This is a genomic window from Bradyrhizobium sp. STM 3843 (assembly GCF_000239815.1).
GTDB lineage: Bacteria > Pseudomonadota > Alphaproteobacteria > Rhizobiales > Xanthobacteraceae > Bradyrhizobium.
Genome location: NZ_CAFK01000031.1, coordinates 1 through 43151 on the forward strand (window position 1 = coordinate 1; position 43151 = coordinate 43151).

The window sequence follows — 43151 nt, forward strand, 5'->3', positions numbered from 1 at the left end:
AACACTTCGGTGCTGCCTTCGATGCCGCACAGGGCGCGGTGTTCCAGGGTCGGTTCGACAACGAGCTGCTCAGTGGCACGCTCGAGGCGGATACGGCAGCCGCGGTGAAGGGCCTGCAGGGCATTCTGAACGGCGACACCGGCGCGGCGCTCGCCGCCGACAAGGCGATGCTCGCCGCGGCGGGTCAGGGCTTCGCGGCTGACGCGATGGACGTCTCCGGCAACAACATCGCAATCGGCGGCGCGACCTATGTCGGCACCGCAACGACAGTCTCGACCGCGACCTCAGTGCACGGCCTGGCGCAGGGCACGATTCCCGTCACTGCGAACCCGAACATCGCCAACGGCACCGGCGGGTCAACGACCACGCCTCCCTCCAGTGGTGGCCATCCGATCAACTTCAATCCGACCGCGCTGGCCAACGGCACGTCGAACTTGCTGGTGCGCGCATCTGCACTCCAGCATTCGACCGACCTGGTGCAGGCCGGCGTCGTCTTCAACGATGCAGTCCGCGCCTCGCTGGGCCTGTTCAGCCTCGCCGGCAGCGGCAATTCGCCGACCTTCCTGAGCAGCTATCAGGCCGATATCACCGCGGTGCAGACCGACATCGCGGCGATGCTGGCCAATCCTGGCCAGGTCACGCTGGGTGGGCACACCTTTGCCCTGAACACGACCGACACCGCCGTTCTCACCAATGTCGAAGCTCAGCTGGGAACGCTGCTGAAGGCTGCGGGCGGGATCACCAACGCTGCGACTCTCGCAACGGCTGAGCAGACGATCCACGCGGTGCAACAGGAGATCCTGCAAGAGATCCACAACGACGCGCATCTCACGACTGCCCTCAACGGCGTCACCTACCTGGCCAATACCGGTGCGACCGACGTCGCCTTCCAGGCTTCGCCTGCGGGCGCCGACGATGCCGCCACCTTGGCCGCCGCGACCGCAGGCCATAGCCTCAAGGACGTCGGCTCGGTGTTCAACAAGGTGGTTGATATCGCCTCCGGCGGCATCAACGCTGGCAACCTGCAGGAGGTCAACAATGACCTCACGGCGATCTCGCAGGGCCTGACCGCCATCCTCAACAACAAGACTCAGCTTGCGCAGATCGAGGCCGGCGAAACCGCGAATGCAGCGGCGCTGACCACGATCCATCTGCAAACGGCGCTCGGCCAAATCAACCTGCAGCTCAACAAATACGACGCTGCAGCCTCGACCGGCAATCAGGCGGCGCTGCGCGGCACCGCAGACAACCTGCTCGACATTATCGATATCATTCAGAACGATACGAACCTGAACACCGCCGCCGGTGGCAACGGAGCTGCAGGCCATGCCGGCGGCTTCGCCGAGGATCCGGGCGGGCTCACCGGCACGGTCACCAAGTTCCAGGACAACCAGGCGCAGACCAATTTCTGGGCCTCGTTCCTGGCCGAGGCCAACACCATCAATGCGACGCTGCAGAAGATCGCGACCGGTGGCGCGCAGGCGAGCCAGACCCTGATTACGCAGATCCAGAACTACCAGCACTTCGGCGCCGCCTTCGATGCCGCTCAGGGCGCGGTGTTCCAGGGTCGTTTCGACAACGAGCTGCTCAGCGGCACGCTCGAGGCGGATACCGCCAATGCGGTGAAGGGCCTGCAGGGCATCCTGAACGGCGACACCGGTGCGGCGCTCGCCGCTGACAAGGCGATGCTCGCTGCCGCCGGCCAAGGCTTCGCGGCTGACGCGATGGACGTCTCCGGCAACAACGTCCCGGTCAATGGCGGGACCTATGTCGGCACCGCGACCACGGTATCGACTGCGACCTCGATCCACGGCACGGCTCACGGCACCATTCCGGTCACCGCGAACCCGAACATCGCTAATGGCACCGGCGGCACGGCGACCACGCCTCCCACGACCGGCGGCGGAACAGGTGCCGGTGGCAACAACGGCAACGGTGCGGGCGGCTCGAACAATGGAACGGGCTCGGGCGCGAACGGATCGTCAGGCGGCAATAACAATGGCGGCTGTTCGCACCATTGCGGCGGTCACCACGACGATCATCACCATGACGAGCATAGCAGCCACCACGACGCGGCAGTTGCTCAAGCGGCGAGCCAGCAGGCCGACATGTCTCATCATCAAGCCATGACCCATATGTGGGGCTGACGCCCCGCCTGCATTCCCACAATCAGCCGGCGCAGAACGGTAAGTTCTGCGCCGGCTTCTTTGTGTCTGGTCTGATCGCCCGATGCTGTTGCGGGCCCGCTCGACACAACTTCGCGACGGTCCCGGCAAATTTCCGACCACCGTGTGAGCTTGCGAACGGTTCTAACGCCTCGCCACACCGAAGCTCGCGTGAAGCCTCCGTTTCGCTCAATTCTGTCCTGACAACGGTTCGCGTCCAACCTCTGAGCAAGTCTTTCTCATGACCGAACATGCCGTCGCTTTCCGTCCGCGTCTGGTTTCGACGTCGCCGGCGTCCTCGCCTTCGATCAGCCCGGCCGTCGAAGAAAGCACGTTGCAAGCGACGGAGCAGGCGTTTCGGCAGCTCCTTGCCGTACAGCCACGCCACTTCCGAACGCTCTGCAGCCTGGCCATGGTCCGCGTCCAGCGCGGCGACACGGACGAAGCTCAGAAGCTGCTCGCCCAGGCCGCAGATCTCGCCGACCAATCCGCCGACGCACATCTGATGGTGGGCAAGGCCTTCGCGGGTCTCGGCGACATCGACAAAGCCAGACTGCATTACCAGCGCGCGATCGAACTCGGCCTCGACGGTGCCGAGCCGCACCTTCTCTTGGGTCATGCGCTGTGCAGCGTCGGCGATGTCGCGAATGCCGTTCCGCATTTCGAGCGGGCCATTGCGAGCGACGACAAGAACGCCGACGCGCACCAGAGCCTTGGCATCTGCTACCAGCTACTCGGACAGTTCGAGCGCGCCATCGCCCATCATGGAGCCGCCATCGCGGTCAGGCCGAATTTTGCGGCCGCCTTTGCCGGGCTTGGCGATGCCTGTCGGCAACTTGGCCGTCATCAAGACGCGATCGCGCAGTATCAGCATGCGCTGTCCATCAATCCGCAGGCGCCGACCCTGCTGCTCAATCTGGGCGGCTGTTATCATGCGACCGGTCAGCTCGATGCGGCGATCCGCAGCTTCCAGCAAGCGCTCGCATTGAGCCCTCAGTTGGCCGACGCGCACTATAATCTCGGCAATCTGTATCTGCAGATGAACAGCGGGCTCGCGGCCGTCTTCCACTATGAACGCGCCCTGGCGGCCCGCCCTGCCTTCCCTGAAGCGCATAACAATCTGGCCAATGCGCTGCAGTCCCAAGGCAAGCATCAGCAAGCGCTCGCGCATTATGATGAGGCAATCCGCCAGCATCCCGGCTACGCCGATGCCCATCGCAATCGCGCTGATGCGCTGCGGGCGATGAACCGATACGATGATGCCGTCGCGAGCTATCAGGCCGCGCTCGCTCACGCGCCCCGGGACACCAAGACATTCAATCATCTCGCCAGCGTGTTGATGGTCACCGGCCGGCTCGACGAGGCGGCGGCCGCCTATGAGGCCGCGCTCAAGATCGCGCCGCAAAATGCCGGCGTCCATCTCAACTACGCGGCCATCAAGCGCTTCACGGACGGCGATGCACGCTGGCCCTATCTGCAGGATCTGGCGCGGCGCGAGGAAAGCCTCACGGACGGCGAGCGCATCGCCCTGCACTTCACGCTGGGCCGCGCCTATGCCGACGTCAAGGACGGCGAACGCTCCCTCTTCCATCTCCACGCCGGCAACCGTCTCGAGCGTCAGCGCCTCAGTTACGACGAGACCAAGACCCTGCAGCAGCTGGAGCGCATCCGCAGCGTCTTCAACAAGGACGTGATCGCGCAACGCTCCAAGGGCGGCGAGCCGTCGAACCGGCCTGTCTTCGTCATCGGCATGCCGCGTTCGGGCACCAGCCTGATCGAGCAGATCCTGGCGAGCCATCCGGCCGTACACGGCGCCGGTGAGGTCAATTATTTCGCCGCCGCTGCGGAGGCCTATACCGGTGGCGGGCGCGGCGACTATCCCGAGATGCTGGCCAAGATGCCGGACGAAGATCTGCGCGAACTCGGGAAAGCCTACCTGTCGCGCTTCGCCGGATCGGAAGCAGCCGCCGAGCGCATCGTCGACAAGATGCCGTCGAACTTCCTGTTCGCAGGCCTGATCCATCTCGCGCTGCCGAACGCTAAGATCATCCACGTCAGACGCAATCCGATCGACACGTGCCTGTCCTGTTACTCCCTTCTGTTCGCCGAACCTCAACCGTTTGCCTACGATCTCGCCGAGCTCGGACGCTACTACCGCGCCTATGACGCGTTGATGGACCACTGGCGCGCGGTGCTGCCGGACGGCGTCATGCTGGAGGTGAGCTACGAGAACGTGGTGCGCGACCTCGAGTCCGAGGCCCACCGGATCGTCGCCCATTGCGGTCTCGACTGGGATGATAAGTGTCTGTCGTTCCACGAAACCGAACGGCCGGTGAACACTGCGAGCCTGGTTCAGGTTCGACAGCCGCTCTTCGCCGGTTCGGTCGGGCGCTGGCGTCTTTACGGCGACCGGCTGAAGCCGCTGCTGGAAGCACTCGGCCCCCGTGTCGTACTCACCGACCTGGTCGCGGCCACCCAACAAGACGCAACCGGCCGGGCCGCCCCTAGCAACCTTGTGGCCCCGGTCGTCACCGAGCCGAACCGCGCCCGTCCCATCGATCTCGTCGCCGCGCAAGGCGCCCTGAAAGCTGAAGCCGAGCGCGCCTTCACGGTAGCCAAGAAGCTGCAGCGGCGCGGCGATCACGACGACGCTGAGAAGCTCTTCAGCTTCATCCTGGCAAGCCAGCCTGATCATTTCGGCGCGCTGGTCGGCCTCGGCACCATCTGCACCCAGGCCAATCGACTGGATGAGGCCAGGCAGCATTTCCTGAAAGCCGTGGCCATCGATGATCGCTCCGCCGAAGCTCACGGCAGCCTCGGCGCGGTCGAAGCCGCGGCCGGTCGGTTCGAGGCGGCGGTCGGCTACTATCTCAAGGCGCTGACGCTCGCTCCGGATCATCCCGGGATCATCTACGCTTATGCCATGGCGCTGCAGAGCCAGGGCAATCACGACGAAGCGATGGCGATGCTGAAACGGGCCATCGAGCTCAAGCCGCAGCACCTCGACGCGCATTTTGCGCTCGGCAACCTGCACTATGCCGCCGGCAAGGACATCGAGGCGGCGAAATGCTACCTGAAGGTTCTCGACTACAGTCCGCAACATGCCGAGACCCACAACAACATCGCCAATGTCCTGTTGCGGCAAGGCCATGCCGAGCGCGGTATCGAGCATTATCGAAGGGCGATTGCGAGCAAGCCGGACTATGCCGATGCCTATGGCAATCTCGGCAACGCGCTGCTCGAGCTCAATCGCCTGGAGGAATCGATCGAGCAAAATCTGCTCGCGCTGAAGATCAAGCCGGACCGCTTCGGTTCCTATAACAATCTCGGTGTCGCCTATCAGGCGCTCGGCCAGTTCGAGGAGGCGACCGCGGCGTTCGAACGCGCGCTCGAGCTGTCGCCGGACGAAGCCCCGATCCACCTGAACCTCGCGAACATGGAGAAGTTCAAGCCCGGCGACCGTCGCCTACCCGGCTTGCAGAGCCTGCTCGGACACGTCGATCTGCTCGACGAGGAGAAGCAGATCGCGGCGCATTTTGCGATGGGCAAGGCGCTTGCCGACCTCAAGGACTATGACATCGCGTTTACGCATCTGCAGAAGGGCAATGCGCTGAAGCGGAAGACGTTCGAGTATGACGAGGCGCAGCGACTGGCGATGATGAAAAATGTCGCCGCCAAGTTCACGCCGGAGTTCTTCCAGTCGGTCGCGGGACATGGGGATACATCGTGGTCTCCGATCTTCATCGTCGGCATGCCGCGCTCAGGTACGACGCTGATGGAGCAGGTGCTGGCCAGCCATTCCAAGGTGTTCGGTGCCGGCGAACTCGAGACCTTCAAGGATCTGATCGGAGACTGCGCCAAGCGCCAGCGCGTCCTACCGGCCTATCCCGAGCTGATCAATTTGCTTCCGCCGGAGCAGATGACGCAGCTGGGACAAGACTACACGGCCCGGGTGCGTGCGCTGGCGCCCGAGGCCGAGCGGATCGTCGACAAGATGCCGCTCAATTTCCTGTTCGTGGGGCTGATCCATGCCGCGCTTCCGAATGCCCGGATCATCAATGTCAAGCGCGACCCGCTGGACACCTGCATCTCCTGCTACTCGCTGCTGTTCACCGGCAGTCAGCCGTTCGCCTATGATCTGGCCGAGCTCGGGCACTACTACCGGGGCTACGAGGCGGTGATGGCGCATTGGCACAAGGTGCTGCCGCCAGGCGTCTTGACGGATGTCCAGTACGAGGATCTGGTCGACGATCTCGAGGGAGCTTCGCGCGGCGTGCTGGCCCATTGCGGCCTGGACTGGGAAGATGGCTGCCGTGATTTCCACAGCACGCAGCGCGCGGTCCGCACGGCAAGCCTGATGCAGGTGCGCGAGCCGCTCTATCGCCGCGCGGTCGGAAGCTGGCGTCGATACGAGAAGTTCCTCGGGCCCCTCCAGGAGGCGCTCGGGCCGGATCGTGAGCCTTCGTAAGCGCGCAATCCGGGCCGGCAAATAACCGGGTGCACAGGCTCCAGGGACATGTGGAGGAGCGGGCACCCGGCTATTCGGCCGCTCGGCGGAGGCGGCGTTTTGATATTAGCCTCAACATTTTAACGAACTGTCTTGAGGAACTGACGCAACGTGGCCGTAGGGCTACGTAGAGCAAGCCTGCGCAGTCCTCCGCCGCGCGAGCTTGAGCCGATCGTGGCCAGCTCCGCCACCCGGCCGAACTGCCGCTTCCTGCAGCACAATTTCGATTTTGGCGCGACTTGCAACCTTTGCGCGGCGCCAGAGCTGTGATGAAAGACCACGAGCCGCTTGACCGGCGCGTCCAGGATTGGTTTGACCCAATATCGCCGCAGTCCAACCCTTTTGGCCCGCCCCTGAATCCAACCTCGGAAGACACTCCAGCCATGCGTATCACCCTCGTCGGCTCCCGACATTTCGGTGTGGCCACACTGAACATGCTGCGCGACAAGGCCGTCGAGATTGCCCGCGTGGTCGTCCACGATGGCGAGGATCGCCTGGCCGCCGCGGCCCGGGCCGCGGGCATCGAGGTCGTGGTCCAGGCCGATCCCAAACTGGTGACGCCGCAGGAAATCGCTGCTGGCACCGATCTGATCGTCACGGCACACAGTCATGCGCGCGTGGCGCAGGCGGCGGTCAGAGCCGCCAAGTTTGGCGGCATTGGCTACCATCCCTCGCTGCTGCCGCGCCATCGCGGCAAGGCCGCCGTCGAATGGACCATCAAGGAGGGGGACGCGATCGCGGGCGGCACGATCTATCACCTCGCCGAGCGCATGGATGCGGGCGCGATTGCCGCCCAGGAATGGTGCTTCGTCAAGAAAGGCGAGACGGCACGCGAGTTGTGGGAGCGTGCACTGGCACCGCTTGGCTTGAAGCTGCTTGGCGAGGTCATCGACTACGCCAACGCGCATGGCACCATCCCCGCCAAGCCCCAGGATGAGCAGTTCGCCACCAAGGCGCCGAGCCTCCCGCCCCAGTGACGGCAGCTCGCTGCTCAACGGCTTGACGAGCCGAGCGGGCCTCGTCACTGCAATTCCAGGACAAGTGGCCGGCAGCCGGCCTCAAATCCTGCGATCTCGGCCGCCGCGCTGCCGCGCCGGCTCCCTCCCCGAATTGGAATTAACCTTTATCTATTTGGTATTACTCGGAAATTTCAAGATATCGCGCTGCGGCAAATTTTCGTCACATTTCTTCCAAATAAACCTAGGCCATCACCCACATTTGAGGAATTGATTCATGCGTCACAACCGCATTGGAATGGCTCTTCTCGCGGCAATTTTGGCGGGCGGCGCTGCTGCCCCTGCCCTCGCCCAGACGCCCTATGACGGACAGTGGCAGGTTACAATCGTCACCAACAGCGGCAGCTGCGAGCCGTCTGCAAGCTCGACCTTGACGGTTGCCGACGGTAAGATTTCGGCGCCAGGCGCCAATGTGTCCGGTTCGATTGGGCGCGAAGGCCTGGTGAAGGTCTCGATCAACGGTGCATATGCGAATGGTCAGCTCAGCGGCAACTCCGGTTCGGGCAAGTGGAATGGAGCTTCAGCAGGAATTCCCTGCAGCGGTCGCTGGCAGGCGTCGCGGATGTAAGAGACGTTATTCTCATTCGAAGATGGTTCGGCGGGTTGTGGCAGCCGCCGTATTGTTTGGGGCGTTGGGCGTCGGTGCGCCCGGTTACGCCCAATCCGGCCCTTTCGCCGGAATGGCCGGCAGCTGGCATGGCTCCGGCACGGTCGCCCTCGAGGATGGTTCGACGGAACGAATCCGCTGCCGCGCGATCTATGCCGTGTCCGGTCCGAACATGAATCTGTCACTGACCTGCGCCAGCGACGCCTACAAGTTCAACCTCTCAGGCAATGTCGTTGCCCAGGGCTCGGCGATCTCCGGCAGCTGGAGCGAGTCCAGCCGTGGCATCACTGGTGTGCTGCAGGGCCGCGGCGGCGGCGGCAATTTCCAGCTGGCGGCAAGTGCAGCCGGCTTCAACGCCAATATTGCGCTCTCGACCCGCGGGAACCGGCAGTCGGTCTCGATCCGGGCCGATAGCCAGTTCCGCGGCGCCAATATCTCACTGTCACGCTGAGTGTCGTTTAGCCGCGGCGCGGGGTCCCCGGCTTGGGCGGGACGAGCTGCGCCGCGGTCTGCTTGATCGTCTTCGCAATCAACAGCGCCTGCTCCTTGGTCATGGCAAAATCCTGCACGCCTTTGTGCGTGGTCAGCGACAACACCATCAAATGCGGCTCCTGTTCGGGCCAGCCGGTCGCGAACGCCGTGAGAAAATCTGCGGAGGTGGGACGGTCGGACATGGCGTGATCTCACTTCGAGTTGCTTGAGGACCGCCGTTTAGGACGGAACACGCCAGCGCTCCACGATTTTGTTGCACCCTGAGGAGTTCCGCGCCTCGCCTGATGATGGTGCAATTGTCGATTTCGTTTGCAAAGCTGCACCTGGGAGGCGATACAGCCCTGCCCTCGTTTGAGGCAGTCACCTCCCCTCCCGCCAATGCACAAACCCGCTTCCAAGACGATGGCCGCCCTGTGGATGGCGGGCTGGCTCAGCCTGATGCTGGTGATGGCGGTCGCCGGGCGCGAGGCGCTGCGCGACCTCAACCTGTTCGAGCTGATGGAGCTGCGCTGCCTGCTCGGGCTCGCAATGTTATCCCCGGTGGTCTGGCTGAGCGGCGGCCCCAAGGTGTTGCGGACCAAGCGGCTGCCGCAGCACATCGCGCGCAATCTCATTCATTATGTGGCGCAGCTCGGCTGGTTTTTCGCGCTGACGCTGATCCCGCTGGGCCAGGTCGTGGCCATTGAATTCACCATGCCGATCTGGACCGCGCTGCTGGCGGCGAGCTTTCTCGGCGAGCGCATCACGCCGTTCAAGCTCCTGGCCATTGCGCTCGGCCTGATCGGGGTCCTCGTGATCGTCCGTCCCGCGACAGGCGCCATCAATCCGGGCCAGCTGATTGCGCTGGGGGCCGCGGTCGGCTTCGGCATCTCCATCGTGCTGGTGAAGTCGCTCACCCGCACCGAAGCCACCGTCTCGATCCTGGTCTGGATGCTGTCCATCCAAGCCGTCGCAGGCTTGGTGCCGTCGGTCGCGTTCTGGAGCTGGCCCTCGGGCAGTGTCTGGGGCTGGATTGTCGTGATCGCGTTCTGCGGCACATTCTCGCATTTCTGCATGGCGCGCGCGATGCTCTATGCCGACGCGACCATCGTGGTGCCGATGGATTTTCTGCGCGTGCCGCTGACGGCCACCGCCGGCTGGCTGCTCTACTCCGAGCGGTTGGATGCGTTCACCGTATTGGGTGCAGCCCTGATTCTCGGCGGCAACCTGCTCAACCTGCGCCCCGCGCAGCCGGTCGCCGTGGGCGCCCGGAGCTGACGTCAGACCTCTCTCGGTCGCCTTCGGCCGGTCGATCCTGGGTCAGAATGTGATGTGATCACGCAAGTCACACGTGCGCGATGCGTTGGCATCGCGCAACAGTCCCAGAAAAACCTGCGCCCGAGGCGGCTTTTTTGCATCGGGATCAAGACCTTTTCTCGTCAGCCGCGACTAATGTCGCAGTGATCATTTCGCTGCTCATGGGGGATGTTCGGATGCGTTATCTCACCATCGGTCTGTCGCTGTTCTGCATGGCGCTGACGGCAAACGCCGCCAAGGCGGATCGCCGTGTCGCCTTCGTGGTCGGCAATGGTGCCTACAGGAACGTCGCGCAGCTGCCGAACCCGCCGGTCGATGCCAAGGCCATGGCCGCGACATTGCGCAATGTCGGGTTCGATGTGGTGGAAGGTACCAACCTCACCCGCGACAAGATGACCGAGAAGCTGCTCGATTTCGGCCGCAAGGCGCAGGGTGCCGACATCGCAGTGTTCTACTACGCAGGCCACGGCATTGCGATCTCCGGCAGCAACTACCTGCTGCCCGTCGATGCCGACCTGAAATCCGAAATGGACGTGAAGCTGGGCTCGGCTATCAACATCGACGTGACGCTCGATCAGACGATGGGCGATGCCAAGGTCAAGCTGGTATTCCTCGACGCTTGCCGCGACAATCCCTTCGCGGCCAAGATCAAGTCGAACTCGCCGACCCGCAGCGTCTCGGTCCAGGCTGGCCTTGCGGAGATGAAGTCTGGCGAAGGCACCCTGATCGCCTTCGCCACGGGTCCCGGCCAGACCGCGCTCGACGGTGAAGCCGGCGCCAACAGCCCGTTCACCCGCGCCCTGATCGCCCATATCGCCCAGCCCGGCGTCGAGATCCAGCAGGCGATGACGGCGGTGCGCGCCCAGGTCAACGAAGAGACCAACAAGGGCCAATTGCCTTGGGGCCACACCAACCTGATCGGCGCGGTTTATCTCAATCCCAGCGCAACACCTCCGGCGACGACAGCCACGATCCCGGCCAACAGTCCAGCCAATGCTGCCGCTTCGTCGGCAGGCGAGGCCGAGCTCGAATTCTGGCGCTCGGTCAAAGACTCCAACAGGCCGGAAGAGCTCAACGCCTATCTCTCCGCCTATCCGAACGGGCAGTTCAAGAGTCTGGCACTGGCTCGCATCGCATCGATCGACAGCGGGACCGCCAACAACGCCACACGCGCCGTTGCCAAGGGTGTCGACCCCGCCGTGTTCACCGAGGAAGGCACCCAGGTCAGCGAGGACCAGATCGGTCTCGACAAGGCCAAGCGGCGCGACGTACAGCGTCGGCTCACCGGGCTCGGCTTCGACAACAAGATGACCGGCATCTTCGACGACGAGACCCGGAGTGTCATCAAGCGCTGGCAGGCCGCACGCGGCTATCCCTCGAGCGGTTATCTGACCAAGCTGCAGCACAAGGCGCTGCTGGCTGAGGCCCAACCCGCGCCGGCTGCGGCTTCGGTGGGTGAGGACGGCACCAGGCTCCGCCGCGCCGCCAAGCCCAGCGGCAATGTGGCAACGGGCAGCGCTCCACCGCCGAGCGGCGCGCCGGTCTACCGCAACCCGCCGCCGGACAATGCCGGCAATGCTGCCGGCGCCGCCTTCATCGGCGGCATGATGGGCGGCGTGCTCGGCGGCGCATTGCGCAGGTAGTCGCTGCTCGGAGGCAATAGCGAAAAAGCTCGGGCCATGCCGTCCGAGCCTTTTTGCCGTTTGCGCATGCGCGTTACAGCCCAGCCGCCTTGCGCAGCGCCGCATTCATGCGGTCCTGCCAGCCGGGACCGTCGGCCTGGAAATGCTCGAGCACGTCCTGATCGATCCGCAAGGTCACCTGCTCCTTGACGCCGGGGATGGCCGCCTTTTTCGGCGGTGCCTCGACCGGCTTGGCCGTGACTTTCTTGAAGGCGGCTTCCGCCTCGGTGCGGGCGTCGGCGAGCGTTCTTGGACGGCGGGGCTGGTCGGCCATGATCTAGATCCCTTCGAACAAGGCGGTCGACAGATAGCGCTCCGAGAACGACGGCACGATCGCAAGTATCGTCTTGCCCGCGCTCTCCGGCCGCTTGCCGATCTCGAGTGCCGCCGCGATCGCCGCGCCAGAGGAGATGCCGCCGGGAATACCTTCATTGCGCGCCAGCGCGCGCGAGGTCTCGATCGCGGTGGCGCTGTTGATCTTCACGATCTCATCGATCACCGAGCGATCGAGAACGTCGGGCACGAAGCCTGCACCGATGCCCTGGATCTTGTGCGGAGAATGCGTCCCGCCCGAGAGCACGGGGCTTTCCTCCGGCTCGACGGCGACCACCTTTAGCGACGGCTTGCGCGGTTTGAGCACCTGGCCGACACCGGTGATGGTGCCGCCGGTGCCAACACCGGCGACGAACACGTCGATATTGCCGTCGGTGTCGTTCCAGATTTCCTCCGCGGTGGTGCGGCGATGAATTTCGGGATTGGCGAGGTTCTTGAACTGCTGCGGCATCGCCGAGTTCGGAGTGGTTCGCAGCAACTCCTCGGCAGTCGCGATCGCCCCCTTCATCCCCTGTGCTGCCGGCGTCAGGACAAGCTCGGCGCCGAGGTAGGCGAGCATCTTGCGCCGCTCGATCGACATCGATTCCGGCATCACGAGCTTGAGCCGGTAGCCGCGTGATGCCGCAACGAACGCAAGCGCTATTCCGGTATTCCCGGAGGTCGGCTCGATCAGCACGCTGTCCTGATTGATGACGCCGGCCTTCTCCATGGCGATGATCATCGCCGCGCCGATGCGATCCTTCACGCTCGCAGCCGGATTGAAGTACTCGAGCTTGGCGAGGATCGTGGCATTCACGCCGTGCTGCTCCGGCAATCTTCGCAGCCGCACAATCGGTGTATTTCCGATCGCCTCGACGATCGAGTCGAACACGCGCCCGCGGCCGGGTCGTTGCACCTTTTCGGTCACTGATGACGCATTCATTGAGACACTCCAGCGCGAGCGCGACGGTTGATGTTTTCGTAAGGCATCATTGGTCACAGTGTTGCGCCGCGCAAGCACGTTTCTGTGAGTCAGCAGCCGCTGCGCCGCACAAGCTTTCAAAGCTAAATTACGCAAAAACAACGCATTTGTGTTGCGACATGGTCAAACATTTGAGAGTATATTGACTGTGACATCGAGGCCTCATCCACCTTGTGTACTCATAAAGGTAGATCAGGTCGCCACGTCGAGATCGCCATTTCCCGACCGCAACGGAGGTCCCCATGTCAGCAGTCGCTGAATTCATGTCGACCAAGATGCAGAAGCCGGATCCGCGCGGCAGCGATCTCCCGACATGCCCAGTTTGTGCAGATTCCATGATCGCGGCGGAAGCGTCCGCCTATCTCGCGGATAATGCGATCAGCTATCTCTGGACCTGCGACACCTGCGGTTACGGCTTCGTGACCAAGCACACGGTTCACAAACGTTTCGCCTGCAGCGCTCTGTCATCCTAACGTCATCTCACGCTGTCAGTCATCGCGCGGCGATATCGCCGCGCGACCAGTTTGTGCGCGTCTCAGCATAGAATTGTTCAAAAGTTCCTGTCGCGATCGCATCGCGCAGGCCGGCCATGAGCTGCTGATAGTAGGCGATATTGATCTCCGACAGCAGCATCGCGCCGAGGGTCTCGCCTGACTTCACGAGGTGGTGCAGATAGGCCCGCGCATAGCTGCGGGCCGCCGGCCATGGGCTCTCCTCGTCGAGCGGCCTCGGATCGTCGGCATGACGCGCATTGCGCAGGTTCACCGGCCCGAAGCGCGTGAACGCGACGCCATGGCGGCCATTGCGCGTCGGCAGCACGCAGTCGAACATGTCGATGCCGCGCTTGACCGACTCCAACAAATCGTCCGGCGTGCCGACGCCCATCAGATAGCGCGGACGATCCGCAGGCAGCACCGGCGCGGTGGCCTCGATCATCGCCAGCATCACGGCCTGCGGCTCGCCGACAGCGAGACCGCCGATCGCATAGCCATGGAAGCCGATTTCGACCAGGCCGCGTGCGCTCGCCTCGCGCAGAGTTGGGATGTCGCCTCCCTGCACGATGCCGAACAGCATATAGCCGGCCGGCGCAGTCTCGAAAGCACGACGGCAGCGCTCCGCCCAGCGCAGGGAAAGGCGCATGGCACGCTCGATGTCGTCCGGCTCGGCCGGCAGCCGCACGCATTCGTCGAGCTGCATCGCGATGTCCGAGCCAAGCAGCCGCTGCACCTCGATGGCCCGCTCCGGCGACAGCTCGATTTTCGTGCCGTCGATATGCGAACGAAACGTCACGGCACTCTCGGTCACCTTGCGCAGCTCGGACAGCGACATCACTTGGAAGCCGCCTGAATCGGTCAGCATCGGCCCGCCCCAGCCGGTGAAGCGCTGCAGGCCCCCGAGCGCCGCGATCCGCTCCGCGCCGGGCCGCAGCATCAGATGATAGGTATTGCCGAGCACGATATCGGCGCCGGCGTCGCGGATGTCGCGCCAGTGGATGCCCTTCATGGCGCCGGCGGTGCCGACCGGCATGAAGGCGGGCGTCCGCACGACGCCATGCGGCGTGGTCAGACGGCCGGTGCGGGCGTTGCCGTCGGTCGCGAGCAGCTCGAAATGATTGGGAAGGTGCGTCTCGGATAAGCTCATGGCGGGCTTATTGCGTCAGCATGGAGCCGGTTTCAACCTCGTAAGCCCCCAATTCCCGTCACAAAGCCCGTTGACGGCGGTTCCGACCGCCCCTATGGTCCCGCGCCATGTTCACCGCGACCAAACGCACGACGAAAACCACCAAGCCCTGCCGGGCCTCGGGAGGCGTGCGCGCGTAGACGAACCTAGCCGCGACATCTTCGAACCGAAGCCCCGCCTGATGCCAGGTCCGGGGCTTTTTTATTGCCTGAATTCCAACTGGAGATAGAGACGTGAAGAACGACCCCGTTGTTGCCATCGTCGGCGTGACCGGCGCTGTCGGCGCCGAATTCATCGCCACCATGGACCGCCGCAATGTCCGCGTCGGCCGGCTGAAGGCGCTGGCGAGCGCGCGCTCGGCCGGCAAGACACTGAGCTTCCGCGGCCAGACGATCACCATCGAGGAGCTGAACGAGCGCTCATTCGAGGGCGTCGACATCGCCCTGTTCTCTGCCGGCAGCGGCATCTCGAAGAAGTTTGCGCCGATCGCGGTCCGCTCCGGCGCCGTTGTGGTCGACAACTCCTCGGCCTTCCGCATGGACCCGAACGTGCCGTTGGTGATCCCCGAGATCAACGCCAACCGCATCCGCGACCACAAGGGCATCATCGCCAATCCGAATTGCGCGGCGATCACCGCGCTGGTGCCGCTGTGGCCGATCCACCAGACCAACCGCATCAAGCGCGTGATCATCGCAACCTATCAGGCCGCGAGCGGCGCAGGTGCCGCCGCCATGGACGAGCTGGTGCAATCGACCCGCGCCAGCCTCAACGGACAGGTCTACACGCCGCAGGTGATGCCGCATCCCTACGCCTTCAACCTGTTCAGCCACAACACGACCATCGACCCCGAGACCGGCTACAACGACGAAGAAACCAAGGTCATCAAGGAGACGCGGAAGATCTTCGAGGACGACAGAATCGCGATCGGCGTCACCTGCGTCCGCGTCCCGGTGCTGCGCGCCCATTGCGAGGCCATCACCTTTGAATGCGAGAAGCCGATCTCGGAACACGACGTGCGACGCATTCTCGCCACCGCGCCAGGCGTGCGTATCGTCGACGATCGTGAGAAGAACTATTTCCCGATGCCGGTCGATGCCTCCGGCCAGGACGACGTGCTGGTCGGCCGCATCCGGAAGGATCTGTCGGATCCTTCCGGGCATTCGATCGCGATGTTCGTCGCCGCCGATCAGCTCTTGAAGGGCGCGGCGCTCAACGCGGTGCAGATCGCGGAGCTGTTGCCGGAGCGCGCGATGGCGTAGCTGTCTCCCGGCGTCATTGCGCGCAAACAACATCAACGCGAAGACTGTCATCATCCGCGAAGGCGGATGATCCAGTACTCCGAGACGTTTGTGATGAGTCGAGACGTTGCGGAGTACTGGATGCCCCGCATTCGCCGGGGCATGACGATCGAGAATTAGGCGACGGCTTGCGCTTACGCTCCCCGCAATGACCGCGCATGCCGCACGCTAGGGGGTCCGCACCTCTTGCTCGCCACGGCGGAACAACAGGCACGCATCTCCGTAGGAATAGAACCTGTAGCCTTCGGCGATCGCGTGCGCGTAGGCCGCCTTCATGGTGTCGAGCCCCGAGAAGGCCGACACCAGCATGAACAGCGTCGAGCGCGGCAAATGGAAGTTGGTCAGCAGAATATCGACCGCGCGGAAGCGGTAGCCGGGCGTGATGAAGATCGAGGTCTCGCCTTCGAACGGCGCGATGGTGCCGTCGCCGGCCGCGGCGCTCTCCAACAGGCGCAGCGAGGTGGTGCCGACGGCCACGATGCGGCCGCCTTGCGCGCGCGCCTCGCACAGCGCCGCGGCAGTTGCCGCCGACAGGCTGCCCCACTCCGCATGCATCCGGTGACCCGCGGTGTCTTCGGCCTTGACCGGCAGGAAAGTGCCGGCGCCGACATGCAGGGTGACGCGCTGCAGGCCGATCCCGCGGGCGCGCAAGCGCTCCTCCAGCGCCGGCGTGAAATGCAGGCCGGCGGTGGGCGCCGCGACCGCCCCCTCGTTCACCGCAAACATGGTCTGATAGTCGTCGGCGTCACGCTCGTCGGCCGCGCGCTTGCCGGCGATATAGGGCGGCAGCGGCGGCCGGCCGAGATCGGCGATCGCCTGATCCAGGGTCGGGCCATGAAACGAGAACGACAGCGTCACCTCGCCCTCGGCGCCCTTGGCCTCGACCGAGGCATCCAGGTGACCGAGCAAACACACTTTGCCCTCGTTGCCGAAGCGAATGGTATCCCCGGCCGCGAGCTTCTTCGCCGGCCGCACCAGCGCCTGCCAGCGCGAGCCGTCCAGCCGCTTGATCAGCGTGGCTTCGATCTTGGGTTCAGTGTCGCGCCCGATGCGGCGGCCTGACAGCTGCGCCGCGATCACCTTGGTGTCGTTGACGACCAGCTGGTCACCCGGCTCCAGCCAATCCGGCAGATCGCCGATCAGGCGATCGCGCAGCACGCCGTCGTCCTGCACCACCAGCATGCGGGCGGAATCGCGCGGACTTGCCGGCCGTAGCGCGATGTTGTCCGGCGGGAGATGGAAATCGAAGAGATCGGTGCGCATTCCAGGCTCGGCACCATGCCGACCCTCATCCTGAGGAGCGCATCAGCGCGTCTCGAAGGATGAGGCCCGGAGGTCGGGGGCTTCATGGTTCGAGACGCGTGCTGAGCACGCTCCTCACCATGAGGATCGATATATTACGCCGCGTCCGCGGCCATATACGCCTTGACGATCTTGTCGGGGTTCTGCACCGGCTCGCCGCGCTTGATCTTGTCGACGTTCTCCATGCCCTCGGTCACCTTGCCCCAGACCGTATATTGCTTGTCCAGGAAGCGGGCGTCGTCAAAGCAGATGAAGAACTGGCTGTCGCCGGAGTCGGGGCTCGCGGCGCGGGCCATCGAGGCGGTGCCGCGCACATGCGGCTCGGCGTTGAACTCGGCCTTCAGCTTCTTGCCGGAGCCGCCGGTCCCGGTGCCGTGCGGGCAGCCGGTCTGAGCCATGAAGCCGTCGATGACGCGATGGAAGACGATCCCGTCGTAGAAGCCATCCCGCACCAGCTCCTTGATCCGCGCCACATGATTTGGCGCCAGATCCGGGCGCATCTCGATGGTGACGGGGCCCTGGGTGGTCTCAAGGATCAAGGTATTTTCGGTGACAGCCATGCTTGTCTCTCAATGGTTTGAGTTCGACGCGTTGACGAAAAACGCGTCCGAACGAGGGAACTTAATGCCCGCGGGCGTGCAATCGCACCGGCCCCTCTTTCGATAAATGGCATTGTTGGCGGGCGTACCAAGAGCCGAGACGCTTGGCAAAGATTTCGTTAAACGCGCAGCGCCGGTTCGGTTCCAACCGGCGCTGGCGAAGACTGCGACATCGCCTCACCGGCGGTGCCGTCTGTCGCGATCACTTCACGTCGGAAGCGACCTGGACTTTCACCATCTTGTCGGGATCGGTGACGCTGCCGGACGAGGAGCCGGGCGGCGCCTTCTTCAGCTTGTCGACCACGTCCATGCCCTGCACGACCTCGCCGACCACGGTGTACTGGCCGTTGAGGAAGGCGGCGTCGCCGAAGCAGATGAAGAACTGCGAATTGGCGGAATCGACGCTGTCTCCGCGCCGGGCCATGCCGACGGTGCCGCGCTTGAACGGCACGTTGGAGAATTCCTGCTTCAGGTTCGGATATTTGGAGCCGCCGGTCCCGTTGAAATTCTGGCCATCGCCGGTCTGGGCCATGAAGCCGTCCATGACGCGGTGGAACGGCACGTTGTTGTAAAAGCCCTCCCGCGCGAGCTGCTTGAGGCGCTCGGCATGCTGCGGCGCCAGGTCGGTACGCAGCTTGATGACGATACGGCCCTTGGTGGTGTCGATGACAAGCGCATTCTGCTTGTCGAGACCGGCCGGCAGCGACTGCGCCAGGGCGGGCACCGCAAAGACCAGGGCGAAGACAAAGGCGATAGCTCGGATCATGAAAACTCCGGGGACATGCAGGGCGGAAAGTCGGTGGCGCCGCTCATCGCAGGCGCCCTCGCAGCGCATCACTGAAACTTGGCTTTGAGGCTGGCTGCGACGGAGGGCGACACGAAAGACGATACATCGCCGCCCATGGCAGCGATTTGACGGACCAGTGTGGCGGCGATCGGGCGGGTCTCGAGCGAGGCCGGCACGAACACGGTCTGGATACCAGGCACCATGGCGCTGTTCATGCCGGCGAGCTGCATCTCGTAATTCAGGTCGGTGCTGTCGCGCAGGCCGCGGATCATCAGGATCGCCCCGGCCTGTTGTGCAGCCGTCACCGTGAGATTGTCATAGGTCGTCGCCTCGAAGCCGCAGGACGCCTGCGCCGCCACTGGGGCGAACACCTCGCGGACCATGGCAAGCCGCTCCTCGGTCGAGAACAGCGGCTTCTTGCTGGAATGGACTCCGACGGCGACGATCAGCTGGTCGCAGAGGTGGACGGCCTGGCGAACGACGTCCAGATGGCCGTTGGTGACGGGATCGAACGATCCTGGATAAAGGGCGATACGCGGCATAAGCCCCTCCTATACCCGCCGGAAACGGCCGGCAAGCCGGCCTTTGTTTCATCGGATGGCGGCCGATGAAACAAAACCTTGATGTAATGAAACCATTTCGCGGTTTTCGCGAAGGGATCTCGAAACCAGCGCCCAGTATGCAAGTCCCAACACGCTAGGCCAAAGGCCGAGACAGGGGACCGTCATGCTCAAAGCGCTTTCTGCCATCGCGGTGGCCGCGTTCGTGGCCGCCGCGCTCACCATTGTGCCGGGTTTCGAGGTCGAAGCCAGCGTGCCGCAGCCTTTGGCCAAGGGTGACCGGCTCGACGTCCACCCGATCGGGCGCGATTGCTCCGAGCAGGCCTGGCCGAATTTCGAGGCCTCCTGCCTGCGCCGCGCCGGGACCAAGGCGGTGGTCCGCGACGCTCGGATCGTGGCTGTCCACAGGCCCCAGTGACGGCTTGCGACTAGCGAGTAGCGAATAGATTGGCCATATGTCCCTATTCGCTAATGCCTATTCCCTCATTCGCTACTCACTACCTGCCTGATCGCCACCCTGGTCGCCCTGGCTGCTGCCATTCCCGCCATTCTCGGTGTCTTCCCCGATATGCTCGACCGAGACGACCTTCTCGTCGTCGGCGGTATTGAACACGATCACGCCCTGGGTCGAGCGGCCGGCAATGCGGATGTCCTCGACCGGACAGCGGATCAGTTGGCCCTTGTCGGTGACCAGCATGATCTGGTCGGCGTCCTCGACCGGGAATGAGGCCACCAGCTTGCCGTTGCGCTCGTTGACGGACATCGCCACGATGCCCTTACCCCCGCGGCCGGTGGTGCGGTACTCGAACGACGAGGTCCGCTTGCCATAACCGTTCTCGCTGATGGTCAGCACGAACTGCTCGGCCGCCGACATCTCGACATAACGCTGCTCGCCGAGCTCCACGGTCGAGCCCGCCGCGGCATCCTCGGTCTCTGTGCCGGCCTCCTCCTCGGCCCCGCCGCGGCGCACGGCGCTGGCACGGCGCAGATAGGCGGCGCGCTCTTCGGAATCGACCTCCATGTGGCGCAAGATGGACAGCGAGATGATCTTGTCGCCTGACGGCAGCGCAATGCCGCGCACGCCCATCGAAGTACGCCCGGTGAAGACGCGGACCTCGTTGACCGCAAAGCGGATGCATTGCCCGCCGGCCGCGGTCAGCAGCACGTCATCGCGCTCGGTGCAGATCTGCACGTCGACGATCTCTTCGCCCTCGTCGAGCTTCATCGCGATCATGCCGGAGCGGCGGACCTCGACGAAGTCGGACAGCTTGTTGCGGCGGACGTTGCCGCCTGTGGTGGCGAACATCACGTCGAGATTGGCCCAGGAGGATTCGTCCTCCGGCAGCGGCATGATCGTGGTGATGCGCTCGCCCTGCTCCAGCGGCAGGATGTTGATCAGCGCCTTGCCGCGTCCGTTGGGGGCCGCGACCGGCAGCCGCCAGACCTTCTCTTTGTAGACCTGGCCGCGCGACGAGAAGAACAGGACCGGCGTGTGGGTCGAAGCCACGAACAGCCGGCTGACGAAATCCTCCTCGCGGGTCTGCATGCCGGCGCGGCCCTTGCCGCCGCGGCGCTGGGCGCGATAGGCCGACAGCGGCACGCGCTTGGCGTAGCCGGCATGCGACACCGTCACCACCATGTCCTCGCGCTGGATCAGGTCCTCGTCTTCGACCTCGCCTTCCTGCTCGATGATGGTGGTCTTGCGCGGGGTGCCGAACTCCGCCTTTACGGCAGCGAGCTCGGTCTTGATGATGTCCTGGACGCGCGCGCGTGAACGCAGGATGTCGAGATAGTCGTTGATCTCGATCTTGAGCTTGTCGAGTTCGTCGGAGATCTCCTCGCGGCCGAGCGCGGTGAGCCGCTGCAGCCGCAGGTCCAGGATCGCCTTGGCCTGCTCCAGCGACAGCCGGATGGTCCCGTCCTCGTTGAGCCGATGCCTGGGATCGTCGATCAAAGTGATCATGGCCTCGACATCGCGGGCCGGCCAGTCGCGCGACATCAGCGCGTCGCGCGCGGTCGCCGGATCAGGCGAGGTCCTGATCACGCGGATGACCTCGTCGATATTGGCTACCGCAACAGCCAGGCCGACCAGGATATGGGCGCGGTCGCGTGCCTTGCCGAGCAGATATTTGGTCCGCCGCGTCACCACCGTTTCGCGGAAGGCGATGAACACCGTCAGGAGATCCTTCAGGTTCATCGTCTGCGGCCGGCCGCCGTCGAGCGCCAGCATGTTGGCGGCGAAGCTCGTCTGCAGCGGCGTGAACTTGTAGAGCTGGTTCAGCACCACGTCCGGAACCGCGTCGCGCTTGAGCTCGACCACGACGCGATAGCCTTCGCGGTCGGACTCGTCGCGGAGATCGGCGACGCCCTCGATCCTCTTCTCGCGCACCAGTTCGGCGATGCGCTCGACCATCGTCGCCTTGTTGACCTGATAGGGGATCTCCGAGATGATGATCGCCTCGCGGTCCTTGCGGATCGTGTCGATCGTCACCCTGCCCCGCATCACGATCGAGCCGCGGCCGAGATGATAGGCGGAACGGATGCCGGCGCGGCCAAGGATGATGCCGCCGGTCGGGAAATCCGGTCCTGGAATGATGTTAGTCAGTTCGTCGATAGACAACGCGGGATTGTCGATCAGCGCGACACAGGCGTCGATCACCTCGCCGAGATTGTGCGGCGGGATATTGGTCGCCATGCCGACCGCGATGCCGCCGGCGCCGTTGACTAGCAGGTTCGGAAACTTGGCCGGAAGGACCGACGGCTCCTTGTCGGAGTTGTCGTAGTTCGCCACGAAATCGACGGTGTTTTTGTCGATGTCGTCGAGCAGCGGGATCGCCGCCTTGGCGAGCCGCGCCTCGGTATATCGGTAGGCTGCGGGCGGATCGCCGTCGACCGAGCCGAAATTGCCCTGGCCGTCGATCAGCGGCACCCGCATGGAGAAGTCCTGCGCCATGCGGACCATGGCGTCGTAGATCGACTGGTCGCCATGCGGGTGATATTTACCGATGACGTCGCCGACCACGCGGGCGGACTTCACGTATTTCTTGTCCGGCGTATGCCCCTGCTCGTACATCGAGTACAGGATGCGCCGGTGCACCGGCTTCAGGCCGTCGCGCGCATCGGGCAGCGCCCGCGCCACGATCACGCTCATCGCGTAATCGAGGTAGGAGCGTTTCATCTCGTCGAGGATGGAGACGGGGCGAATATCGGAAGGGCCGCCCGGCTCGCCGGGCTTCTCATCTTCAGTGTCGGACAATGGGGGATCCGGTCAGTTTTGCACGCGGAAATCGCTGCGACTCATATAGCGCATCAGGTCGCCGCAAACCACCCCCGAGCGGTTAATCGAAGCGCTTTTTCTCTTCGATTTTCCAGCGACTTAGGCCCCCTCGCCCGACCCCGAATGCGTTAACCTGCGGCAGATATCCCCGGGAGCCGTTCTGTCCTGCGCGCAACGTGCGACATGACGCAGGATTGCCGCATAAAAGAAGCCCCGCACATCCGCGGGGCTTCCCAAGCACATGCTGGCCACGACCGGTCAACGGTTCAGCGAGGGATGATCTCAGTAGCGCATCTGCTCGAGGTCTGCGATCAGCCCTGGGCCGGTCGGGCGCCAGCCAAGCCGTTCTTGCGTCTTCGCGCCCGAGGCCCACAGATCCATCGCGACGAACATCGCCATCCAACCGAAGTGGTCCTGTGCTTCTGCCGGCGACAGCGACTTCACCGGCAGGTCGAGCCCCTTGCCGAGGAGCTCGGCAATCCGACGCGCCGGAATCCCCTCCTCAGCCACCGCGTGGTAGCGCGCACCGGCTTGGCGCTTTTCCAATGCGAGCCGGTAGACACGGGCGACGTCGGTGACGTGGGCCGCAGGAAAGCGATTGCTGCCGTCACCGACATAGGCCGACACGCCCTTGGCGCGGGCGATCTCCACCAGCGGGGTGATCAGCCCCTGCTTGACCGTATCGTGCACCTGAGGAAGGCGTACCACCGAGACGTTGACGCCCTTTTCGAGCAGCGCATTGCCGGCGATTTCAGACGCCGAACGCGGGTTCGGGTGGCTGGTGTCGAAAATATCCTCGTCCGCGGGCTTGCCCGGCCCGGCGCTGCCCATGCCGGTGCCGGAGGTGATGAGCAGCGGCCGGTCGGAGCCTTTCAGCACGGAGCCCAAAGCGTCGATCGCGCGTCGGTCCTTCTCGCAATTGGCGACGAAGTTCGAGAAGTCATGATCGAAGGCAACGTGGATCACGCCATCGGCGTTGGCGGCGCCGCTGCGCAGGCTGTCGAGATCCTCGAGCGTCCCGTGATGCACCTCGGCACCGGCGGCTGCCAGACGCGTCGCGCCCTCGTCCGAGCGGGTCATCCCGATGACGTGATGACCAGCCTGAAGCAGTTCCGGCACGATCCGCGAGCCGATGAAGCCGGTCGCACCAGTGAGAAAAACACGCATGAGAGTCTCCAATCGATGTCGGCGATGGTGTTCGCCGACGCATGATTGGGCTAGGTCTTCATCCTGTTAAAGACGTGAGATTATCCCGGTATAATGGGTAACAGGCACGGCATGAGCGACATCACCGACAATCTCCTCGGCAACTATCTCAGAGATCGCCGCATGCGGCTCGATCCGGCCGCGTTCGGTTTTTCCGGTCGGCGACGAACGCCGGGCCTTCGCCGCGAGGAGGTGGCGCAGCGCGCCAACATCAGCGCCACCTGGTACACGTGGCTGGAGCAAGGTCGCGGCGGGGCGCCCTCGCCTGAAGTGCTGGACCGGATCGCAAGCAGCCTGATGCTGACTGAGCCGGAGCGCGAGCATCTGTTCATCCTGGGTCTCGGCCGGCCACCCGAGGTCCGCTACAAGCCCTTCGAAGGCGTCACGCCACGGCTGCAACGTCTGCTCGACAGCCTCGAGATCAGCCCGGCGCTGATCAAGACCGCGACCTGGGATGTCGTCGCCTGGAACAGGGCTGCTTCTGTGGTGCTGACCGATTTCGGCAAACTGCCGCCGGCCGAGCGCAACATTCTTCGTCGCATGTTTTTCGACCCGCATGTCCGGAATGCGCAACATGATTGGGAAGGGCTAGCACGTTTCGTGGTCGGCGCGTTCCGGGCGGACGTGGCCCGCGCTGGCGCCACTTCCGAAGTCACGCAACTGGTCGACGAACTGTGCCGCACCAGCGCCGAGTTCAAGGCGCTGTGGCGTGAGAATGACGTTCTCGGGCATGGGGAGGGGGTCAAGCGCTTCAACCATCCCACGCTCGGCCCCATGGAGCTGGAACATTCCTCCTTCGCTGTCGACGGACGGCCCGATCTCAGCATGATCGTCTACAATCCGGTCGACAGCGCCCTGGCCGATCGCATTCGCGCGATCGTCAAGTCGCAGCGACCCTCGAGCCGCAGGCAAGCTGCCGAGTAGGACGTGGACTCATTGGCGCTGGTTAAAGCGAGTGGATGAAGGCGAGCTGGTTGGCGCAAGACCTAGAAGAATAAGGCGGTCATTCACCCGCGGCACGCCGTACCGCTTGTTCGGTAACATCAGCTTGATGGCAGCCTCCCGTAGCTGAGTTCGTAGCGCATGATTCTGGTCCCCAGTTTGGGAGCTGAATCACGAATTGGCGGGAGGCTCAACGTGAGGCCGCCAAGGAGGCGTTTAGACGATATGCGCCCGAAAGCAGACGTATGATGTCCACACCAAGTTTCGTCGAGTTTGACTCTGAGCAGTCATCGCGGTGTCAGATTTGCTGTGATGCAAAACAACGATGCCGTTCCACAAAGGTAAGGCCTCGACGCCATTCTGGGCGACGCATTCGAAGTTAGTTCCTATTGATCCAGATCAACGGTGAGACGCAAGGCGCCGTATCACCGTTATGTTTGGATCGTCGCCCTACAGGGAGAGAACAACATGACAAGAAATGCCAAGCTTCTTGGATTGATCGTGTCTGCTGCGTTCTTGACGGCAGCTCCGTTGTCGCCCCATTTCTCGCCCGCGAAAGTGCTATCCGTATCCCTTGACCGTGCTGAGGCCAGAGTTGGCCGACCACTCACACCGATGAGCGTAGCAGGCGTTCATCGCAGGGTGCATCGGCGAGCTTACTATGGTGCTGCAGCAGCGGGAGCTGCGGCAGCAGGAGCCGCAGCTTACGGAACGTATGGCTACCGGAGGGCCTGCGGATACTATCCACATCCGCCCTGCTATTGAGGCTCGTCGCTGCCTTGACTATGGCATAGACGCACTCGACGAGTGTGCAAAGCTGCGGCTGCGTTCATCAGCGACGTGAGACCCATCTCGGATCATCCGGTCTGCGGCGGACGTGTCCGCTATCAGGGATCAACGGAAGTAAGCTGCTCGTGAGCTCGAAGGCCGCGTCTGGACCCAAAGCGGACTTGGCGGACCGTTGAGCGTCATCCATGCCGTTCCAGAGTTGGGCATGGCAGCGCCGCCCTGAAACAGGCCAGCTTCGTGCAACCGCAGCACGCGAAGGGTCCGGAGCCGAAGTCGAAACGTGAGGCTTCAAGATACGAGATCGGTCATCGAAACTCTGTCGAATACCGCGAGACGCCGCGGCATTTCAAATATGCACGATCGCCTGTCTCAGGTGGGCCCCATCTTAGACATGATCATTGACATCCATTTTGCACCACCCTCAAGATGATCTGGGCATGAGCTGATCCGTACTGGGATTCCTACTCATCGCGCGCGGCTATCGGCTCGCCGCTAGAGCAAAATCCTCCGATCGACAGTAACCGTTTTTCAGCGATGGTCGCGCTGCGGCTCAAAACGGAAATGACATCGATGACATCACAGACCGACGAAGCTGCACAGTCTACGCTGATGACGGACGTTCCTTACGGTCAACAGACGAAGATCACGGTCGAGCGAAAGGGCCATATCGTATTGATCGGCGTCAATCGGCCCTACATCGACAACCGGCTTGATCCGGAGGCGACTGAAGCCCTTGCGAGAGCCTACTTCGATTACGATCGGGATTCGTCGCTCCGAGCTGCAGTTTTGTTCGGTCATGGCGATCGCTTCTCCAGAGGGGTCGATGTCGACGCCTACAAGGCACTCGCCCAGTCTGGAAAAAAGATGATGGATGGGCCCGGCTTCATCGACCCTCTCGGGCGGACCGGACCAGCGCTCAAGAAGCCTTTGGTTGTCGCGGTCCATGGCGACACGTGGAATATGGCGCACGAGATCTTCCTTGTCGCGGACATACGCGTGGCCTCTGATGACACGGATTTTGGTCAGGACGAGAACACGCACGGCCGTTTTCCCGGAGGCGGCGCAACTGTTCGCTTTCCAAGAGAGGCCGGTTGGGGAAATGCGATGCGATTCATTTTGACAGGCGATCATTGGGATGCGAGGGAAGCGCTCCGAATGGGAACGGTTCAGGAAGTAGCCCCGAACCGCGATGCAACTCTTGCGAAGGCTGTTGAGATCGCCAACAAGATCGCCGCATGCGGTCCTCTCGGCATCGAGACGTCCCTGGCCTCTTCCCGTATGGCGGTCGATGACTCCGAGACGGCACTGGCCTCGCTCGACGAGCAATATCGAGCACTGCTCACGACCCGGGATTTTCAGGAAGGCCGTCATGCTCAAGCACAAGGGCGTCCACCCAATTTCGAGGGACGTTGACAGATAAAGCGCGACGAGAGTGAGGAGACCCGGGCCACAATTGCCGGGCGGCGGGGAGCAGCGCACCAGCAGGAATGCCGGCAGCGCCGCATTCGTTTCAGGCATTAGCCGTCGCGCGATGTTGTCACGAACGAACGGGCGGCGTGAGGGTGTTCGAATGCCCGCTTTTTGGCCAATCTGCGACTCTCGAGAATGTCCGCTCTTGGGCCGCTGTTGGGGGTTGATCGGACATCAATCATCCAAGCGCTTCATGAGTACATGCTCTAGCAAGCGCCTTCGCGAAGACAGCTGCGCTGCGCGGCTTCCCGCCCGTATCCTTGGCCATCGATCGGCAAGAACGGGCCGAAACAAATGATTAAGCCTTGCCCTGAATCGTTCGCGCATAGCGGGCCGGTGCCACGCCGGAGTGACGGGCGAAGGCAACGCTGAAGGCGCTGGCCGAACCGTAGTTGCCCTGCTGCCGTAGCTCGCACCGAAGTGGGCGTTATCGAACAGTGCCACCGGCTGGGCAACCGCGGCCTTCTACGGCGCATACATGTTGGCCATTCCCGTGCTGATCACGCTCACCGACCGCATCGACCCGAAACGAATCTATCTGCTCGGAGTCGGCTTGACCGCGTTCGGTCATTTGGTGCTCGGTATGTTTGCCACGGGATTTGTTTGCCGGACACTCACCAGCGTCGGTTGGGCCGGCACCTACATGACCGGTTTGAAGCTGTTGGCCGACGCAAACGACGGACTATACGGACGCGCAAAAGATCTCACGGCCAAACAGGTGCGCCGTCCAGCCCTGCGGTTTCTGGCAGGCCGCAGATCAGGTTCGCATTCTGCACCGCCTGACCGGCCGCTCCCTTGCCGAGATTGTCGACCACGCCCATCGCGATCACCAAGTTGCGCTCTGGATCGGCCGCATAACTGACGAACGCGAGGTTCGAGCCGGTAGCCCATTTGGTCTGCGGCGGCTTGTCGGTCACGCGGACGAACGCCCGCCCGGCGTAGAAGCGCCGGGCCGCGTCCAAGCACTGGTCCGTGGTAGCGCGGCCGCGGCAGTAGATGGTGGCGAGTACGCCGCGAGTCATCGGCACCAAGTGTGGCGTGAACACCAGCCCGGCCGCGCTGCCGCCACTCAGCCGCTCGATCGTCTTGGCAATCTCGGGCATGTGGACGTGCTTGAGCAGACCGTAAGGCAGCAGGTTCTCGTTGCTCTCGGCGTAGCCGAACTTGCTGTCGGCGCCGCCCCGGCCGGCACCGGAGATGCCGGTCTTGACGTCGATCACGATGTTGCCAGGCTCGATCAGCTTGTTGACCAGCAGCGGCGCCAGCGCGTTCAGCGTCGCCGCGGGAAAGCAGCCGGGGTTGGCAACACGGATCTGCCCCTCGATCTCGGCTGGCCAGACGTCGGCCAGGCCGTACGCCCAGCCTTCGACGTAGCGGTGGTCGCCGCCGATGTCGACGATCTTCACGTCCCTGGGGACGCGCGCCAGCGCCTCGGCCGAGGCGCCCGTGGGCAACGACGCGAACAGCACGTCAAGCTTCGGCAGGGCGACAGGGTCCCACTTCTCGATCACCAGCTCGGCCAGCTTGGCCGGCACACCAGGGAAGCGGTCCACCAACCGGCTGCCGGCGCTGCCCTCACCCGCAGCATAGACTAGCTCGAAAGACGGGTGGCTCGCGACCAGGCGCATCGCCTCGCCGCCGCCAAAACCGCTGATCCCCACAATGCCGACGCGAATGCTCATTGTGGTGTCCTACTGCTGGAGTGAGAGAAGCACAAGTTCTCATCGAACAATGGCGCAACCACTACTCTTGAGGAGAATTTCTGCAACTCATCGGAAGCTGCCGACGGTCCGCATGCAGCAGCGACAGCAATTGGCCGATCCGCGACGTTGGAGAATGTCCGCTCTTGGGCCGCTGTTGTGAGTTAATCGGACATCAATCAACCAGGCGCCACATGAGTACATGCCCTAGCAAGCGCTTCGCGAAGACAGCCGCTGCTTGCGCGGCTTCTCGCCCGTCTTGGCGGCGTCGATTGGCGATGACGGACCGAACCAATGACTAAGCCTTGCTGACTAAGCTTTGCCCTGAATCGTTCGCGCATAGCGGGCTGGCGCCACGCCGGAGTGACGGGCGAAGGCAACGCTGAAGGCGCTGGCCGAGCCGTACCCCACTCGCTCTGCCACCTCGTCGATCCCGAGTTCGCGCTCACGCAGCAGCTGCTTTGCCAGTGCCATGCGCCATGCCTGGAGATACTGCATCGGTGGCAAACCCACGGTGCGACTGAACCGAGCGAAAAAGGCCGAACGGGACAGAGCCGCTTCGGCGGCGAGCTCCGCCACCGTCCAGGGATGTTCGGGCCGCGCGTGCAATGCGCACAGCGCCGCTGCGAGGCGCTCGTCGGCAAGTCCCCTGGAGAGGCCCGGTGACGCCGCGGTTTCGGCTCCGCACCGCAGGGCCTCGATCAGCAGCACCTCCAGCAGCCGCTCGAGAACGAGTTCGCGTGCTGGACGTTGCGCGCGGGTCTCGTCGCTGACCAGCTGCATCAGCGTGACGAGCCGGGACTGGCCGCGTGCCAGCACCATCTGCGGCAACAAGGGCACAAGCAGATCGGCATTCGGCGAGCCGAAGCTGCAGTGCCCGATGCGCATGCGCAGGTCGGCCGGTCCATCCTGGCGACCGACGCGGACATGGCCGTTGCTCACCTGCCTCGGGACACTGACTGAGCGGCCGGCAGGCGGATCCAGACTTTCGTTGATCAGATCGCGCATGGCGGGAACGAGCACGAAGTCGCCGGCCTGCAGGACCATCGGCGGCTGCCCGTCGACCGCGATACGACACCGCCCGTCCAGAACCGCACAGTAGAACGGCTCCCCGGTGGCCTGACGATGGATGCGCCACGAGCCGGCGCACTCCACCAGCTTGGAGAGGCGAGCCGCCGGCTGCAGCAGGGTGACAATCTCAGCGAGCGGATCAACGGTCATGGCAGGAGGGTCATGGCAGGACTGACGCTAAAGAAGCAGGGACGCTCGATTATAGTAAGTCTTGAGCGCGATCTCTAGCAATGGGCCATTCCGTTTTCCGAGGAGGCTCTCATGAATACCGTCTTGATCACCGGCTGCTCGTCCGGATTTGGCCTGGAGACCGCGAGGCTGTTCCTCGAGCACGGTTGGAACGTCGTGGCGACCATGCGCACGCCGCATCAGGAGCTGCTGCCCTCCTCCGAGCGGCTGCGCGTGCTGCCGCTTGACGTCACCAATTCCGACAGCATCGCCCAGGCGGTGAAAATTGCGACGCCAATCGACGTGCTCGTCAACAATGCCGGCTTCGGCGCACCGGCGCCGGTCGAACTGACGGCGGCGGACACTGTGCAAGCGCTGTTTCAGACCAACACGATCGGCACGCTCGCGATGTGCCAGGCGGTGCTGCCGCAGTTTCGCAAGCGGCGCGCAGGCGTCATCATCAATGTCACCTCGTCCGTCACGCTCAAGCCGCTGCCGGTCGTCGGGGTCTATCGGGCGAGCAAGGCAGCGGTGAATGCCTTCACTGAATCACTCGCGGCAGAGGTGAGCCCGTTCGGAATACGGGCGCATCTCGTGCTGCCGGGCCGTTCGCCCGAGACGCGCTTCGGCGACAATGCCCGCCCGCACTTGCGCGGTCCGGAGAATCCCGACTATGCGCCCCTGATCGAGCACTTCGTCGCGAGCGTTCGCGACAGCTCCGGTCCAGTCACCCATGCAACTGATGTGGCCAGCGCAATTTGGCGGGCAGCCACTGATCCAGCTGCGCCGTTCCGGCTTCCGGCCGGCGCTGACGCCGAGGCCTGGATGGCAGACGCGGACCGATGACTGAAACTGCGAGATCGGGGCGACGGGTGATTGCGGTCTAAGCCGGCGATCAGTTCAGTCCCAACAGATCGGCACAACCGCGTTGACCGGCCAACACGATAAACATGGATGATGGGCAAAACCTCGCGCGAAGGCGCGAGGTCTGCCGTCGTCTCAGCTGTGAATCGATCAGAACGGAATGTCGTCGTCCATGTCGCTGTTGCGTCCGCCGCCGGCCGAAGCAACCGCGCGGCGCGGCGGCGCCATCGACGGACCGCTGCTGCCGAAATCACCGCCGGGCTCATCGGCGAAGCTGCCGCCACCGCCGCCGCGGCCATCGAGCATGGTCAGCGTCGAATTGAAGCCCTGCAGCACCACCTCGGTCGAGTATTTCTCGACACCGCTCTGGTCAGTCCATTTGCGGGTCTGCAGCGCGCCCTCGATGTAAACCTTGGCGCCCTTCTTCAGATACTGCTCGGCGACCTTGCAGAGCCCTTCGTTGAAGATCACGACGCGGTGCCACTCGGTCTTTTCCTTGCGCTCGCCGGTGGCCTTGTCGCGCCATGTCTCCGAGGTCGCGATGCTCAAATTGGCGATCGGCCGACCGTCCTGGGTACGCCGGATCTCGGGATCCTTGCCGAGATTGCCCACCAGAATCACTTTGTTCACGCTTCCCGCCATCGCACTCTCCCGCGGTTCGAATTGCTGGACCGGTGTCCACGCCGGCCTGTCGGCATGCGGTGGCTCATCCCTTCCTCGTCGGCGGACCCTATACGCTTGCCGGCCGGGTCACCCGCCTTCTCCTAGCTTATCCACATATAGCAGCCGCGGCGAGATGTTCCAGCTTTGTTCGTCGCCTGTGTTAGCAATCGTGCGTTGAGTTCCGCCCAAAACGGAGTTGATCAAGGTTCCACTTCAGGGCGGAGAGGCGGGTTCCAGGCATGCCAGAGAAACTCAAGCAGTATCATTAACTTATGCTAGTTTCCAGCGACCGATTTCACGGCCTCTATGTGGCTTTTGGGCGACAGTCTTTTTGGTTGAATCACGTATCCTGCTCAAGGAATGACAAGCCGCTTCGGCGGTCGTGCTGATCTGTTACTGGGCGCTTTTCGGGGGGACCGATCATGAAAGCGCGCGATGCGGGAGAACTTCCAATGAAAAAGATTATGCTTGGAGCTGTAAGCCTGATTGTCCTGGGACTGGTCACGCCCGCGAGCGCTGCCGATCTCGCTGCACGTCCCTATACCAAGGCGCCGCCAGCGCCTGCTCCCCTGCCCCCGACCTGGGCCGGGTTCTACATCGGTGTGCAAGGTGGCGGCGGCTGGGGCCGTACCAAGGAGACATTCTTCGGCGCGCCCAACACTGTGGGCTTCCTTGGCACACAGAACTACGACACCTCCGGCGGTTTCGTCGGTGGTGTGGCCGGCTACAACTGGCAGTTCGGCAACTACGTGATCGGCCTCGAGGGCGACTATCACTGGTCGGATATCAACGGCCGCTCGGCCGTGATCAACCCGGCGCTGGGCTTCGGAGATACCTATTTCACGAAAATACGGAGCTTCGGCGATATCAAGGGCCGCCTGGGTTGGGCGACCGGGCCTGCCCTGCTCTTCATCAGCGGCGGTGCCGCTGTGGGGGATCTGCAGCATCGGTATGATGCCGGGCTTAATCCGCCGAGCTTCGTCCAGAACGATTGGCGGTGGGGTTGGACTGTCGGCGCAGGCGGCGAATACATGTTCGCTCCGAACTGGTCGGCCAAGCTCGAATACAACTTCATCGATTTCGGCCGAAGCACGATCCAGTTCTCGCCGGTCGTGACCAACCGCTCCGAGTTCAAAGACACCGTCCACACCGTCAAGGCCGGTATCATCTGGCACTTCGGCGGCCCGGTTGTCGCCCGCTACTGATCACACAGCACACGCAACTCGCGCAAAAGGCCGGCCTCTGCGCCGGCCTTTTCATTTGGCGCCGGCTTGGTCGACGGCTGGCGCTTGCTCAGCTGTTGTGGCATTTCGGTGACGGCATGTCGCAGGGAAAGCGGCTATAGAACGAGGGCGTCGGGGGGCGTTGGTGAGTGTGCGTGCGGGCGTCGGAAGGGATTTGGGGACTGCGATGCGAGGAATGCTGCTGGGGGCGGCAACCCTATTGGCGCTGGGGGCAGCGCCGGCCATCGCAGCCGATTTGCCCGCGCGCACCTACACCAAGGCGCCAGCCATGGTGGCCGCGATCTATGAATGGGGCGGGTTCTATGCCGGCCTGAATGCCGGCGGCGGCTCCGCTCACAGCTGCTGGACCAACACCGCGGCCGGAGCCTCCGAAGGCTGCCACAATGCCACCGGCGCCCTGGCGGGCGGCCAGATCGGCTATCGATGGCAGAGTGGCGGCCTCGTGTTCGGTATCGAAGCACAGGGCGACTGGGCCAACCTCAAGGGCAGCAATGCCAGCCAGGTCGTGGCCGCGACGACCAATCAGACCAAGATGAATGCCGTCGGCCTGTTCACCGGCCAGGCCGGCTACGCCTGGAACAACGTGCTGTGGTACGTGAAGGGCGGCGCAGCGGTCACTTCCGATAAATACAACGGCCTCACGGCGGCGACAGGCGTGTTCGATCGCGCCAGTGACACGCGCTGGGGCGGCGCCATCGGTACCGGCATCGAGGTCGGCTTCGCACCCAATTGGTCGGTGGCTGCCGAGTATGATCACCTCTTCATGGGCAACCGCAGCGTCGGCCTCACCAACATTCCCGGAGGCGCCGCATCCCGCGGGGAGACCGTCGGCCTCGACGCCGACATGGCGACCTTGCGCGTGAACTACCGCTGGGGCGGTCCGGTCGTCGCCAAGTAGTAATAAGTACTAACAAACACTCAAGCCGCTCCTCATCCATCCGAAAGCGGCGAGCACAAACCTCCGCGATTCCTGCAGATTTCTCATCCAGATTTCCTGGCCGGCGGGCATGCGCCGGCGGCGGCGCCTGCGCGCTTACCAAACCTTAAGCACGATCAGCAGCTTCCGGTCGATGCAGCGCGCCGGTGACAGCTTTGGAAAGCTCCCATCGCTACAACTTTGCTCCAGCCACTCGGGGTGGGTCCGGACCGGTGGGGTCCGGCAACGAGGATCAATGGGACTGGAGACAACAATGAAGAAGATGCTGTTCTTGACTGCAGGCGTTGCGGCGCTCGGAGTAGCACCTGCATCCGCCGCCGACCTGGCTGCGCGCTCTTATACCAAGGCGCCCGCCTATGTGACGCCGCTGCCGAGCTGGGCCGGCTTCTACATCGGCCTCAATGGCGGCGCCGACTGGAGCCGCAATTGCTGGACGCTGAACAGTGTTGCCGGCGTGCCGCTGGCGGCCACTCAGTCCGAAGGCTGCCACAACGCCACCAGCGGCCTGGTCGGTGGACAGGTCGGCTATCGCTGGCAGGCTGCCAACTGGGTGTTCGGCGTCGAAGCGCAGGGCGACTGGACCGACCTGAAGGCATCGAATGCGAGCACGGCCGCGTCGGCAGTCGGCATCACCAATCAGACCAAGACCGACGCGATCGGCCTGTTCACGGTCCAGGGCGGTTATGCCTGGGACAACGTGCTCTGGTACGTGAAGGGCGGCGCGGCCGTCACCCACAACAAGTACCGCGGCTTGGCCACCCTGACCGGCGCCGAACTCGATTCGGCAAGCGAGTCGCGCTGGGGCGGCACCGTCGGCACCGGCGTCGAATATGCCTTCGCCCCGAACTGGTCGGTGGCGGTCGAGTACGACCACCTCTTCATGGGCAGCCGCGACATCAACTTCCCCGCCACCGCGTTTGCCAACGCCCGCACCGATACGATCAAGCAGAGCGTCGATCTCGCAACCGTGCGCGTCAATTACCGCTTCGGCGGGGCGGCGTTGACCCGATACTGATCTGCCGCGCGGCGCGATCGAACCTGAAGGCCGGCCCTGCGCCGGCCTTTTTATTGTCTGTGACGACCGCGTTTTTCCGGACACAGCTGGAACAAGTGGTTGAACGGCCACCTCTTTTTGAATCGGTTCCCAAATCCGTGCTTTCGCCCCGACTGTGGCTCTGAGGTGACGGTATTTCGCCCAGACCTCGGTTATGAGGGCCTCGTCAATCTGAACGGGTACGTTCTGGTCGCGTGACAGGACTTGCAGGCGCGGCGAGAGCGACGAGGAAGAATGGGACTGGAAATCATGAAGAAACTTCTGCTGACGACTGTGGCCTTTGCCGCACTGGGAATGGCTCCGGCCGTCGCCGCCGATCTCGCCGCGCGCACCTACACCAAGGCCCCGGTTATGGCCCCGCTGCCGACCTGGGCCGGCTTCTACATCGGCGCGATGGGCGGCTACGCCACCACGGACAATGGCGGCATCCTCAGCCCGAAGGGCGGTTTCGCGGGCGGCACCTTGGGCTACAACTGGCAGACCGCAAACTGGGTGTACGGCCTTGAGGCCGATGCCGCCTGGGCCGACATCAACGACTCCGTTGCGGGCGTTGTCCCCGGCTTCGGTGCCGTCAGCGTCGGAAGCAAGGTCGATGCAACCGGTACGGTCCGCGGCCGCCTCGGCTACGCTTTCGGCAACGTCCTGCTGTACGGCACCGCGGGTTACGCCTGGGCCGACAACAAGATCACGCTATCCGCGCTCGGCGTGGGCGCGTCCGACTCGCAGTTCCTGAGCGGCTGGACCGCCGGCGCTGGCGCCGAGTTCCTGATTGCTCCGAAGTGGTCGATCAAGGCTGAATACCTCTACAAGAGCTTCGGCGGCAAGACCTACTTCAACGGTGCGCTGCCGACCGGCGACCTCAACCTGCACACTGTGCAGGTCGGCGTGAACTACCACTTCTAAGACCGACGGGCCTTCTGGGCCACCTGCAAAGCCTCCGCTCCCGCGAGCGGAGGCTTTTTCTTTACCGCTCCTGCTCTTGTGCTCTTGGCACCTGTTCGGCGCCGGCCTGCTGACAGGCGCTGCCATTCCGCCTGCGCATTGTTGATGATTCGATTCGCGCACTGGAAATTCGCCGCCGTTCTTCCTACGTTCCTAGCCTACCTTTCTCCTTTGGCGTCCGATGGCCGGTTCCCGGCGGAGCGCGCCTGAACCGAAAGGCGCGCTAGTGTGCGCGCCGCCAACAATGGCGCTGGACCGGCGCCGTGGGACGAATCGCGATGGATGAAGTGCTCAAGGCCAAGCAGCGTGCGCAAGCCAATCAGTCGAGCCTGCGCGCCATCACCATCAGACGCGCGCGCGAGCACAATCTCAAGAACATCGACGTCGAGATTCCGCGCGATAGGCTCGTCGTTTTCACCGGCCTGTCCGGCTCCGGCAAATCCTCGCTCGCCTTCGACACGATCTATGCCGAGGGCCAGCGCCGCTACGTCGAGTCGCTCTCGGCCTATGCGCGCCAGTTCCTGGAGATGATGCAGAAGCCGGACGTCGACCAGATCGACGGCCTGTCGCCTGCGATCTCGATCGAACAGAAGACGACATCGAAGAACCCGCGCTCCACCGTCGGCACCGTCACCGAGATCTACGACTATATGCGCCTGCTCTGGGCGCGCGTCGGCGTACCCTACTCGCCGGCGACCGGCCTGCCGATCGAGAGCCAGACCGTGTCTCAGATGGTCGATCGCGTGCTGGCGCTGCCGGAAGGCACGCGGCTCTATCTGCTGGCGCCGGTCGTGCGGGGACGCAAGGGCGAGTACAAGAAGGAGCTCGCGGAGTATCTCAAGAAGGGCTTTCAGCGCGTCAAGATCGACGGCACCTTCCATGAGCTCGCCGAGGCGCCGACGCTGGACAAGAAGTTCCCGCACGATATCGACGTCGTGGTCGACCGCATCGTGGTGCGCTCCGATATCGGCCAGCGGCTTGCGGAAAGCTTCGAGACCGCGCTGAAGCTCGCGGAGGGCTTGGCGGTGATCGAGTTCGCCGATGCGCCCGCCTCCAACGCGCCGGCCGAGGAGAAGAAGAAGACCGCCAAGATCCACGACAAGAGCGGACCCGAGCGCATCCTGTTCTCGGAGAAATTCGCCTGCCCGGTCTCCGGCTTCACCATCCCTGAGATCGAGCCGCGGCTGTTCTCGTTCAACAATCCCTACGGCGCCTGCCCCGCCTGCGGCGGGCTCGGGGTCGAGCAGCATGTCGACGCCGACCTTGTCATTCCCGACAAGGAGCTGACCTTGCGCAAGGGCGCGATCGCGCCCTGGGCCAAGTCGTCTTCGCCCTATTATCTGCAGACCCTGACGGCGTTGGCCAAGTTCTACAAATTCACCCTCGACACCAAGTGGAAGGAGCTGCCGAAGAAGGTGCAGAACGCGCTGCTGAACGGCTCCGGCGACGACGAGATCAAGTTCACCTATGAGGACGGCATCCGCTCCTACGACACCAAGAAGCCGTTCGAGGGCGTCGTCACCAATATCGAGCGCCGCTTCCGCGAGACCGAGAGCGAATGGGCGCGCGAGGAGCTCGGCAAATATTTCAACGACGTGCCCTGCGCCGCCTGCAACGGCTACCGGCTCAAGCCCGAGGCGCTGTGCGTCAAGGTCGGCACCAAGCATATCGGCGAGATCAGCGAACTCAGCGTGAAGGCGGCCGGCGAGTGGTTCGCGAAAGTACCGGAGAGCCTCAACGCACAGCAGGCCGAGATCGCCGCGCGCATCCTCAAGGAGATCCGCGAGCGCCTCACCTTCCTGCTCGACGTCGGTCTCAACTATCTGACCCTGTCGCGCTCCTCTGGTACCTTGTCCGGCGGCGAGAGCCAGCGCATCCGCCTGGCTTCGCAGATCGGCTCCGGCCTGACCGGCGTGCTCTACGTGCTGGACGAGCCCTCGATCGGCCTGCACCAGCGCGACAACGCCCGCCTGCTCGACACGCTGAAGCGGCTGCGCGATCTCGGCAACACCGTGATCGTGGTCGAACATGACGAGGATGCCATTCGCCTCGCCGACTACGTGCTCGACATCGGCCCCGGCGCCGGCATGCACGGCGGCAACATCGTCGCCGAAGGCACGCCGGCCGAGATCATGCGCAACCCGAAATCGCTGACCGGCAAATATCTCACCGGCGAGCTCGAGGTCGCCGTGCCGGAACGGCGGCCACCGAACCATCGCCGCACCATCAAGGTGGTGAATGCGCGCGGCAATAACTTAAAGAACGTCTCGGCCGAGATTCCGCTCGGGCTGTTCACCTGCATCACCGGCGTGTCCGGCGGCGGCAAGTCGACGCTATTGATCGACACGCTCTACAAGGCGATCGCGCGCAAGCTCAACGGCGCCAATGAGGCGGCAGCGCCGCATGACCGCATCGAGGGCCTGGAACATATCGACAAGATCATCGACATCGACCAGTCGCCGATCGGCCGCACGCCGCGCTCAAACCCCGCAACCTATACCGGCGCCTTCACGCCGATCCGCGAGTGGTTCGCGGGCCTCCCCGAAGCCAAGGCGCGCGGCTATGAGCCCGGCCGCTTCTCCTTCAACGTCAAGGGCGGCCGCTGCGAGGCCTGCCAGGGCGACGGCGTCATCAAGATCGAGATGCACTTCCTGCCCGACGTCTACGTCACCTGCGACGTCTGCAAGGGCAAGCGCTACAACCGCGAAACCCTGGAGGTGCTGTTCAAGGGCAAGTCGATCGCCGACGTGCTCGACATGACGGTCGAGGAAGCTGCCGAGTTCTTCAAGGCGGTGCCGCGCGTGCGTGAGACCTTCAACACGCTGCACCGGGTCGGGCTCGACTACATCCATGTCGGCCAGCAGGCCACCACGCTGTCCGGCGGCGAGGCGCAGCGCGTCAAGCTCGCCAAGGAATTGTCCAAGCGCGCCACCGGGCGCACCCTCTACATCCTGGACGAACCGACCACGGGCCTGCATTTCCACGACGTCAAGAAGCTGCTGGAGGTGCTGCACGAGCTGGTCGCGCAGGGCAACACGGTGGTGGTGATCGAGCACAATCTCGAAGTGATCAAGACCGCGGACTGGGTAATCGACCTCGGCCCCGAGGGCGGCGACGGCGGCGGCGAGATCGTGGCCTGGGGTCCGCCCGAGGACATCGTCAAGGCGCCGCGCAGCTACACCGGGCAATTCCTGAAGCCGGTGCTGGAGAAGTCGGCCAAGCCGAAGAAGCGCAGCGGATCGGCGAGCGAGGCGGCGGAGTAAATACAAGGCTACGGGGCAAACAGCCCACCTCGCAACGACAAACCCGCCGCGCGATCACGAGCCGCGGGTTTGTTGCATGATGTTAGTTCAGGCCGATCTTACCAGCGCTGATAGCGGTACACGCCCGTGACCGTGCCGTTGTTATTGCCCTGCGGGCCGACATCGCCCTGGGTCGAGCTCGGCGTCGGGTGGTTGGTGCCGTTACCATAGCCGCCGTACCAGCCCCGGCCACCGTAATACATCGGCTGCGGCGGAACGGCGTCATAGCTGTAGGCCGGACCGGCCGCGTAGCCCGGCCCGGGTCCCCAAGCCATCGAATCTCCGTAGCGGGCATAACCTTGCGCGAACGCGCCGGCGGTGCCGGCGATCAGAGTTGCGGCCGCCACTGCAGCCATTTGGATCTTGCGTTGCATGTGCACGCTCCCTTGCTTCAAGTCGGTGGTAAACTACCGCACTGCGGGAGGGTTCCGTTTTCGGCCGATCACCAAAAAGATGTGAGCGAATGTGATGGACCGCGATCATGGATCTGACTTCACCACGTGAGATTGCGTGACCAGCCGCAACGCATGCTGTCGTCCCGGCCTTGTGCCGGACCCATAGCCACCTCTGCCGATCTGCAGGTGCTGGAGCGACATCTCACAATTCCGAGAGCCCGGGGGCTACGGGTCGCTGCTTTCGCAGGGACGACACCGGGCCTGCGGCAATAGCTGCGCACGACTACGGCAAGGCTCAACTGACATTTGAGAGCCACACCAAGTCTTCTGAGAGCCACACCAAGTCTTCGGCTTGTCACTGCAGACGCGCTAACGTAAGCCTCAAGTAATTCATGCGCTACTCCCTCGTCATCTTCGATCTCGACGGCACGCTGGTCGACAGCTTCCCCTGGTTCGCGCGCACCGTGAACCTGGTCGCCGACCGCTATCGCTTCCGCCGCGTGCAAGACGGGGACGTGGAGCGGCTTCGGCACGCGTCGACCCGCGAGATTCTCGACTTCCTGCAGGTGCCCCGCTGGAAGCTGCCGCTGATCGCACGGCACATGCGCAAGCTGAAGACCGCTGATGCCGCGACCATTCCGCTGTTTCCCGGCGTCGACACCATGCTCGCCGCGCTGGCGGCCAATGGCGTCGCGCTGGCATTGGTTTCCTCCGACACCGAAGCCAATGCGCGGCAGAAGCTCGGGCCGCTTGCCGCCTTGTTTGCCGATTTCGACTGCTCCGCCTCGGTGTTCGGAAAGGCGCAGAAGTTTCGCCGCGTGCTGAAGCGTGCCCGGCGCGATCCGGCGCAGGCGATCTCGATCGGCGACGAGACCCGCGATATCGAGGCCGCGCGCGCCGCCGGCATCGCTTGCGGCGCCGTCACCTGGGGCTATGCGGCGCGTCAGGCGCTGATCGACCGCAAGCCGGATCTGGTGTTCGAGCAGATGGAGCAGATCGCGGAGGCGGTGGTCGGACTTCGCCCTAGCGATCAAGACCTGCGACAACGCTCCGCTGTCGTCACCCGCGAAGGCGGGTGACCCAATACGCGACACCGTCAGCGTTCATCACGGCTGTCTCGGCGTACCGGGTGCCCGCCTGCGCGGGGCACGACAAGCTTACCTGGACGGACACGCGTAGTTGCACCGTCATTCCGGGGCAGCCCGCAGGGCTGAACCCGGAATCTCGAGATCCGGGTCTGGTCTCACCGGCCCGCGCGATGCGCGGCCCGGTCAGACCATCCCGGAATGACCGCAGGAAACCCTCACCGCCGCAGGAATACCCCGAACGCACGCGGGCCGTCACCGACCTTGACCTCGCCGACAACCTTCAACTCGGCAACGTCGATAATGCTGAGCGTGTTGCTCTCCCAATTCGCGACGATGATGCGCTGACTGTCCGCGGTCGCCTCGATCCCTTCCGGATAGTCGCCGACGGAAATGCGCTTGAGCGGCTTAAGGCTCGCCAGATCGAACACGCTGACGGTCCCGTCATACTGGTCGGTGACGAAACCGCGCCCCTGCGCCAGCGCCACCGCATAGGGCCGCAAGCCGACCTTCACGCGCCCGACCTCGCTGTTGTCAGCGAGATCGATCACCGAGACATCGTTGGAGCCGACGTTGGCGGTGTAGGCGCGCCGGCCCTCGGGATCGATGGTGACGCCGAACGGCCGGGTGCCGACCTTGATCACGGCCTTGCGCTCGCGTGTGGCCGTGTCGATCACCGACACGCTGTCATCATCGCGGTCCGCTGACAGCAGCAGCTTGCCGTCCGGCGTGACCGCCAGCCCCGAGGGCGAGGCGCCGACCGCGATGCTCGCGACCACGGCCCGCGCTTTGGGATCGACGACGCGGATCGCCGCCGCGTACCAGTCCGCGACATAGACCGCAGCTCCGTCAGGCGGGACGGCGATGCCGAGCGGCCCGCCACCGACCTCGATCCGTCCCGTCACCTGCCGTGCCGCCGCATCGACGATGCTGACGGCCTTGTCGTCAGGACTGGTCACATAGGCAAACCGCCCGTCACGCGCCACTGCAACCCCGGCCGGCTTGCCACCGATCGGGATCGTGGCCAGCGGCCGCAGGCTGGCGAGATCCACAATGGTCAGATCATCGCTGAGCTGGTTGGTGACGAACGCTTCCTCCGCCCGCGCCGCGGTGCTCCAGGCGAACACCATCGCGAGCAGTAACGCTCGAATAGGACTTAATAGGTTGTCTTCGCTGCGCCAGTGGTTTCGGTGCAACCTCGCCCCGCCTGCGGGGAGAGGTCGGATTGCATCGCCAGATGCAATCCGGGTGAGGGGGTACAGGTCTAACGACCTCCACTGAGGGCGCGTCTGCCCCTCACCCCAACCCTCTCCCCCGTGAAGAACGGGGAGAGGGAGCGCACTGCCGACTGGGCGATAACACCCCTTCCAAGCTAGCTTCCGCTCTCGACCTTCTTTTTCAATCCGTCGAGCCCGTCGTGATAGAGCCCGGTCACGGCATTGATCGCGGCCTCGTCGTTCAGCTCCGGCGGCGGATCGTTGTTGGGAAAGCCGCGGTAAAAGGCGCCCGCCCATTCCACCAGGCTGCCCTTGCCGTCCGCACTCGGCGACACGGTGATGGTCGACGAATAGTTGGTCACCGGCAGCACCTTCACGTCGACAGCCGTGATCCGGTACGAATAGCTCATCTTCTCGGCGTCGTACTTATAGAGCTCCTCGTCGACCGTGGCCCCGCCCTTCAGCGTCAGCCGCCTGGTGGCGCCGATCTCGTTGCCCTTGTCGCCCTCGGTCTTCTCGACCGGGCCGAGCCAGCTCATGTCCTGGAAATTGCCGATCACCGCCCACACCTTGGCCGGAGCGGCGTTGATCTCGACCTGCTGCTGCACCTTGCGCCGGGTCGGGCCATGCGCCCAGGCCGTGTTCAATGCGGTCGTCACCACCGCAGCTGCCGTCAAGGCCACAACGGCCCCGGCGATCGTCACCCTCATGTCGTTTCCTCAATCGTTCTTGTTGCCCAGCGCCAGCGCGGCGCAGTCGTTGCACAGGCTACTGTTCATTGTGGCGGCAAACAAGACGGTGTCGTGGCGAGCCCGGAACGGCCGATCCGCCCTACAGCCGGTCAGGCGGCGCCTGCTCGGAACACCGGCGCACTCCGTGCCGCTCTCCGCTCAATTCGCTCCGCAGCAGCGCTTGTACTTCTTGCCCGAACCGCACGGGCACGGCTCATTGCGCCCGACCTTCCGCGCAGTCGCGAATGGATTGGGCTGGTCGGCCAGACTGCTTACCGGCGCCGGCCTGCTCAGCCGATGCGCATGCAAGGTGATGACCCATTGCGGGATCAGCATGGGCGCCTGCTGGGTCAACCGCGTGAGCTCTTTGTCGGGCAGATCGTGGTTCTCGCCGGCGATGTCCGCCAGCATGAAGAGCCCCGCCAACGCCGCGGTCGCATCCTCCCCGACATCGAGAAGCTTGGTCCACGCGGAACGACGCAGATCGATCGCACGCATGAATCCGTCAATCCACAGCTCCCAGAGCACATCGCCATTGCTCTCATCGATCGGAAACAGTGGCCGATACTCCTCCGGATGCTCCGCCAGCGTCATCGCGATATCGTTGTAGTAGTCCGTGACCCGGCCGAGGATGTCGTTGGCATGATCGATGGTGTCGAACACGGACGTGCGTCCGCCGGTCATGCCAAAGGCAGCCGCGAACCATTCGCTGACGGGAATCGTTTCGGGACAGACCAGCAGGCCGGCGATGAAGCCGTCGAGCTCTTCGAGCACCATGGCGCGGTCGTCGAGCGCCAGCAGCGCCTGTT

36 protein-coding genes and 1 pseudogene are annotated in these 43151 nt (G+C 63.9%); 20 read left to right on the forward strand and 17 right to left on the reverse strand.

Annotated elements, in window-relative coordinates; all coding sequences use genetic code 11:
* The 5 genes and pseudogenes from BRAS3843_RS04490 to BRAS3843_RS04510 form a co-directional block, all read left to right on the forward strand.
* A pseudogene (locus tag BRAS3843_RS04490) lies at positions 1–2147 on the forward strand (hypothetical protein); the annotation flags it as partial.
* 259 nt (positions 2148–2406) lie between these two features.
* Complete coding sequence (locus BRAS3843_RS04495; protein ID WP_008967548.1) at positions 2407–6633, forward strand: tetratricopeptide repeat-containing sulfotransferase family protein; 4227 nt, start codon at positions 2407–2409, stop codon at positions 6631–6633.
* Between the two features lie 422 nt (positions 6634–7055).
* Positions 7056–7649: a formyltransferase family protein gene (locus BRAS3843_RS04500; RefSeq protein ID WP_008967549.1), complete on the forward strand. Its 594-nt coding sequence runs from the start codon at positions 7056–7058 to the stop codon at positions 7647–7649.
* A 256-nt stretch (positions 7650–7905) separates the two neighbouring features.
* A complete protein-coding gene (locus BRAS3843_RS04505) occupies positions 7906–8256 on the forward strand; it encodes a hypothetical protein (protein ID WP_008967550.1) in 351 nt (116 codons plus the stop codon).
* Complete coding sequence (locus BRAS3843_RS04510; protein ID WP_035980822.1) at positions 8201–8746, forward strand: hypothetical protein; 546 nt, start codon at positions 8201–8203, stop codon at positions 8744–8746. Before BRAS3843_RS04505 ends, BRAS3843_RS04510 begins: the two co-directional genes overlap by 56 nt.
* 7 nt (positions 8747–8753) lie before the next feature.
* Here the strand turns inward: BRAS3843_RS04510 and BRAS3843_RS04515 are convergent, their stop codons facing one another.
* Positions 8754–8969: a hypothetical protein gene (locus tag BRAS3843_RS04515; RefSeq protein ID WP_008967552.1), complete on the reverse strand. Its 216-nt coding sequence runs from the start codon at positions 8967–8969 to the stop codon at positions 8754–8756.
* 196 nt (positions 8970–9165) lie between these two features.
* On the opposite strand from BRAS3843_RS04515, the gene BRAS3843_RS04520 reads away from it, so the two are divergent.
* Both BRAS3843_RS04520 and BRAS3843_RS04525 read left to right on the forward strand, forming a co-directional pair.
* Positions 9166–10044: a DMT family transporter gene (locus BRAS3843_RS04520; RefSeq protein WP_008967553.1), complete on the forward strand. Its 879-nt coding sequence runs from the start codon at positions 9166–9168 to the stop codon at positions 10042–10044.
* 215 nt (positions 10045–10259) lie between these two features.
* Positions 10260–11726 carry a caspase family protein gene (locus BRAS3843_RS04525; protein WP_008967554.1) on the forward strand — a complete coding sequence of 489 codons (1467 nt, stop codon included), beginning with the start codon at positions 10260–10262 and terminating at the stop codon, positions 11724–11726.
* A gap of 73 nt (positions 11727–11799) precedes the next feature.
* Here BRAS3843_RS04525 and BRAS3843_RS04530 read toward each other — a convergent pair whose 3' ends face one another.
* Both BRAS3843_RS04530 and cysK read right to left on the reverse strand, forming a co-directional pair.
* Positions 11800–12039, reverse strand: coding sequence for a BrnA antitoxin family protein (locus BRAS3843_RS04530; RefSeq protein WP_008967555.1), 240 nt, complete (start codon positions 12037–12039; stop codon positions 11800–11802).
* Positions 12040–12042: 3 nt separating this feature from the next.
* On the reverse strand, positions 12043–13020 hold the full coding sequence (gene cysK, locus BRAS3843_RS04535; RefSeq protein WP_008967556.1) for a cysteine synthase A: 978 nt from the start codon (positions 13018–13020) through the stop codon (positions 12043–12045).
* Positions 13021–13301: 281 nt separating this feature from the next.
* Here cysK and BRAS3843_RS04540 point away from each other — a divergent pair, with 281 nt between their 5' ends.
* On the forward strand, positions 13302–13532 hold the full coding sequence (locus tag BRAS3843_RS04540; protein ID WP_008967557.1) for a hypothetical protein: 231 nt from the start codon (positions 13302–13304) through the stop codon (positions 13530–13532).
* A 19-nt stretch (positions 13533–13551) separates the two neighbouring features.
* Here the strand turns inward: BRAS3843_RS04540 and tgt are convergent, their stop codons facing one another.
* Positions 13552–14700: a tRNA guanosine(34) transglycosylase Tgt gene (gene tgt / locus BRAS3843_RS04545; protein WP_008967558.1), complete on the reverse strand. Its 1149-nt coding sequence runs from the start codon at positions 14698–14700 to the stop codon at positions 13552–13554.
* A 272-nt stretch (positions 14701–14972) separates the two neighbouring features.
* Here tgt and BRAS3843_RS04550 point away from each other — a divergent pair, with 272 nt between their 5' ends.
* The gene (locus BRAS3843_RS04550; protein ID WP_008967560.1) at positions 14973–15998 is read left to right on the forward strand and encodes an aspartate-semialdehyde dehydrogenase; all 1026 of its coding nucleotides are present in this window, start codon (positions 14973–14975) and stop codon (positions 15996–15998) included.
* A 207-nt stretch (positions 15999–16205) separates the two neighbouring features.
* Here the strand turns inward: BRAS3843_RS04550 and queA are convergent, their stop codons facing one another.
* The 4 genes from queA to coaD all read right to left on the reverse strand — a co-directional run bounded on the left by queA (position 16206) and on the right by coaD (position 19267).
* The gene (gene queA, locus BRAS3843_RS04555; RefSeq protein WP_008967561.1) at positions 16206–17300 is read right to left on the reverse strand and encodes a tRNA preQ1(34) S-adenosylmethionine ribosyltransferase-isomerase QueA; all 1095 of its coding nucleotides are present in this window, start codon (positions 17298–17300) and stop codon (positions 16206–16208) included.
* A 134-nt stretch (positions 17301–17434) separates the two neighbouring features.
* Entirely contained in the window at positions 17435–17899 is a 465-nt protein-coding gene (locus BRAS3843_RS04560) for a peptidylprolyl isomerase (protein WP_008967562.1), read from the reverse strand.
* A 241-nt stretch (positions 17900–18140) separates the two neighbouring features.
* Entirely contained in the window at positions 18141–18704 is a 564-nt protein-coding gene (locus tag BRAS3843_RS04565; protein WP_008967563.1) for a peptidylprolyl isomerase, read from the reverse strand.
* A gap of 68 nt (positions 18705–18772) precedes the next feature.
* Positions 18773–19267 (reverse strand): pantetheine-phosphate adenylyltransferase, encoded by a 495-nt coding sequence (gene coaD, locus BRAS3843_RS04570; RefSeq protein WP_008967564.1) that lies wholly within the window; start codon positions 19265–19267, stop codon positions 18773–18775.
* 184 nt (positions 19268–19451) lie between these two features.
* On the opposite strand from coaD, the gene BRAS3843_RS04575 reads away from it, so the two are divergent.
* Positions 19452–19703, forward strand: a complete 252-nt coding sequence (locus tag BRAS3843_RS04575; protein WP_008967565.1) for a hypothetical protein — start codon at positions 19452–19454, stop codon at positions 19701–19703.
* A 72-nt stretch (positions 19704–19775) separates the two neighbouring features.
* Here the strand turns inward: BRAS3843_RS04575 and gyrA are convergent, their stop codons facing one another.
* Positions 19776–22541 carry a DNA gyrase subunit A gene (gene gyrA, locus BRAS3843_RS04580; RefSeq protein ID WP_008967566.1) on the reverse strand — a complete coding sequence of 922 codons (2766 nt, stop codon included), beginning with the start codon at positions 22539–22541 and terminating at the stop codon, positions 19776–19778.
* Positions 22542–22844: 303 nt separating this feature from the next.
* The gene (locus tag BRAS3843_RS04585) at positions 22845–23729 is read right to left on the reverse strand and encodes an SDR family oxidoreductase (protein WP_008967567.1); all 885 of its coding nucleotides are present in this window, start codon (positions 23727–23729) and stop codon (positions 22845–22847) included.
* A gap of 111 nt (positions 23730–23840) precedes the next feature.
* On the opposite strand from BRAS3843_RS04585, the gene BRAS3843_RS04590 reads away from it, so the two are divergent.
* The 3 genes from BRAS3843_RS04590 (at position 23841) to BRAS3843_RS04600 (ending at position 26912) form a co-directional block, all read left to right on the forward strand.
* Positions 23841–24692, forward strand: coding sequence for a helix-turn-helix transcriptional regulator (locus BRAS3843_RS04590; protein ID WP_008967568.1), 852 nt, complete (start codon positions 23841–23843; stop codon positions 24690–24692).
* Between the two features lie 486 nt (positions 24693–25178).
* The gene (locus tag BRAS3843_RS42000; protein ID WP_083841310.1) at positions 25179–25475 is read left to right on the forward strand and encodes a hypothetical protein; all 297 of its coding nucleotides are present in this window, start codon (positions 25179–25181) and stop codon (positions 25473–25475) included.
* 594 nt (positions 25476–26069) lie between these two features.
* A complete protein-coding gene (locus tag BRAS3843_RS04600) occupies positions 26070–26912 on the forward strand; it encodes an enoyl-CoA hydratase-related protein (protein WP_008967571.1) in 843 nt (280 codons plus the stop codon).
* 761 nt (positions 26913–27673) lie between these two features.
* On the opposite strand, the gene argC is transcribed toward BRAS3843_RS04600, so the two are convergent.
* Both argC and BRAS3843_RS04610 read right to left on the reverse strand, forming a co-directional pair.
* Entirely contained in the window at positions 27674–28651 is a 978-nt protein-coding gene (argC, locus tag BRAS3843_RS04605; RefSeq protein ID WP_008967573.1) for an N-acetyl-gamma-glutamyl-phosphate reductase, read from the reverse strand.
* A 330-nt stretch (positions 28652–28981) separates the two neighbouring features.
* On the reverse strand, positions 28982–29890 hold the full coding sequence (locus BRAS3843_RS04610) for an AraC family transcriptional regulator (protein ID WP_008967574.1): 909 nt from the start codon (positions 29888–29890) through the stop codon (positions 28982–28984).
* Positions 29891–30001: 111 nt separating this feature from the next.
* Here BRAS3843_RS04610 and BRAS3843_RS04615 point away from each other — a divergent pair, with 111 nt between their 5' ends.
* On the forward strand, positions 30002–30754 hold the full coding sequence (locus BRAS3843_RS04615; RefSeq protein WP_008967576.1) for an SDR family oxidoreductase: 753 nt from the start codon (positions 30002–30004) through the stop codon (positions 30752–30754).
* 168 nt (positions 30755–30922) lie between these two features.
* On the opposite strand, the gene BRAS3843_RS04620 is transcribed toward BRAS3843_RS04615, so the two are convergent.
* Complete coding sequence (locus BRAS3843_RS04620; protein ID WP_008967577.1) at positions 30923–31414, reverse strand: single-stranded DNA-binding protein; 492 nt, start codon at positions 31412–31414, stop codon at positions 30923–30925.
* Between the two features lie 473 nt (positions 31415–31887).
* Here BRAS3843_RS04620 and BRAS3843_RS04625 point away from each other — a divergent pair, with 473 nt between their 5' ends.
* The 5 genes from BRAS3843_RS04625 (at position 31888) to uvrA (ending at position 38875) form a co-directional block, all read left to right on the forward strand.
* Positions 31888–32640, forward strand: a complete 753-nt coding sequence (locus tag BRAS3843_RS04625; RefSeq protein WP_008967578.1) for an outer membrane beta-barrel protein — start codon at positions 31888–31890, stop codon at positions 32638–32640.
* Between the two features lie 205 nt (positions 32641–32845).
* Complete coding sequence (locus BRAS3843_RS04630; RefSeq protein ID WP_008967579.1) at positions 32846–33577, forward strand: outer membrane beta-barrel protein; 732 nt, start codon at positions 32846–32848, stop codon at positions 33575–33577.
* A gap of 292 nt (positions 33578–33869) precedes the next feature.
* Positions 33870–34631: an outer membrane beta-barrel protein gene (locus BRAS3843_RS04635; protein ID WP_008967580.1), complete on the forward strand. Its 762-nt coding sequence runs from the start codon at positions 33870–33872 to the stop codon at positions 34629–34631.
* Between the two features lie 288 nt (positions 34632–34919).
* Positions 34920–35573, forward strand: a complete 654-nt coding sequence (locus tag BRAS3843_RS04640) for an outer membrane protein (RefSeq protein ID WP_008967581.1) — start codon at positions 34920–34922, stop codon at positions 35571–35573.
* A gap of 317 nt (positions 35574–35890) precedes the next feature.
* A complete protein-coding gene (gene uvrA / locus BRAS3843_RS04645) occupies positions 35891–38875 on the forward strand; it encodes an excinuclease ABC subunit UvrA (protein WP_008967582.1) in 2985 nt (994 codons plus the stop codon).
* A 98-nt stretch (positions 38876–38973) separates the two neighbouring features.
* Here the strand turns inward: uvrA and BRAS3843_RS04650 are convergent, their stop codons facing one another.
* Positions 38974–39288, reverse strand: coding sequence for a hypothetical protein (locus BRAS3843_RS04650; RefSeq protein ID WP_008967583.1), 315 nt, complete (start codon positions 39286–39288; stop codon positions 38974–38976).
* Positions 39289–39701: 413 nt separating this feature from the next.
* Between BRAS3843_RS04650 and BRAS3843_RS04655 the strand changes: the two genes are divergently transcribed.
* Entirely contained in the window at positions 39702–40388 is a 687-nt protein-coding gene (locus tag BRAS3843_RS04655) for an HAD-IA family hydrolase (RefSeq protein ID WP_008967585.1), read from the forward strand.
* Positions 40389–40612: 224 nt separating this feature from the next.
* Here the strand turns inward: BRAS3843_RS04655 and BRAS3843_RS04660 are convergent, their stop codons facing one another.
* From BRAS3843_RS04660 to BRAS3843_RS04670, 3 genes are all read right to left on the reverse strand, one after another.
* Complete coding sequence (locus BRAS3843_RS04660) at positions 40613–41524, reverse strand: hypothetical protein (protein WP_008967586.1); 912 nt, start codon at positions 41522–41524, stop codon at positions 40613–40615.
* A 242-nt stretch (positions 41525–41766) separates the two neighbouring features.
* Positions 41767–42321: an SRPBCC family protein gene (locus BRAS3843_RS04665; protein ID WP_008967587.1), complete on the reverse strand. Its 555-nt coding sequence runs from the start codon at positions 42319–42321 to the stop codon at positions 41767–41769.
* Positions 42322–42501: 180 nt separating this feature from the next.
* Positions 42502–43151: UPF0149 family protein (locus BRAS3843_RS04670; RefSeq protein WP_035980824.1), on the reverse strand; the 650-nt coding region annotated here is incomplete at its 5' end.

Excerpts from the sequence above, each read along its gene's own strand:
- BRAS3843_RS04610 (WP_008967574.1), bottom strand. The coding sequence starts at position 29,890 with ATGACCGTTGATCCGCTCGCTGAGATTGTCACCCTGCTGCAGCCGGCG.
- cysK (WP_008967556.1), bottom strand. The coding sequence starts at position 13,020 with ATGAATGCGTCATCAGTGACCGAAAAGGTGCAACGACCCGGCCGCGGG.
- BRAS3843_RS04530 (WP_008967555.1), bottom strand. The coding sequence starts at position 12,039 with ATGGCCGACCAGCCCCGCCGTCCAAGAACGCTCGCCGACGCCCGCACC.
- uvrA (WP_008967582.1), top strand. The coding sequence starts at position 35,891 with ATGGATGAAGTGCTCAAGGCCAAGCAGCGTGCGCAAGCCAATCAGTCG.
- BRAS3843_RS04600 (WP_008967571.1), top strand. The coding sequence starts at position 26,070 with ATGACATCACAGACCGACGAAGCTGCACAGTCTACGCTGATGACGGAC.
- BRAS3843_RS04585 (WP_008967567.1), bottom strand. The coding sequence starts at position 23,729 with ATGCGTGTTTTTCTCACTGGTGCGACCGGCTTCATCGGCTCGCGGATC.
- BRAS3843_RS04615 (WP_008967576.1), top strand. The coding sequence starts at position 30,002 with ATGAATACCGTCTTGATCACCGGCTGCTCGTCCGGATTTGGCCTGGAG.
- BRAS3843_RS04665 (WP_008967587.1), bottom strand. The coding sequence starts at position 42,321 with ATGAGGGTGACGATCGCCGGGGCCGTTGTGGCCTTGACGGCAGCTGCG.
- tgt (WP_008967558.1), bottom strand. The coding sequence starts at position 14,700 with ATGAGCTTATCCGAGACGCACCTTCCCAATCATTTCGAGCTGCTCGCG.
- BRAS3843_RS04510 (WP_035980822.1), top strand. The coding sequence starts at position 8,201 with ATGGAGCTTCAGCAGGAATTCCCTGCAGCGGTCGCTGGCAGGCGTCGC.
- coaD (WP_008967564.1), bottom strand. The coding sequence starts at position 19,267 with ATGCCGCGTATCGCCCTTTATCCAGGATCGTTCGATCCCGTCACCAAC.
- BRAS3843_RS04650 (WP_008967583.1), bottom strand. The coding sequence starts at position 39,288 with ATGCAACGCAAGATCCAAATGGCTGCAGTGGCGGCCGCAACTCTGATC.
- BRAS3843_RS04640 (WP_008967581.1), top strand. The coding sequence starts at position 34,920 with ATGAAGAAACTTCTGCTGACGACTGTGGCCTTTGCCGCACTGGGAATG.
- BRAS3843_RS04525 (WP_008967554.1), top strand. The coding sequence starts at position 10,260 with ATGCGTTATCTCACCATCGGTCTGTCGCTGTTCTGCATGGCGCTGACG.
- argC (WP_008967573.1), bottom strand. The coding sequence starts at position 28,651 with ATGAGCATTCGCGTCGGCATTGTGGGGATCAGCGGTTTTGGCGGCGGC.
- BRAS3843_RS04500 (WP_008967549.1), top strand. The coding sequence starts at position 7,056 with ATGCGTATCACCCTCGTCGGCTCCCGACATTTCGGTGTGGCCACACTG.
- BRAS3843_RS04655 (WP_008967585.1), top strand. The coding sequence starts at position 39,702 with ATGCGCTACTCCCTCGTCATCTTCGATCTCGACGGCACGCTGGTCGAC.
- BRAS3843_RS04515 (WP_008967552.1), bottom strand. The coding sequence starts at position 8,969 with ATGTCCGACCGTCCCACCTCCGCAGATTTTCTCACGGCGTTCGCGACC.
- BRAS3843_RS04520 (WP_008967553.1), top strand. The coding sequence starts at position 9,166 with ATGCACAAACCCGCTTCCAAGACGATGGCCGCCCTGTGGATGGCGGGC.
- BRAS3843_RS04540 (WP_008967557.1), top strand. The coding sequence starts at position 13,302 with ATGTCAGCAGTCGCTGAATTCATGTCGACCAAGATGCAGAAGCCGGAT.
- queA (WP_008967561.1), bottom strand. The coding sequence starts at position 17,300 with ATGCGCACCGATCTCTTCGATTTCCATCTCCCGCCGGACAACATCGCG.
- BRAS3843_RS04505 (WP_008967550.1), top strand. The coding sequence starts at position 7,906 with ATGCGTCACAACCGCATTGGAATGGCTCTTCTCGCGGCAATTTTGGCG.
- BRAS3843_RS04590 (WP_008967568.1), top strand. The coding sequence starts at position 23,841 with ATGAGCGACATCACCGACAATCTCCTCGGCAACTATCTCAGAGATCGC.
- BRAS3843_RS04565 (WP_008967563.1), bottom strand. The coding sequence starts at position 18,704 with ATGATCCGAGCTATCGCCTTTGTCTTCGCCCTGGTCTTTGCGGTGCCC.
- BRAS3843_RS04625 (WP_008967578.1), top strand. The coding sequence starts at position 31,888 with ATGAAAAAGATTATGCTTGGAGCTGTAAGCCTGATTGTCCTGGGACTG.
- BRAS3843_RS04620 (WP_008967577.1), bottom strand. The coding sequence starts at position 31,414 with ATGGCGGGAAGCGTGAACAAAGTGATTCTGGTGGGCAATCTCGGCAAG.
- BRAS3843_RS42000 (WP_083841310.1), top strand. The coding sequence starts at position 25,179 with ATGACAAGAAATGCCAAGCTTCTTGGATTGATCGTGTCTGCTGCGTTC.
- BRAS3843_RS04560 (WP_008967562.1), bottom strand. The coding sequence starts at position 17,899 with ATGGCTGTCACCGAAAATACCTTGATCCTTGAGACCACCCAGGGCCCC.
- BRAS3843_RS04630 (WP_008967579.1), top strand. The coding sequence starts at position 32,846 with ATGCGAGGAATGCTGCTGGGGGCGGCAACCCTATTGGCGCTGGGGGCA.
- BRAS3843_RS04660 (WP_008967586.1), bottom strand. The coding sequence starts at position 41,524 with ATGGTGTTCGCCTGGAGCACCGCGGCGCGGGCGGAGGAAGCGTTCGTC.
- BRAS3843_RS04575 (WP_008967565.1), top strand. The coding sequence starts at position 19,452 with ATGCTCAAAGCGCTTTCTGCCATCGCGGTGGCCGCGTTCGTGGCCGCC.
- BRAS3843_RS04635 (WP_008967580.1), top strand. The coding sequence starts at position 33,870 with ATGAAGAAGATGCTGTTCTTGACTGCAGGCGTTGCGGCGCTCGGAGTA.
- BRAS3843_RS04495 (WP_008967548.1), top strand. The coding sequence starts at position 2,407 with ATGACCGAACATGCCGTCGCTTTCCGTCCGCGTCTGGTTTCGACGTCG.